Raw genomic sequence first — 43981 nt, 5'->3', positions numbered from 1 at the left:
GACGTCGCCGGCGTCGGGCACGTGCCCGACGCCGGGTCGGAGGATCCGGTACCGGACCTCGAACAGGAGATGCTGGTCCTGTTCCGGCGCATGCGTGGCCTCGTGGGCGTGCGGGCCCGGGCGTTGCACCCGAAACTGGACGCCGCCTGCTACCCGATGATCATGACGCTGCGGCACCGGGACGCGGTGCCGATGGCCGATCTCCTCGTCGAACTCGGTATCGAGAAGTCCACGCTCACGCGGCGGATCGACGCGGCGGCACGACTGGGTCTGGTCGAACGCATTCCGGACCCGCACGATGCGCGGGCACGACTGGTGGCATTGACCGCGGAGGGGCGTGAACGGGTTGCGGCGCTGCAGGCGGCGGAAACCCAGCGGTGGCGCGAACGGCTCGACTCCTGGGAACCGACCGACGTGCGGAATCTCACCGCGCTGCTGATGCGGTTGAGCGCATCGATCGAGGACGACGCGACATGACCGTCACCGGCGGCGGCGCGCCGGACGAGGAATCGGGTGTTCTCTCCCAAGGGAGCGCCGAGGCGATCGTCGAGGCATTGCGGGTACTGGTGCGACGTAGCCGCGCGCTCAACAGCGGATCACGGATCGCCGACACCCTACCGACCTGGCTTGCCGGTCTCCTGGCGCATCTCGAGGTCTCGGACGGCGGCCGGCTCGGGGAACTCGCCGACGGGCTGTGCGTGACGGCCTCCACGCTGAGCCGGCAACTCGCGCACGCGGAGACACTGGGCTATGCGGCTCGCACCCCGGATCCGGACGATCGTCGAGCGGCGAACGTGACCCTCACCGCCGCCGGGGCGGATGCACTCGCCCGGCACCGCGCCGCGCACATCACCCTGCTGAGGCAGGCCATCCCGGACTGGTCGGATGCGGACGCGGCCGACCTGGTCGAGCGGATGATGCGTCTCGCCGATGCGATCGGGCAGGGAACCACGGACGCGGACGACCACCGACCGGCCGCCGGTTAGGCGCGTTTGCGCGCCGACCTCTTCTTCGCAGCCGACTTCTTCGCCGGGGCCGCCGGAGGCCGCGTACGCGAGACGGACGCGCCGGACCCGGTCTCCCGGTCGTCGGCACCCGCGGGGCCACCGGTCGCGGACACAACGCTGCGCTGCAGTGCAGCGACCAGGTCGAGTACCTCGGCGTCGGTGCCCGCCCCGGTCGGTTCGTCGACGTGGAACACCTTCTCGCCTCCGCGGGCCAACGCGTCGTCGATCAGGGCCCGCAGTTCGATCCGGTACTCGTCCCGGTACTCGGCGGGGTCGAAATCGTCCGACATCGATTCCACGAGGGTCTCGGCCATCGCCAGTTCCTTCTCCGAGGGTGTCGGCGCGTCGGCGAGCACCGGGAACTCGGCGGCGCGCACCTCGTCCGGCCACAGCAGTGTCTGCAGCAGCAGCACGCCGTCGAGGCTGCGCAGTGCCGCCAGTCGGGTACGTTGCCGCAGCGTGAAGTACACGAGGGCGGTGCGGTCGATGCGTTCGAGAGTCGCAGCGAGCAGGGCGTAGGCCTTCGGCGAGGCGGAGTCCGGTTCGAGATGGTAGGCCTTCTCGAACAGGATCGGATCGAGTTGTTCGGTGGGGACGAACTGCAGCACGGGAATCTCGTGCTTCTCCGCGGCGGGAAGCTTCTCGAAGTCCTCGTCGGTGAGCACGACCCGTTGTCCGTCCTCCTCGTAGGCACGGTCGATCTCCTGATAGGCGACGACCTCGCCGCATTCGCTGCACACCCGCTGGTATCGGATGCGTCCGCCGTCCTTCGCGTGTACCTGGTGGAACGTGATGTCGTGGCTCTCCGTCGCCGAGTACACCTTCACCGGCACGTTCACGAGCCCGAACGCCAGTGAGCCCTTCCAGATGGACCGCATACCTCCATCCTGCGCGACCGGCGACCGGCCCGTGGCCGACCCGGTGAAAACGGTGAGAGTCGCGCGGCGACTCAGGCGAGCGCGCGGATGAGCGCCCACCGCATCCGCGGCGGCAGCGCACCGAACAGTGCGCGCATCGATGCGGCGGTGCCGCGCAGATCGGTGCGGGCCGACAGATACGCGCGTTGCTGCGGCTCGGGAAGATCGAGGAACGCGGCGAAGAAGGCGGGTACCGCGGCGGGGTCGAGATCCAACAGCACCCGTAGACCGGTGCGGCGCAACGCGGCCACCGCACGGGCGGACGGCGGCCACAGCCACCGAGCGGGGTCGAGACCGGAGCGGACGGCGGCGGCGAGGGGGTCGGCGACGGCGAGGGCGGTGGCCACCGCGTAGCCGGTCGCCGGGTGCATCAGGCCGCCGCGCGCCCCGAACCCGGTCACCGCGCCGTTTCGACGACCGTCGTGCTGCACCGTGAACCGCACCCGTTCGACCGGTGCCGTCGCCGGTACCCGCACACCCCGCGACTCCAGACGAACGGTGAGCCGTCGTTGCAGTTCCGGCAGCGGCAGGGTCGGACGCCCCACCAGACACGTCTCCTCGAGCAGCACCCGGTCACCGCCGAGCGGCATCGCGTACAGGAAGGACGGTGTGTCGTGCGTGCCGGTGCCGTTGTCGCGCCGCCAGTCCATGAACCAGGCAGCGTGTCCGTCGAGTGCTCCGGCCGCGGTGGTCGCGTCGGTGATCACCCCGAACGCCGACTGCTGTGCACGATCGGGAGACAGGGGGAGGCCGCGGGCGTCGACGACGTGTTTCGCGCGGAGGACACCGTGGCCGTCGACGAGCACCTCGCCGCGACCGAGGGAGGTGACACGACCGGTCACCACCGTCACGTCGTCGAGGCTCAGCGCGTCCTGCACCGCACCGGTGTCGAGGATGCGATACGGCCGGTCGAGGAGGTGCATGTGGGTGGTGAAGGCGGCCGGCTTCGCGACCGTTGCCGCGACGGTGTGTCCGGGCAGCCACTCGGGGAGTTCGTCGGCCCACGCGCCGTAGGTGGCCGTCCACCGGCGTCCCGGGACGGGATCCACCGCGACCACCGACAGTCCGGCGTGCGCGCAGCGGGCGGCCAGGGCCCGGCCGGCGGGGCCGAGTCCGGCGACGAGGACATCGGTGGCCGGGACGGTCATGCGCGCCAGCGTAGGCGGTGCGTGCCCGCGGGTAGCGGATCTCACGTCGTGCCGCAGCGAGTCGGTCGGTAAAATAGGTGGTTCGTGTGCCTGCCGCCCGGCATCCTGGCATCACCACATCGATCGATCGAGGAGTTCGCCGCGTGATCACCGCCACCGACCTGGAAGTCCGCGCCGGCGTGCGGACGCTGCTCACCGCGCCCGGGTCGGCGTTGCGGGTGCAGGGCGGCGACCGCATCGGGTTGGTCGGACGCAACGGCGCGGGCAAGACCACCACCTTGCGCATCCTGGCGGGTGAGGGGGAGCCGTACGCGGGAACGGTCCTGCGGTCCGGGGACCTCGGCTACCTGCCGCAGGATCCGAAGGAAGGCAATCTCGACGTGCTGGCGAAGGATCGTGTGTTGTCGGCGCGGGGCCTCGACGAGATCATGCGCGGAATGGAGAAGCAGCAGGCGTTGATGGCCGAGTCCGTCGACGAGAAGATCCGCGATCGTGCGGTCCGCAAGTACGGGTCGCTCGAAGAACGGTTCGCGTCGCTCGGCGGGTACGTCGCCGAGTCGGAGGCGGCACGGATCTGCCACAGTCTCGGGTTGCCGGACCGTGTCCTCGGTCAGGCCCTCCACACACTCTCGGGTGGTCAGCGTCGTCGAGTGGAACTCGCCCGCATCCTGTTCGCGGCGTCCGACGGCTCCGGCGGCAAGTCGAACACCACGTTGCTGCTCGACGAACCGACGAACCATCTCGATGCCGACTCGATCACGTGGCTGCGCGGGTTCCTGCAGAACCACGACGGCGGTCTGATCGTGATCAGCCACGACGTGGACCTGCTCGCGGACGTCGTGAACAAGGTGTGGTTCCTCGACGCGGTGCGCGGCGAGGCGGACATCTACAACATGGGTTGGAAGAAGTACCTCGACGCGCGGGCCACCGACGAGGCACGGCGCCGCCGCGAGCGCGCCAACGCGGAGAAGAAGGCGTCGGCGTTGCAGAAGCAGGCGGCGAAACTCGGTGCGAAGGCGACGAAGGCCACCGCCGCGCAGAACATGGCCAAGCGCGCCGAGAAACTCCTCGCGGATCTCGACGAGGTGCGGGTGGCCGACAAGGTCGCGAAGATCCGGTTCCCGACGCCCGCGGCGTGCGGCAAGACCCCCCTGATGGCGAAGGAACTGACGAAGGTCTACGGATCGCTGGAGATCTTCACCGGCGTGGATCTCGCGATCGACCGGGGCAGCCGTGTGGTGGTGCTCGGACTCAACGGCGCCGGTAAGACGACACTGCTGCGTCTCCTCGCGGGCGTCGAACAACCGGACCTCGGTGAACTCGTGCCCGGACACGGATCGAAGGTCGGCTACTTCGCTCAGGAGCACGACACGATCGACGACACTGCGACGGTGTGGGAGAACATCCGGCACGCCGCACCGGACGCGGGGGAGCAGGACCTGCGCGGTCTGCTGGGCGCGTTCATGTTCACCGGACCCCAGCTCGATCAGCCCGCCGGAACACTGTCCGGCGGTGAGAAGACCCGGCTCGCGCTGGCCGGGCTGGTGTCGTCGGCCGCGAACGTGTTGCTGCTCGACGAACCGACCAACAACCTCGATCCGGTCTCGCGTGAACAGGTGCTCGATGCGCTGCGCAGTTACGAGGGTGCCGTGGTGCTGGTGACCCACGACCCGGGGGCGGCGGAGGCGTTGAACCCGGAGCGGGTCATCCTGCTGCCCGACGGCACCGAGGACCACTGGTCCCAGGAATACCTGGAGCTGATCCAGCTGGCGTGACGGGGATCGGCTCGGCCGATCCGCTCCGGACCATGGTGCCGTCCACTAGCCTGGGTGCCGGGGTCTTGTCTCGGTGACAGGAGGATGCGATGGCGCGTAACTCGGAGCGGGACGAGAGTCAGTTCCCGAAGGGAAGTCGGGTCACGGGCGAGTCGAGGAACCGCCTGCAGGAAGAATTGAAGCGGCGGTACGAGGCGGGTGCGAGCATCCGGACGCTGGCGCAGGAGATGGGTCGATCGTACGGCTTCGTCCACAATGTACTGGTCGAGTCCCAGGTGCGATTGCGTGGGCGTGGCGGACCGAATCGGCGCCGCGCGACGTCGGCGCAGAAGACCGCCGGCTGAACCCGGCGACCGTGCGACACGCACGAGTCAGTCGCGTCGGCGCACCGAGTCCTCGACGAGGTCGAGAACCAGGGCGAGATCCTTCTCGGCGTGCCCCGACGCGAGTCGTGCGATGAGCCCGTCGAGCACCAGATCGAGGTAGCCGACGAGCACCGCGGTGGGCAGGTCGTCGCGGAGTCGCCCGGCCTCCCGCTGCCGTTCGAGGCGGCCGACGGTCGCCTCGGTCAGCTCCGCGGAGTGCTGGGTCCAGGCCTTCGCGAACTCCGGATCGGTCCGCAGCCTGCGGGTGATCTCCAGTCGTGTGCCGAGCCAGTCGAACTGCTCGGGGGACGAGAGCATGTCGCGCATGACCTGCACCAGTCCTTCGGTGGCCGCGACATCGGCCATGCGCTTGGCGTCTTCCTGCGCGAGCGCGAGGAACAGCCCGTCCTTGTCCTTGAAGTGGTGGAAGATCGCGCCCCGGGACAGCCCCGTGGCGTCTTCGAGTCGGCGCACGGTGGCGCCGTCGTAGCCGTACTCGGCGAAGCAACGCCGCGCGCCGTCGAGGATCTGCGCGCGCCGCGCCGCGAGGTGGTCCTCACTGACCTTGGGCACTGGGCCGGTCCTTTCGACAGTGGCACGGGTGGGCCGACGGAAGGTGGGAGGGTGTGCGGCGGGCCCGAGACGAGAGTCGCCCCGGGCCCGCCGTCCCACCTGACAGTGGCCGGACGGCCACGTTCTACCGTCAGCCGCGGATCATGTTGCGCAGCACGTACTGCAGGATGCCGTCGTTGCGGTAGTAATCGGCCTCACCGGGGGTGTCGATCCGGACCACGGCGTCGAAGACGACCTTCTCGCCGTCCTCCTTCGTCGCGGTGACCTTGACGGTCTTCGGGGTGACGCCCTCGTTGAGCTTGGTCAGACCCTCGATGTCGAAGGTCTCGGTGCCGGTCAGGCCCAGCGTCTTGGCGTTCTCGCCGGCCGGGAACTGCAGCGGAACCACGCCCATGCCGATGAGGTTCGAGCGGTGGATGCGCTCGAACGACTCGGTGATGACGGCCTTGACGCCGAGCAGGCGGGTGCCCTTGGCAGCCCAGTCGCGCGACGAACCCGAGCCGTACTCCTTGCCGCCGAGGACGACCAGCGGGATGCCGGCGTTCCGGTAGTTCTCCGATGCATCGTAGATGAACGACTGCGGTCCACCCTCGAGGGTGAAGTCGCGGGTGTAGCCACCGGACACGCCGTCGAGCAGCTGGTTCTGCAGGCGGATGTTCGCGAACGTGCCGCGGACCATCACCTCGTGGTTGCCGCGCCGCGAACCGAGCGAGTTGTAGTCCTTGCGCTCGACACCGTGCGAATCGAGGTACTGCGCAGCCGGGGTACCGGGCTTGATCGGGCCGGCCGGGCTGATGTGGTCCGTGGTGACCGAGTCGCCGAGCAACGCGAGGACGCGGGCGCCCTTGATGTCGGTGACGGCCTGCGGCTCGAGCGGCATACCGTCGAAGTACGGTGCCTTACGCACGTACGTCGAGTCGTCGCTCCACGCGAAGGTGTCGCCCTCGGGGGTCTCGAGGTTCTGCCAACGCTCGTCGCCCTTGAACACGTCCGCGTAGGACTTGCGGAACATGTCGCCGCTGATCGCCGACTTGATGGTGTCGTCGATCTCCTGCGCGGACGGCCAGATGTCCTTGAGGAACACGTCGTTGCCGTCGGTGTCCTGGCCCAGCGGATCGGTTTCGAAGTCGAAGTCCATGGTGCCCGCGAGTGCGTACGCGATGACCAGCGGCGGCGACGCCAGGTAGTTCATCTTGACGTCGGGGGAGATGCGGCCTTCGAAGTTGCGGTTGCCGGAGAGCACCGCGGTGACCGACAGGTCGTTGTCGTTGACAGCCTTCGAGATGTCCTCGGGCAGCGGACCGGTGTTGCCGATGCACGTGGTGCAGCCGAAACCGCCGAGGTAGAAGCCGAGCTTCTCGAGGTACGGCCACAGGCCGGCCTTCTCGTAGTAGTCGTTGACGACCTGCGAGCCCGGAGCCATGTTGGTCTTGACCCACGGCTTGGTGGACAGGCCCTTCTCGACCGCGTTGCGGGCGAGCAGCGCGGCACCGAGCATCACCGACGGGTTCGACGTGTTGGTGCACGAGGTGATGCCCGCGACCACGACGGCACCGTGATCGAGGACGAAGTCACCGCGCTCGGCGGAGCTCACGCGCACCGGGTTGGTGGGACGACCGTCGGCGCCGTTCGCCGCGGACAGCACGTCCACGGCTCCGTCGTCGGCGAAGGTCAGCTCCGCCGGGTCGCTCGCCGGGAACGACTCCTCGACGGCCTCGTCGAGCTTGGTGTGCGCGACCGGCAGCTGCTCCTCGACGTAGTTGTGGATGTCCTTGCGGAAGGCGATCTTCGACTCCGACAGCAGGATACGGTCCTGCGGGCGCTTCGGACCGGCGATCGACGGGACGACCGTGCTCAGGTCCAGTTCGAGGTACTCGGAGAACGCGGGTTCGCGGTCCGCGTCGTGCCACATGCCCTGTTCCTTGGCGTACGCCTCGACGAGGGCGAGTTGCTCGTCGTCGCGTCCGGTCAGGCGCAGGTAGTTGATGGTCTCCTCGTCGATCGGGAAGATCGCGGCGGTGGAACCGAACTCGGGGCTCATGTTGCCGAGCGTGGCGCGGTTCGCGAGCGGAACCTCGGCCACGCCCTTGCCGTAGAACTCGACGAACTTGCCGACCACGCCGTGCTTGCGGAGCATGTCGGTGACGGTGAGCACGACGTCGGTGGCGGTCACGCCGGGCTGGATCTCACCGGTGAGCTTGAAGCCGACGACGCGCGGGATGAGCATGGAGACCGGCTGGCCGAGCATCGCGGCCTCGGCCTCGATGCCGCCGACGCCCCAGCCGAGCACACCCAGACCGTTGACCATCGTGGTGTGCGAGTCGGTGCCGACGCACGTGTCGGGGTAGGCCTGGCCGTTCCGGACCATGACGGTGCGCGCCAGGTACTCGATGTTGACCTGGTGGACGATGCCCATGCCCGGGGGGACGACCTTGAAGTCGTCGAACGCGCCCTGGCCCCAGCGCAGGAACTGGTAGCGCTCGCCGTTGCGCTGGTACTCGAGGTCGACGTTCAGCTCGAGCGCGTCGGCGCGGCCGAAGAAGTCGAGGATCACCGAGTGGTCGATGACCATCTCGGCGGGGGAGAGCGGATTGACCTTGTTCGGGTCGCCGCCGAGGGTGGTGACGGCCTCGCGCATGGTCGCGAGGTCGACGACACAGGGCACACCGGTGAAGTCCTGCATGATCACGCGGGCCGGCGTGAACTGGATCTCGACGCTCGGGTCGGCCGAAGGATCCCAGTTCGCGATCGCGCGGATGTGGTCGGCGGTGATGTTGGCGCCGTCCTCGGTGCGCAACAGGTTCTCCGCCAGAACCTTCAGGGAGTAGGGGAGTTTCTCGGTGCCGGGAACAGCGGACAGGCGGAAGATCTCGTACGAGTTGTCTCCGACCTGCAGCGTGCCCTTGGCGCCGAACGAATCAATACTGGTGCTCACGTCACAGCTCCACTCGTCGTTACGGCTCGCCGCCGACGGGGCTGTGTCGACGGCTCAAGCGAGGCACACGACGTCGACCGGTGGGATTCCGGTGAATACCGTCGCGGCGTCTCGTACCGAGTCTAACAGTACGCTTGTCCTACATAACCCCGGGCGTGAAGATCCGGCCGAGGCGGCATTCCGGAGCACGCGGACCGGAGGCGCATCGCGTAGGGTGCGGTGGTGCCGTGCGCGCGGCGCGATCCCGATTCCCGCACCACCGGAGAGACCCGACAGAATTGACTGCGCCACTGCCACGCATTCCCGGGCCCTCGGCCACCGACCTCCCGGCAGGCGTCAGCGTCGAGACGATACTGGCCGATCTCGCCGACGATCACGTGTCCGCGCCCGAGCAGTACGTCGGCGACATCGCCGCGCAGGTGCAGCGGGCCCGCGACAACGGATTCGATCTGAGTGTCGTGGTGCTCGACGCGAACCCGCGGATCGACACCCAACTCCGAGATCTGGCGACCGAGGTCGTGTCCGAGGACGGGGGCACCGTCCTCGTGCTCAGCCCCTCGTGGGTCGGCTCGTTCAGCGACACCGTGGACCGCGTCGACCTCGAGGCCGCGCAGGACCGCACCTACACCGGCAACCCGGTCGTGTCGACGACCAACTTCGTCGACTCGCTCGTCGAACCCTCTCCGCCGTGGACCCTGATGACCCTCCTGTTGATCGCCGTCGTGGCGGTCGCGGGTGCGGCGACCTGGTGGGCGAAGTTCCGCCGCGGGCCCGAGGGGGGCCCACACGCGGCTGCACCGCACGCCGAGGATCCCTCGACGATCGTCGCCGAGGATCCCGCCGATCGCTGACCCGGTACAGGGACTTTGCGTGTGAATTCACCGAGACCCGTGCAGCCCCCCCACGCCGTGTCGTACGGTGCACATGGCGCTCTTGGGGAAGGAGTGTCACAACCCGAGTCGTGGGAACGCTGAGTCACGACCGGAACGGCACCGTCAGCGATGCACCGCGGGTCACCCGCGGCAGATTTCGGCGTCCGCAGATCCTTTCCCGAGCGGCGAAGGCCGGCCCGATGCCGGGCCGGCGCGACCGAGGGAGAGCGACTGTGCGTACGTTCGGCTTTCGCGGAGGAATTCGGCGGGACCATGCTCCCGCCGCATCGACCCGAACGTTCGCGGGCCCGGCCGCACCGGGTGGTGGGACGTCCGTGCGGCGAGCACGATCACACGCACCCCGATGGTTCGTCGGGATCGGTCTGCTCACCGTCGTCGCCGTCGGCCTCGGATCGACCGCGGCAGCGGCACCCCCGGTCAACCCGAGTGACGCCGAACTCGAGGCCGCGGATTCGGCGGTCGACGCCGGACTCGACCGGGTGGGTCGACTCGTCCTCGAAATCGCCGGCGCCGATCAGCAACTCGCCGAACTGGACGATCAGGTCGCGATCAAGCGCGAAGACGTCAATCGAGCTCTCGTCGATCTGCAGAACGCCCGCACCGCCGCCGACGCCGCCGCGGCGGCGGTCGTCGAATCAGAACGGGCGCTGCGCGACGCGGGACACCGCATCAGCGACGCCCAGCACGACTTCGACGGTTTCGCCCGCGACAGCTACGTCCGCGGCGTCAACGGGGCCTCGCTCGGGATGTTCCTCGCCACCGACGGTCCCGGCGACCTCCTGGACCGCGCGCAGGTGATGCGGTTGCTGTCGTCCGGGCGGCAGGCCGTGCTCGACGCACTCGAACGAGCACGCACGGCCGAGGTCAACAGCAATTCGCGGGCGCGGGCCGCGAAGGTTGCAGCCGACGAGGCGGCCGCCGCGGCCGAGCAGCGCAGGGCCGACGCCGAGGCGGCGATCGCCGTCGCCCGCGCAGCACTCGACGCGCAGGCCGCCGAGAAGCAGCGGATCGAGCAGGAGCGGGAGCGGGCACAGGACGAGCTCGCGGCCGCCCGCACCACCGTCGCCGGACTCGCGGATCAGCGCGCTGAGTTCGTCGCATGGGAGGAACAGCGCCGCGCACAGGAGGCGGCCGAGGCCGCTGCGGCCGACGCGGCGCGTGCCGCTGCCGCCGAGGCCGCGGTGCGTGTCGCCGCCGACGCCGCCGCCCGCGCCCGCGCTGCCGAACTCGCCGACGGCCGGCGTGCGCACACCGAACTCGAGGCCCCCGATCCGCCCGCCACTCCGTCGATCGGGGGGACGGCTCCCGTCGACACCGGGGCCGATCCGACCACCGAGGACGCGGGTGGTGCCGACGACGGGATTCTGGTACCCGACATCGAACTGGACCTCGACTTCGACCGTCGTGGATCGGACGGTCCGGGCACACGCACCGGCCCGCATTCGACGCCGCGCACCACACCGCGGCCCACACTCACAGGTGCCGCCGCGATCGAGACCGTGATCGACCGCGGCCTGTCCCAGATCGGTGTGCCCTACGCGTGGGGAGGCGGCGACGAGAACGGTCCCACACTGGGTATCCGCGACGGCGGCGTCGCCGACACCTACCGCGATTTCGAGAAGGTCGGCTTCGATTGTTCCGGCCTGATGATCTACGCCTTCGCCGGTATCGGGATCTCCCTGCCGCACTACACCGGATACCAGTACACGGCGGGCACCCAGATTCCGTCGGCCGAGATGAAGCGCGGCGACATGATCTTCTACGGTCCGAACGCCAGCCGGCACGTCGCCCTGTATCTCGGCGACGGCACGATGCTCGAGGCGCCGCAGTCGGGTTCGCACGTGAAGATCTCGCCGGTACGCTGGGACGGAATGACGCCGTACGTGGTGCGCATGGTGTCGTGACGGCCGTTCCGAGGTCGCCTCGGCGCTGCGGGCACGACACGGGGATTCGGCACCTGCAATAGTAGGTCCGGTAGGAGTAGTCCAGCGGAGCAACAGGCGAAAGCGGTGGATTCTTGGTGACCTCACGTGAGGGTGGGACGTCGGGCACGACCGGACCTCGGGCGCAGGGAGGCGCCCGGGCCGGAGAAGGGACCGGCAGCGTCCAGGCGGATCAGCGGCCCGGTGGCGCATCCGTCCCGGCACAACAACCGGGTACTGCGGGAGCGAGGACTGCGGGGGGACCGGCATCGGGCAACGGCAACGGGCCCGTGAACACGTCGAAGAGCGCTGCGCCGGCCGCGGATGCCCCGCGCGATCTCGGGCAGGATGTGCGGCTGCTAGAAAAGGCCGTGTACGAGGTCAAAAGGGTCATCGTCGGCCAGGATCTGCTCGTCGAACGGATGCTCGTCGGTGTCCTCGCCAAAGGGCACGTCCTGCTCGAGGGCGTGCCCGGTGTCGCCAAGACCCTCGCGGTCGAGACGTTCGCCAAGGTCGTCGGAGGCAGCTTCTCGCGTGTGCAGTTCACGCCGGATCTCGTGCCCACAGACCTGGTGGGTACCCGCATCTACCGGCAGGGCCGGGAGGAATTCGACACCGAGCTCGGTCCTGTCGTCGCGAACTTCGTGCTCGCAGACGAGATCAACCGCGCCCCCGCGAAGGTGCAGTCGGCGCTGCTCGAGGTGATGGCGGAACGGCACGTGACGATCGGTGGGAAGACCTTCCCGATGCCGGAACCGTTCCTGGTGATGGCCACGCAGAATCCGATCGAGAACGAAGGGGTCTATCCACTGCCGGAAGCCCAGCGGGACCGCTTCCTGTTCAAGGTGCTCGTCGACTACCCCAGCGTCGAGGAGGAACGCGAGATCGTCTACCGCATGGGCGTGGCCGCCCCCGAACCGAAGCAGGTCCTCGGCAACGACGACCTGATCCGGTTGCAGCGTGTCGCCTCCCGCGTGTTCGTGCACCACGCACTCGTCGACTACGTCGTGCGCGTGATCTTCGCGACCCGTGCCCCGGCAGAACTCGGGCTCGACGACGTGCGGGGCTGGATAGCGTACGGGGCGTCCCCGCGCGCAACCCTCGGGATCATTTCCGCGGCCCGCGCCCTCGCACTCGTGCGTGGCCGCGACTATGTGGTGCCCCAGGACGTCCTCGACGTCATCCCCGACGTGCTGCGGCACCGGCTCGTGCTGTCGTACGACGCGCTCGCCGACGACGTCTCACCCGACCACATCATCACCCGGATCCTGCAGACCGTCGGTCTGCCGCAGGTCGCTCCGCAGGTCACGACGCCGCCGCCCGCAGCTCCGCGGGTTCCCGCGGCGGCCGGTGCACCGGCCGCCGGGCCCGAGGCAGGTGCGGCACCGCGGTGAGCGAACGCGACTCCGCGTCGCCGCCGTCGTTCCGGTCCGGCCGACTGACCGATCCCGCGCTCACCGCGGCGCTGCGCACCCTCGAACTGACGGTGCGGCGCCGACTCGACGGTGTTCTGCACGGTGATCATCTCGGCCTGATCCCCGGACCCGGATCGGAACCCGGCGACGCCCGCGAATACCAACCCGGCGACGACGTCCGGCAGATGGACTGGTCGGTCACCGCCCGCACCACGCACCCGCACGTGCGGCAGACCGTCGCCGACCGGGAACTCGAGACCTGGCTGGCAGTCGACCTGTCCGCCAGCCTCGACTTCGGCACGGGGACGTGCGAGAAGCGGGACCTGGCGGTGGCGGCGGTCGCCGCAATCGCGCATCTGACCAGTGGAGGCGGCAACCGGATCGGCGCGGTCGTGTCCACCGGTCGCGACACCGTCCGGATCCCCGCGCGCGGGGGGCGTCTCTACGCGCAGTCGCTGCTGCGCACCGTCGCAACGGCTCCGCACGCGCCCGACGGCACCCGCGGTGACCTCGCCGGACTCGTGGATTCGCTGCGCCGGCCGGAGCGGCGCCGCGGGCTGATCGTCGTCATCAGCGACTTCCTCGGACCACTCGACTGGGAGCGGCCGCTGCGGGCACTGTCCGGACGGCACGACCTGCTCGCCGTCGAGGTCCTCGACCGACGTGATCTCGAACTGCCCGACCTCGGGGACGTGGTCCTGCACGATCCGGAGACCGGCCGTACGCGGGAGTTCACCACCACCCCTCGGTTGCGTGCCGACTATGCCCATGCCGCCGCGCAGCAGCGCGCCGCGGTGCAGCAGGCACTGCGCCACTGTGGTGCACCGCTGCTGACGCTGCGCACCGACCGTGACTGGATCGCCGACATCGTTCGATTCGTCGTGGCGCGTCGACACAGTTTCGGTGCACCGCGCGCCGGTCGCGCGGCAGGACGGGGGACACGATGAGCCTCTCCGGGTTCGCATCACCGTGGTGGTTGCTGTTCCTGATCGTCGTCGCTGCGCTCGGCGTCGCCTACGTCGTCGTGCAACGCCGCCGTCTCGCCCACACTCTGCGGTTCACGAACTTCGAACTGCTCGACAAGGTGGCCCCCGACCGCCCCGGGCGGAGCCGACACGTGCCGGTTGCGCTGCTTCTGGTCGGACTGGCGCTGCTCACCGTGGCGCTGGCCGGACCGACCGCCGAGCAGCGGGTGCCCCGCAATCGCGCGACCGTGGTCCTGGCCATCGACGTGTCGCTGTCGATGGAGTCCACCGACATCGAACCGTCACGACTGGCGGCCGCGCAGGAGGCGGCGAAGGACTTCGCGGACGGGCTGACGCCCGGCATCAACCTGGGGCTCGTCGCGTTCTCCGGTACCGCGTCGGTGCTGGTGTCACCGACCACCAACCGGGCAGCCACCAAGACCGCCATCGACCAGCTGCAACTGAGCGAACGCACCGCGACCGGCGAGGCGATCTTCACCTCCATGCAGGCCATAGACACGCTCGCCGCGGTCCTCGGCGGCGGTGACCAGGCGCCTCCGGCGAGGATCGTGCTGCTCTCCGACGGCAAACAGACCGTCCCGGAATCCCCCGACGATCCGCGTGGTGGGTTCACCGCCGCGCGGCAGGCCGCCGACAAGGGCATCCCCGTCTCGACGATCTCGTTCGGTACCCAGTACGGCACCGTCACCATCGAGGACGAACGGATCGCGGTGCCCGTCGACGATCCGTCCCTCGAGGAGATCGCGAACCTCTCCGGTGGCTCGTTCTTCACCGCCTCGAGCCTCGAGGAACTGCACGGTGCCTACGACACCCTCGAAGAACAGATCGGGTTCGAAACAACCCGGGGCGACGCCAGCCGGCCCTGGCTGCTGCTCGGTGTCCTCGCCGTCACCGGTGGGCTCGTCGCCGCGATGGTGCTGCGTCAGCGCCTGCCCTGACGGGTGACTGTGGCCGCCACCGACACCCTGTCCGTTCCCGTACCCACACCAGATAGGTTTGTCCGCATGACTGAAGCCCCCAGTTCCACCGCGCCGTCACGGAGTGCTGCCCCGCGCTCGGTGCTCGTCACCGGCGGCAACCGCGGTATCGGCCTGGCCGTTGCGCGGCGTCTACAGGCCGACGGCCACAAGGTCGCCGTCACCCACCGCGGGTCCGGCGTCCCCGACGACCTGTTCGGCGTCCGCTGCGATGTCACCGATTCCGATTCCGTCGACCGCGCCTTCGCCGAGGTCGAAGAACACCAGGGCGCAGTCGAGGTGCTCGTCGCGAACGCGGGGATCACCGACGACACGCTGCTGATGCGCATGACCGAGGACCAGTTCAGCAGCGTCCTCGACGCCAACCTCACCGGCGCGTTCCGCTGCGCGAAGCGGGCCAACCGGGCGATGCTCCGCGGCCGCTGGGGTCGCATGATCTTCCTCGGTTCCGTCGTCGGGCTCGCCGGCCAGGCCGGGCAGATCAACTACGCCGCATCGAAGGCCGGTGTGGTCGGACTCGCCCGTTCGGTCACCCGTGAACTCGGTTCCCGTTCGATCACCGCGAACGTCGTCGCGCCCGGATTCATCGAAACCGACATGACCGCCGAACTGTCCGACGATCTGCGCGACACCGCGAAGAAGTTCATTCCGCTGCAGCGTCTCGGGAAGCCGGAGGACGTCGCCGCGGTCGTCAGCTTCCTGGCGTCCGACGACTCCGCCTACGTGTCGGGTGCGGTGATCCCCGTGGACGGCGGCATGGGCATGGGCCACTGACCGTCCGCGAATCCGGACCGAATCCGATACTCACCGAAGGACTTCCACACTCATGGGCGGACTGCTCGACGGCAAGACCATCCTCGTCACCGGCATCATCACCGACGCCTCCATCGCCTTCCACACCGCGAAGGTCGCGCAGGAACAGGGCGCCAAGGTGATCATCACCGGTTTCGACCGGCTCCGACTGATCGACCGGATCGCGCAGCGGCTCCCGCAGCCGGTGCCCCCCGCGATCGAACTGAACGTGCAGGATCCCGAGCATCTGGCGACCCTCGCCGACCGGGTTCGTGAACACGCACCCGACGGCATCGACGGCGTGGTGCACTCGATCGCGTTCTCCCCGCGGTCCGGGCTCGGCAGCCCCTTCCTCGACGCCCCGTGGTCGGACATCTCCGCCGCCATCGAGATCTCCGCCTACTCGTATGCGTCGCTGGCGAAGGCGCTGTTGCCCGTTCTGACCGACGGTTCGGCGATCGTCGGCATGGATTTCGATCCGTCGCGTGCCATGCCGTTCTACAACTGGATGGGCGTGTCCAAGGCGACCCTCGAGGCCGTCAACCGGTACGTGGCGAAGGAGGTCGGGCCGCACGGTGTGCGTTCGAATCTCGTGTCCGCGGGGCCGATCAAGACCCTTGCGGCCAAAGCCATCGCCGGTGATGCTACCGGTCCGGGTGCCGAGATGAACCGCCTCAACGAGGGGTGGGCGGCCGCGTCACCGATCGGCTGGGACGTCGACGATCCGACGCCGGTCGCAAAGACCGTCTGCACGATGTTGTCCGACTGGATGCCGGGAACCACGGGGTCGATCGTCTACGTCGACGGTGGTTTCCATTCGCAGGTCCCGTTCGGCATCTGACCAGGAGCGCACCCGTGACGGAACACACCCCCGAACCCTTCGACGCGCTGATGGTGCTGTCGTTCGGTGGCCCCGAGGGCCCCGACGACGTCCGGCCGTTCCTCGAGAACGTCACCCGAGGGCGCGGTGTGCCTCCGGAACGCCTCGACGAGGTGGCCCAGCACTATCTGCACTTCGGGGGTGTGTCCCCGATCAATGCCCTCAACCGGGCGATCATCGAAGCTGTGCGCACCGAATTCGATGCGCACGGAATCGATCTGCCGATCTACTTCGGCAACCGCAACTGGCATCCGTTCGTCGAGGACACCGTCGCGGAGATGGCAGGTGACGGTGTGCGCAACGCGCTCGTGTTCGCCACATCCGCGTGGGGCGGCTACTCCGGATGCCGCCAGTACCACGAGGATCTCGCCCGGGCCCGCGACACCGTCGGCGCGGAGGCTCCCGCGCTGACGAAACTGCGCCAGTTCTACGATCATCCGCTTGCCGTCGCGGCGGCCGCCGACGCGATCACCGCGGCCCGCGCGGACCTTCCCGACGACGTGCGGGACGGGGCTCGGGTCGTGTTCACCGCACACTCGATCCCGATCCGTGCCGACGCCGCCGACGGACCCACCGATCTCGGAGGGAACCTCTACAGCCGTCAGGTCGGCGAGGCCTGTGCGCTCGTGGCTGCCGCCGCCGGGGTCGACGACTACGACCGGGTGTGGCAGTCCCGATCGGGGCCGCCGCAGGTCCCGTGGCTCGAACCGGACATCGTCGACCACCTCGACGATTTGCACGCGCGCGGTGTCGAGGCGGTCATCGTGGTGCCCATCGGCTTCGTCTCCGATCACCTCGAGGTGGTGTGGGACCTCGACACCGAAGCCCGCGACCACGCCGCCGCACTCGGCATGGGATACGTGCGGGCCGCGACCATCGGTACCGATCCCCGGTTCGCGCAACTCGTGCGCGTACTGGTGCAGGAGATGACCGACGGTGCGTCCGCACAGCGACTCGGCGCGCTGCCGATGCTCGGTGTCACCGACGACGGTCGCGCCGCCGCGTGCTGCACTCTTCCGGTGTCGCGGTGAGACGGGTGCTCACCCGTCGATGACCGTCGGCCAGCCCGGGCCGGCCGGTTCGACGACCGGAGGTATCCGGACCGGAGGGTTCCGGTATGCGCGGAGATCGAACGGCGGATCGTTCAGGCACCGCGTGCGCGGCGACTCCGGATCGGTGCGCATGTCGTTGAACCGCTGCACATCCCACCCGTCGAACACATTCCACGTCGGATACGGCAGCCGGTGCTGCGGGTCGATTGCGGGACTGTTCGGTGTGGCCGGGTCGGTGCGCGTGACATACATCGAGTCGTAGTAGGCCGTTCGGCGGATACGCCACTCGCCGGTGTCGGAATTCTCCTCCGGCCGGCCGGAGTAGTCGAAGCACACTCCGACCCGCGTAGACGGTCGGCCCTCGAAATCCGTGTCGGGTTCCACGTCGAACACGTGCAGATTCACTGTGCCGCGCTGTGGAGCGGGATCCGAATCGGGGTCGATGAAGTCGTCGAATCCCGTGTAGACAGCGTCCTTGTCCTTGGTGCGGAGCCACGCGTCCAGGCTTTCGACGTACGCGCGGACCACCTGCATCTCCGGCGATTCGAGATCGATGTCGCCCTCGGCGAACCACCGATACGACGCCACCGCGGCGTCGCCGCCGAGCGTCGCATACGGATCGGGTTCGGGCGTGGTGCCGCACCCGGTCGCGACCGCGACGATCAGCGCGGCGACGACGGTCGCGCGCGCTCCGGTGTTGTGTCGGACGTGGATCACGGTGGTACCTCCGTTGCGATGGCGTCGGCCGCGTGGGGAGTGAGGTGTCATCGCGGCTGCTGGTCTGCGGGTGTGTCGACTGCGACGGGCCAGCCGGGATGGAAGGGTTCGACCGGGGGAGGGATCGGGGTAGAGAGGCGATCGGGGTTGAAGTGCTTCATTTCGAGGGCGCACCGGGTTCCGGGTATGTCTTCTTCCAGATGGCGGTAGTCGGTCGCCCAGTGTGCATTCCATCCAGTGAAGACGTCCCAGGTGGGGTACGGCAGGCGGCGGGTGTGATCGAGTTCGGGTCGGACGGGTTGTGTGCGGTCGTCCCGGGTGACGACGACTCCGACATTGAAACCGGTTTCGACCGGTACCCATGTCCCGGGCGTCTTCTCGATCGCGCGCGCCGACAGGTCGTAGCAGACGGTGACGCGGGTGGCGGGGTCTCCGTTGTCGTCGGTGATGGGTTCGACGCCGTAGATGTGCAGGTATGTGGTGCCGATACGAGGTGGGATGTGGACGCTGATGCCCTGGTATGTCTTGCCGGGGTAGCCGGGGTAGACGGAGAGGTGGTCCTCGGTGCGTCCCCAGGCGTCCTGGCTTTCGGTGAAGGCGCGGGCGACCTGGACTTCGGGTGAGTCGAGGTCGATTCCCGGCTCGGCGGTCCAGCGATAGGTGACCTGTCGTGCGTATTCGGCGTGTACCGAATGGGGGTCGGTCACCGGCGACGTCTGCGTCGGCGGGTCGGCCGAGCTGCACGAGGTCAGGAGAAGACATGTGAGAAGCAGTGCAGCGCGGCGCAGGTGGGGTGCACTGTCGTATCGAGGGTGAGGTGTCATCGCGGCTGCTGGTCTGCGGGTGTGTCGACTGCGACGGGCCAGCCGGGATGGAAGGGTTCGACCGGGGGAGGGATCGGGGTAGAGAGGCGATCGGGGTTGAAGTGCTTCATTTCGAGGGCGCACCGGGTTCTGGTTACGGTCGCTTCCGAACGATGGCGGCCGGTCGCCCAGTGTGCATTCCATCCAGTGAAGACGTCCCAGGTGGGGTACGGCAGGCGGCGGGTGTGATCGAGTTCGGGTCGGACGGGTTGTGTGCGGTCGTCCCGGGTGACGATCACGGCGACATTGAAGCCGGTTTCGGCCGGTACCCATGTCCCGGGCGTCTTCTCGATCGCGCGCGTCGATTTGTCGTAGCAGACGGTGACGCGGGTGGCGGGGTCTCCGTTGTCGTCGGTGATGGGTTCGACGCCGTAGATGTGCAGGTATGTGGTGCCGATACGAGGTGGGATGTGGACGCTGATGCCCTGGTATGTCTTACCGGGGTAGCCGGGGTAGACGGAGAGGTGGTCCTCGGTGCGTCCCCAGGCGTCCTGGCTTTCGGTGAAGGCGCGGGCGACCTGGACTTCGGGTGATTCGAGGTCGATTCCCGGCTCGGCGGTCCAGCGATAGGTGACCTGTCGTGCGTATTCGGCGTGTACCGAATGGGGGTCGGTCACCGGCGGCGTCTGCGTCGGCGGGTCGGCCGAGCTGCACGAGGTCAGGAGAAGACATGTGAGAAGCAGTGCAGCGCGGCGCAGGCGGGGCGCACTGTCGTATCGAGGGTGAGGTGTCATCGCGGCTGGTGGTCTGCGGGTGTGTCGACTGCGACGGGCCAGCCGGGATGGAAGGGTTCGACCGGGGGAGGGATCGGGGTAGAGCGGCGATCGGGGTTGAAGTGCTTCATTTCGAGGGCGCACCGGGTTCTGGTTGCGGTCGCTTCCGAACGATGGCGGCCGGTCGCCCAGTGTGCATTCCATCCAGTGAAGACGTCCCAGGTGGGGTACGGCAGGCGGCGGGTGTGATCGAGTTCGGGTCGGACGGGTTGTGTGCGGTCGTCCCGGGTGACGATCACGGCGACATTGAAGCCGGTTTCGGCCGGTACCCATGTCCCGGGCGTTTCCTCGATCGCGCGCGTCGATTTGTCGTAGCAGACGGTGACGCGGGTGGCGGGGTCTCCGTTGTCGTCGGTGATGGGTTCGACGCCGTAGATGTGCAGGTATGTGGTGCCGATACGAGGTGGGATGTGGACGCTGATGCCCTGGTATGTCTTACCGGGGTAGCCGGGGTAGACGGAGAGGTGGTCCTCGGTGCGTCCCCAGGCGTCCTGGCTTTCGGTGAAGGCGCGGGTGACCTGGACTTCGGGTGAGTCGAGGTCGATTCCCGGCTCGGCGGTCCAGCGATAGGTGACCTGTCGTGCGTATTCGGCGTGTACCGAATGGGGGTCGGTCACCGGCGGCGTCTGTGTCGGCGGGTCGGCCGAACTGCACGCGGGAAGAAGTGCGATCGTTGAAACTGCTGTGATCCACATCACCATGAAGGGCCGCCGACGGAGCGGATTCGGAATACACACCTTCACTCGGAGGCCCTTCCGACCTGAGGTGCGATATCGCCGTACCCAAGGCGGAACCTGGTGTTGTAGGTGACGTGGTCGACTCCGTACCAGCGCAGGGCGGGCTCGTAGGCATCCAGTGCCTGCGCCGGATCGCGGTCCTCCGGTAGTCCGCGAGGCTCACCGTCGGCACTGATCGCGCCGACTGCCAGAAGATCTCCGGAGATCAGAGGATCGTCCGGAATCCCCCTCGTCGCAACCGCGTGCGAGAGCAGTCCGTGCTCGTTACCAGCGGTCAGGTTCGTCTCCGTGATCGTGAACGGAGCCGAGGCACTGTCTTCGTCCGGCATCGCGACCATGTCCCGTAACGACGTGTTCGACAGGTCGAGGGCCAACCCGATCGTCGCACTCGTCGCGGGGTGCAGCGCAACGAGATTGCGCACGATGGAGAAGTTGGTGTTGTAGGCGTCGGCGCGACGGTCCCGCATGTAGCTTTCGATCGCCGCGCGATCGGAGGACTGTTCGGCCGCAGCAGCGTAGATTCCCACGTCTCCCAGGGCTTGCAGTCGACCCGCGTAGTGCGCGGAAGCGGTGTTGCCCTCGTCGATGAACTGGCCCTGCAGAATACGCGAATACGTCGCCGACGCGGTACCGAAAGTTGCGGCGGACTCCGCGTCCGTGGACACGAGCGTGAATATCCGTTGCGCGCGGTGGTAGTCGTTCGTCGGTTCCAGGGCTTCGGCGGGCCAGTTGCTGCTGCCTTCGGTGCTGATCAGGTCCGGGATGTATCCGTGCAATCCGAGCGCTATTCCGCGTGTGAGGTGCGGGTTCACCTCACCGATGTTCGCTGTGTTCTCACCCTGAACGTCCATGAGCCGCCGGTAGTTGTCTTCATCGCCCAGGTACTGGGCCAGCCCCAACGCGGCCCGGTCGGCACGGACGGACAGATCCGACCGACCGGCCTCCTGCGCGACCACCAGATCGTCGGTCATCCACTCGGTCATGTGGGCCACCGCCGCACCGCCATCCGCCCAGTCGTGGGTGAACAATGGCGTGAGGACGTCGTCGCGCTGGATATCGGGCCGCAGGTCTCCGTCGACGTCGCCCGTGAGGATCCGCGTGTTCGCGTCGTGGTTGCGGGTGGCCAGTTCGACGAGGGGCATTGCGTTGTGATTCGGTCGTGCCGTCTGATCGGGTTCCGGGGATTCGAACTTGTCGACAAGATCCACCCGAGCAGCGGCGTTCTGCAGCAGGGTGGTCGACAGTTCGACACCGGGAACCCCGTCTGCCGATCCGACGAAATCCCAGAACTCGCGGTCGCGTGCTGCGGCGTCGAATGCTGCCGCGGGCGTAAATGATGCCCGGAATTCGTCGTACCCGCGCAGACCGGAAGCGGGGTCGTCGGTGACGACACGGATCTCGTCCGGAGTCAACGTTGCAAGATATGCCTCGTAGGAGTGGGCGTGCCGATGGGCCTCGGTGTCGTACTGCCGCAGATGGTCGTACGATGCGCTCAGTTCCCGAATGTCCGGGGGCAGCCTGTCCCAGCCTCCCCGTGCGTCGTCGACATCGCGGATGTTTTCGTGAGACAGGACGAGCAGACCGTTCGCGAGTGCCTCGCGTGCTTCCAGTGCCGAGGGACTACCGTTTTCGACGAGCATGCGTTGCATATCGAGCACCCCGTCGACACCCGCTTCCAGATACAGGCGTTCGAGGTACTCGAAAGCGCCCCGTGGAAGCGTCGACACCACGTCGCCGTCGACGATGTCGGCCCACGCACTCGGATCGATTCCCGCCGCAGCGAGGTTTGCGCGCAGCCGGCCGATCTCCTCCGGGGACAGATACCCGTCGTCGAACATGGACAGGCTGTTCTGCGCTTCGTCGGGGGCGAAAGCCGGCGCTGGGGGCATCACAGTGCCCAGTGCGGCGATCCGCAGTTCGAGTCGCCGAGTCAACTCGGCGTCGGCCTCGCCGATCGCGCGCAGGGCGTCCTGGATCATGCTCCATCGTCCGGCGGCATCGAGACCGTCCGCTCCCACACTCCCATTACCGTGAACCCCGTTGTCGTCGACGACGAATCCGGCTTCCTCGGCCTCGAAGATCTTGTCGTGCGCAACACCCAGTGCCGACGCCAATGACACTCGGGTGGACTCGATGGTTTCGGCGAGATCCTCGATCGCCTCGATGACCGAGGACTGGCGGTTCTTCTCGAACTCGAAGTGCTCGTACGCGGCATCGGCGGCTTTGCTGGACCACCCTTGCCACAGATCCGTGGCCGCGCGAGCCATCGCATCGGACACCGCCCCGGCCGTGCTGGCGACGGTCCGCGTCGCATCGACATTGCTCGAGAGATCCAGCGGAGCCCACTCGCGTACCGCGCTGATCGTCGGAATCACAGCGGCGTCGCCTTGTTCAGTTCGTCGACCAGGTAGTCCACCGTGTTGGTGTAGTCCTTGCACACTCGGTCCAGCGTGTCGTGAATCGACCACGCGCGGTCGGCCAGCCGGAGCAACGCCCGCGCGGTGGCTTCTTCGGCGAGCGCGAGAGCGGACACGACCGAAGCGCCACCGGGGAAGTGTGTCGCGGCATCGGAATCGATATCCGAGGTATCGATGATGCTCATCTCTTCGGCGAGCCGGTCGAACCGAGCCGACACCGCCTGCAATTGTGGAATATCGACTTCGATCGAATCCGGCATACCGCCCTCCCCACCGCTCGCCTCGGGCCGTGCCCGACAGCGTCCCCCTTGGACGACGCATACCGTAGACGACGCGGATCGGCCGGGCAACTCGCCCGGAGGAGAGTGGACGACGCCGATCGGTCGTCAGTGCCCGTGCAGCGCCGCCGCGACCGCTCCGCTGCGTGCGACACGCAGCGCCGAACTCAATGCACGCAGCGCCTCTTCGCGCCCGGACGTACCCGACGCCGAGCCGGCGCGTTCCGCCCCGCCGCCCGCTGCGACGGTGAGGATCGCCTCCACCTGATCGGCGGAGTCGAGGACACGGGCTGCGCGCACGGGAAGCGACGACGGGTAGCGGTGTCGCGCGAGTTCCGCTGCCGCAGAGGCTATCCGAGATCGAGGATCGCCGATGTCGGTGCCCGATCCGACCGTGGGAATCCCGGCGAGAGTGGCGGCCGCGTCCCGCACCGCCTCGCGGATCGCGAACTCCGCTTCACCCAGGCTGGGTACGGCACCCGGATCGGGAATCGGATCCACCGTGAACACGGTCCACCTCAACACATCCGGGCCCTCGACCACCGGAACGAGCCCCGCACCGGGCGCCCCGGGCACCCCGACCAGAATGCCTTGCCGCGCATCCATGGCTGCAGCAGCGAACGCGGTTCCCGCGGGAAGCCCACGGGCGTCACCCGGCGCCGCGAGCACGAGCCGCAGACCCGCCGCGCGGACGGTGTCGACGGTCCGCACGGTCGTGAGCAGCGTGGCAGCACCGTCCACCACACCGCGCTCGGGAAGACCCGCAGACCGCGCAACGTCGTCGTCGGCGGCGCAGAGCACGTGCGTCGGTGCCCAGGTGTGCAGAGCATCGATGACGTCGTCGGGAGAGGCGTGCCCACCCAGCCACGCACCCGCCCACAGGATCAACGTCAGGCTGGGGGAGGTCACGGACGCAGCATACGGCGTGGCGACCCCGCCGAGCCGATCACGCTCGCCTACCGTGGTCGGATGTGAGCGCACGAGACATGTACGGCGGTGACATCTTCGCGGGCCACGCCCGCACCCGGCGGCCCGCGATCCCCGAGATGGCCGCGGACCGGGGGCTCGTTGTGGAGGACGCGGCGTCCGGCTGGTGCGGGGCGGTGGTCGGGTTCGACCGGACGTACGACGGCGACTTCGTGCGACTCGAGGACGCGGCCGGTCGCACCCGTCTGTTCGCGATGCGCCCCGCCGCCTTCCTGGTGGACGGGAACCCGGTGACGCTGGTGCGGCCGCGGGTGCCATCGTCCCGGCGGGCGCCGACCCGATCGGCGTCCGGGTCGACCCGCGTCGAGGGGCTCGAGGCCCGCGTCGCACGCGGCAGCCGCATCTGGGTCGAGGGCGTGCACGACGCGGCCCTCGTCGAACGGGTGTGGGGTCACGACCTGCGCGTCGAAGGTGTGGTCGTCGAACAGCTCGAGGGCCTGGACAACCTCGGTCCTCGGCTCGCGGACTTCGCCCCCGGGCCGGGGCGCCGAGTCGGGGTGCTCGCCGACCATCTCGTCGCCGGATCGAAGGAGGAGCGCCTGACGACGAACCTCGGCCCGCACGTCATGGTCACCGGGCATCCGTTCATCGACGTGTGGGAAGCCGTCAAACCGAGCGCGGTCGGCATCGACGCGTGGCCGGTCGTACCGCGTGGGCAGGACTGGAAGACCGGTGTGTGCCGCCAACTCGGTTGGGGTACACCACAGGACGGCTGGCGGCGGGTGTATTCGGCGGTGTCCGACTTCCGGGATCTCGACTCGGCGCTTCTCGGTGCTGTCGAACGACTCGTGGACTTCGTGACCGAACCGGACGGGGCATGACCCCGCACCGTGCGTACGGTGGCACCCCGGTGTCTGCGCGTGATGTCCGGATTGTGACAGGATGAACACGTGACGGATTTGATCTGGCTCGTCGCCGCTGTCGCGTTGGCCGCAGCGGAAGCGCTGACCGGCGACTTCGTCCTGCTGATGCTCGGTGGTGCAGCATTGACGACGGCGGGGGTCTCGGCGATCACCGACTGGCCGGTGTGGGCGGATGCCGTGGTGTTCGCACTCGCGTCGGTGGTGTTGTTGCTCGGGGTGCGGCCCCCACTGCGTCGCCGGTTCTCACGACCACCGGCTCTGACGACGGGCATCGACGCGCTCCCCGGCAAGCACGCGCTGGTGCTCGAATCCGTGGGAGTGCACTCGGGGCGCGTGAAGATCGACGGTGAGGTGTGGTCGGCGCGGCCGCTCGACGAGACCGAGTCCTACGAAACCGGAACGACCGTGACCGTGATGGAGATCGACGGCGCGACCGCCGTCGTGTGGAGGGGACCGTAACCGTGGAAGCACTGATCGTACTGATCGTCCTCGTGGCGTTGGTGGTGATCGTGGTGGTCAAGTCGGTGGCGCTGGTGCCGCAGGCGGAGGCCGCCGTGATCGAACGCCTCGGGCGGTACTACCGGACGGCGTCGGGCCAACTGACGTTCCTCGTCCCGTTCGTAGACCGGATCCGGGCGAAGGTGGACCTGCGGGAACGCGTCGTGTCGTTCCCGCCGCAGCCCGTCATCACGCAGGACAACCTGACGTTGAGCATCGACACGGTGGTGTACTTCCAGGTCACCAATCCGCAGGCCGCGGTGTACGAGATCAGCAACTACATCGCCGCCGTCGAGCAGCTCACCGTCACCACGCTGCGCAACGTGGTCGGCGGTATGACCCTCGAGGACACCCTGACCTCCCGAGATTCCATCAACGGGCAACTGCGCGGAGTGCTCGACGAGGCCACCGGCCGCTGGGGGCTGCGTGTGGCGCGTGTCGAGCTCAAGAGCATCGACCCGCCGCCGTCGATCCAGGAATCGATGGAGAAGCAGATGAAGGCCGACCGCGAGAAGCGGGCCATGATCCTCACCGCCGAGGGGCACCGTGAAGCCGCGATCAAGACGGCCGAGGGCGACAAGCAGTCGCGGATCCTGTCGGCGGAGGGTTCCAAGCAGGCGGCGATCCTCGAGGCCGAAGCGGATCGACAGTCCCGGATCCTGCGGGGACAGGGCGACCGTGCCGCGAAGTATCTGGAGGCGCAGGGGCAGGCGAAGGCGATCGAGAAGGTCTTCGCCGCCATCAAGGCGGGGAAGCCGACCCCCGAACTGCTCGCCTACCAGTATCTGCAGACCCTGCCGGAGATGGCGCAGGGCGACGCGAACAAGGTGTGGCTGGTGCCCAGCGATTTCGGTGACGCACTCAAGGGTTTCGCCCGCACCCTCGGCGCGCAGGGCGATGACGGGGTGTTCCGGTTCGAACCGAGTCCGGTGGAGGAGGATCCACAGCGCCCCGAGGACGATTCCGAGGAGGTCGAGGACTGGTTCTCCACCAAGACCGATCCGGCGATCGCGCAGGCCGTCGCACGCGCCGAGGCGGAGGCCCGTACCCCCGTCGACCCGATGGTGCCCGGTGCCGGTGCACACCGGGCCGGGGCCGCCGAGCCGCGCGCGGCGGAGTTGCCGCCGCCCGCGCCGCAGGCCGGGTACGGACCCCCGACGATGCCTCCGCAGTACCAGCAGGTGCCGCCGCAGTACCGTCAGTCGGACCCTCAGCAGCAGTACCCGCCCCAGCAGTAGAGGCGCGGGAGCCACCCGGTCACGGCGCGGTGCTCCGGCACCGCAGCCACGGCAGCAGCATCGCCCCGACGATCAGGCCCGCACCGACCCCCGCGAGCGGTGAGATCGACTCCCCGAAGGCCGCCGCGCCGACGAGCATCGCGACCACCACCTCCAGGTAGGACACGGCGGACAGCTCCGCGGCTCGGAGGTACGAGCCCGCGACCACGAGCAGTCCGAGCGCGAGCAGCCCACACACCACGAAGAATCCGGCCGACCACATCCAGTTCGCGGGGGTCATCGAGGACAGGTCGGGCCGGGTCACCGACACCATTGCCGCCGTCGCGACGGCACCGAACGTGAACGTCCAGAAGCTGCGCACATCCGCGGGCACGTCGGTGCGGTACCGGTAGCACAGCAGCGCCGCACCGTAGAACACGCCGGACGCGACACCGAGCGCGGTACCCGGTACCTGCCCGTCGGAGGGTGCGACGCGGTCGGCGTCGACGAGTCCGGCGGCGAGGAGCATGCCGGCGAAGGCCAGTCCGATCGACAGGGCGTCGCGTCGCGTGACGGTTTCGCCGAGGACGGTGCGGGCGAGGACGGTGGCGATCACGGGGCCGAGATAGTGCAGCACCACCGCGCGCGACAGGTCGGTGAGGACCGTCGCGGACAGGTAGGTGGCGAGTGACAACCCGAGGAACACGCCCCCGAGGATCACCGACGGGGACAGGCGCACACGTCGAAGCCCGCCGAGCCGCCCGGACAGGAGCAGCAGTGCGAGCATGCCGACGGCGCCGACGAGCATCCGTCCGAACGTGAGCGCCTCGCCGAGTACGGCACCGGGCGGGGTGGCGTGCCGTCCGAAGAGGCCGGCGAGCCCCATCGCGGTGGCCGAGACGACGATAGCGGTGATGCCGAGGCGTCGACGTGACACGCGGGGTGGGCGATGCGGAGTCGGGGTGCTGACGGTGTGCACGCGCGTGGGCGCGCCGACGGACAGAGCCACGGAACTTCCTCCGGACAGGGCGCACACGGTGCGCGGGCGGGTGTGTTGTTCCCCGCTCTGTCATGGACCTGAGAGCTTTCGCGGATCCGGTGGATCCGCTTACACCGTCGGTGAGCCCGAGAGGGCTGCTTTCCAGAGGAGCCTCGTCGCGGCGGTCCGGTGGCCTGAGAGATTCCCGGGGAGGTTGCTCCTTCGGCGCCCGCGCATGGCGGGACTCTCCCGCCGCGATTCGGTGGCATGTTCGGTTGTCGATCGACGAGTATGCCAGGTGAGCCGCCGCGCCGCGCCTCCGACCCGTGCGCGTTTGTGGTGGTCCTGGCTACCAGCAGTGCGCACGGGTGGGGTCGACGAGGGCCGTTCAGGTGAGGAGGGCCCGCCCGACACCGCAGGCGGCGACCGCCCACAGGACGCTGGTCGCGGTGCCGATGATGAACTGCTCGGAGGCCTGAGGTTCGCGGAGTTCGGGATATCGGGCGAGGCCCTTCACCGCCATGATGATCGCGATGCCCTCGGGCCAGCCCGCGAGGATCGATGCGGTGACCGCGGCGCGTTCGAGGACGCCGATGACGCGGCCGCCCCGCAGCGGACCCGGTGGGGGAGAGGGCGCGGGTCCGGCATCGGGTTGGCGCCGTGCGATGCGGAAGGCGACGAGCACGGTGGGGCCGCCGCCGGTGATCGCGGCGAGCGCGGTGAGCACCAGCGCGACCACCACGGCGACACCCTGCGCGGGTGGGGCCGCGGCGGCGGCGAGGGCGGCGACTGCCAGCGCGACGAGGCTCACGAGCGCCGAGGTTCGCACCCGCGGTCGTGGTAGCAGCATCAGCGCGGGAGCCGCGGCGGCGACGGCGAGGCACAGCAGCGCGACGACGGTCAACGGTCGGCCCTTCCGAGGAGGCGGTGGGCGAGCGGACGCCCGGTGAGCTCGGCCTGCCACCACGCGGTGTGCAGTCGCTGCGACACGGCCTGTTTGCTGATGCCGAGGGTCTCGGCGATCTCGGTCCGGGTGTGCCCGGCGAGGGCCAGGGCGACGGCCTCGTGCCCCTGTTCGGTGCGGCGCAGCACGATTGCGGCGAGGAGGGTCAGCACGGCGTCGGCGTCGGTGGCGCCCTGCTGGTCGGTGCCGTCGACGGCGATGCGGCCGGGCGCGTTCTTGGCGCGTTCGACTGCGAGACGGGCCTGTTCGAAGGCAGGCCCGCGACCGGCGCGGGTCTGCTCGGGTAGCGGTGTCTCCACGGCACCGATTCCCACCCCGACGCTCCATCGTCCGCGTCGCAGCAGTTCGAGCGTGAGGTCGACGACGACGACGGGATCGTCGGTGACGGCCTGGACCTCGTCGCCGGCGGTGCGCTCGAACGGGCGGAGCAGGCGGGGTTCGCGTAGTTCGGTGAGCAGTTCGGTGACGCGGTCGACGTCACGTCGGCTGCCGCGCTGGTCGACCGTCAACACGAACATGAGTCAAGGGTGATGCCTTGAAAGAGAAAAATCAAGCGTTGAACCTTGACGGGGTGGCGGGTTCCGCATCGACCACCGCGTCGAGTGCCGACCCCGCCGGCTCGGGAAGCCGTGCTTCGAGCAGGAGGCCACCGACACCGAACGCGATGCACACCGCGGTCACCGCGACCAACGCGGGGCTGGACTGCCCTGTGAGTGCATCACCGAGCAGTACCACCGCGACCGTCCCCGGCAGGATTCCCACGACCGTCGCGAACGTGTACGGCACCATCCGCACCGACGACACCGCGCAACAACAGTTGACGACGAAGAACGGTGCCGCCGCGATCAACCGCAGCGACCCCACCGCGAGCCACCCGCGCCGCGCCAGTCGCAGGTCGATCGTCTTCGCGACGGGATGCGTCAGATGCGTGGCCACCACCTCGCGCCCCACCGCGCGCACCAGCAGGAACGCCAGTACCGCACTGATCGTCGTCGCGGCCGCCGTCACCGCGACGCCGAGTGCACCGCCGAACAGCACTCCGGCGCTGAGTGTGAACACCGTCCGGGGCACGGGGGCGATCGTCACCAGCGCGTGCACGACGAAGAACGTCAGGACGAGCACCGGCCCGTCCACCGACTCCGACCACTGTCGGACCTGCGAGATCGACGGATGCGGCACGAGCAGCGCGATCGCCGCCAACCCGGCCAGGAGAACGAGGATACCGACGACTCTGCGGTCCTTGAGAATCCTCGTCACGACCGCTCAGCCTACCGTCCCGACGTGCTCGACACCGCGGACGGAGGGGGTAGTGCAACGAACCACAGTGCCGTTGCGCATACTCATTATCGATCGTTAGCCAACCTGTGGTGATCCCCACAACAGATTCACCGTGTGTGCGGCTGGCATCACAGCCGTGTCGGCTTAATGTGTGTGCGTCGGAAACGTCTGCCCGGTCGACCCCGGCCACCGAACGCCTGCACACCCGCAGTAGGAGGAATCGCACGTGTCATTAGCTGCAGAAGCCGAGGACGCCGCGCGCGCGTACGCGCAGTGGCAGAAGGCGGTCGCGGGGGTGCTGGCCAAGTCCCGCCGCGTCGATCCGGCCGAACTGGGCCCCGAGCCGCAGCGTCTGCTCGAAACCACCACGTACGACGACGTCACCGTGTCCCCGCTCTACGGTGAACTCGACGAACACCCCGAGGCGCCGCTGCCCGGTGCGTTCCCGTTCGTGCGCGGTGGCTCCGCCACCCGCGACGTCACCGTCGGCTGGCTCGTCTCCGCGCGATTCGACGGAACCGACGCGAAAGCCCTCAACGAACGCATCATCGACGCCCTCGGCAACGGCGTGAGCGCCCTGTGGCTGCGCACCGGGGCCGACGCACTGCCCGTCGACGCGCTCGGTACGGCCCTCGACGGTGTCTACCTCGACCTCGCGCCGATCACTCTCGACGCCGGCGTCGACACCGCCGCCGCGGCGACCGCGTTCTACACGCTGCTCGACACCCGCACCGACGTCGCCGACCGCGCCGCCGTGCGTCTCGCGCTCGGCGCAGCACCGTTGACCAGTGCCTTCTCCGGCCGCGACGACGTCACCGTCGCCGGGGCCGTGGACCTGGCGCTCGCCGCCGCCGACCGCGGCGAGAACGTCCGCGCACTCACCGTCGACGGCACCGCGTTCCACAACGCCGGAGCATCCGATGCCGAGGAACTCGGTGCGTCGATCGCTGCGGCCCTCGCCCATGTGCGTGACCTCGTCGCCGTCGGACTGCCCGTCGAACGGGCCCTCGGCCAGCTCGAGTTCCGGTTCTCCGCCACCGACGACCAGTTCCAGACCATCGCCAAGTTCCGGGCCGCCCGGCAGTTGTGGGCGCGCGTCGCGCAGGTCGTCGGGGCGCCGGACGCCGGGAACGCCCCGCAGCACGCGGTCACGTCCGCGGCGATGATGGCCCAGCGCGACCCGTGGGTGAACATGCTGCGCACCACCCTCGCCACCTTCGGCGCGGGCATCGGTGGCGCCGATTCGGTCACGGTGTTGCCGTTCGACGCGGCGCTGCCCGCCGGCAGCCTCGACGTGTCCGAGTCGTTCTCGGCCCGCATCGCGCGCAACACCCAGCTGCTGCTGCTCGAGGAGTCGAATCTCGGTCGTGTCCTCGATCCGGGCGCCGGATCCTGGTACGTGGAGGAACTCACCGCGCAGGTCGCCGCGAAGTCGTGGGAGTTCTTCCAACAGATCGAGGCCGCGGGCGGCTACCTCGCGGCACTCGACGCAGGACTCCTCGGTGAGCGGATCGCCGCGACGCGCGAGCGCCGCGCGTCGGACATCGCGCATCGACGCACCGCCGTCACCGGAGTCAACGAGTTCCCGAACCTCGCGGAGAACCCGCTGCCCGCCGGTGCCGCCACCGCCGGCGACATCGCGGTGCGATACGCCGCGCCGTTCGAGGCGCTGCGCGACCGCTCCGATGCGCATCTCGCTGCGCACGGCGCCCGCCCGACGGTGCTGCTCGCGCCGCTCGGCCCGGTCGCCGAACACAATGTGCGCACCACGTTCGCGACCAACCTGCTGGCCGCCGGTGGCATCGCCGCCGTCGACCCGGGGCCGCTCGACGTCGACGACGACACGATCGCCGCCGCCGTCCGCGAATCCGGGGCCACGATCGCGGTGCTCTGCGGAACCGACGCCCGCTACGGCGAGCACGCGGCCGACGCCACCGCAGCCCTGCGCCGCGGCGGCATCACCACCGTGCTGCTCGCCGGACCGGAGAAGGCCGTCGGCGATGTGGGGGCGGAGGGCCGCCCCGACGGCTTCCTCACCGCCCGCATCGACGCGGTCGCGGCCCTGACCGACCTGCTGAACACCCTGGGAGCGTAAGTGAGCAACCAACACGAGATCGGCAGCTTCGCCGATGTCCCGCTGACGGACCCGGAGGCGCCGACACCCGACGCTCCCACCGCGGAGCAGGCCGCCACACTCGTCGAGTCCGTCGCGACCGCCAACAACTACACCGTCGACGACGTCGTGTGGAACACCCCCGAGGGCATCGACGTCAAACCGGTCTACACCAAGGCCGACCGCGACGCAGTCGTCGCCGAGGGCTACCCGCTCGGCAGCTACCCGGGTGTCGCCCCGTTCGTGCGTGGCCCCTACCCGACGATGTACGTCAACCAGCCGTGGACCATCCGCCAGTACGCCGGGTTCTCCACCGCCGCGGAATCGAATGCCTTCTACCGACGCAACCTTGCGGCCGGACAGAAGGGCCTGTCCGTCGCGTTCGACCTCGCGACGCACCGCGGCTACGACTCCGACCACCCGCGCGTGCAGGGGGACGTGGGCATGGCCGGTGTCGCGATCGACTCGATCCTCGACATGCGGCAGCTCTTCGACGGCATCGACCTGTCGCAGGTGTCGGTGTCGATGACCATGAACGGCGCGGTGCTGCCGATCCTCGCGCTGTACGTCGTGGCCGCGGAGGAGCAGGGCGTCAAGCCCGAGCAACTGGCCGGAACGATTCAGAACGACATTCTGAAGGAGTTCATGGTCCGCAACACCTACATCTACCCGCCGAAACCGTCGATGCGGATCATCTCCGACATCTTCGCGTACACCAGCGCGAAGATGCCGAAGTTCAACTCCATCTCGATCTCCGGCTATCACATCCAGGAGGCCGGAGCCACCGCCGACCTGGAGCTGGCCTACACGCTCGCCGACGGAGTCGAGTACATCCGCGCCGGACTGGACGCGGGCATGGACATCGACAAGTTCGCGCCGCGTCTGTCGTTCTTCTGGGCGATCGGCATGAACTTCTTCATGGAAGTCGCCAAGATGCGGGCCGGGCGTCTGCTGTGGAGCGAACTCGTCGCGAAGTTCGATCCGAAGAACGCGAAGTCGCTGTCGCTGCGGACGCACTCACAGACCTCCGGCTGGTCGCTGACCGCGCAGGACGTGTTCAACAACGTGCCGCGCACCTGTGTGGAGGCCATGGCCGCGACCCAGGGGCACACCCAGTCGCTGCACACCAATGCGCTCGACGAGGCCATCGCGCTGCCGACGGACTTCTCCGCGCGTATCGCCCGAAACACGCAGTTGCTGCTCCAGCAGGAATCCGGCACGACCCGTCCGATCGACCCGTGGGGCGGATCGCACTACGTCGAGTGGCTCACTCACCAACTCGCCGAGCGGGCCCGGGCGCACATCGCCGAGGTCGAGGCGGCGGGCGGTATGGCGCAGGCCATCTCGGAAGGCATCCCGAAGTTGCGCATCGAGGAGGCCGCGGCCCGCACCCAGGCCCGCATCGACTCGGGCCGGCAGCCGCTGGTCGGCGTCAACAAGTACGTGCCGGCCGAGCCGGACAGCATCGAGGTCCTCAAGGTCGACAACACCAAGGTGCGTGCGGAGCAGATCGCGAAGCTGCAGCAGTTGCGCGCCGAGCGTGACGAGGCGGCGTGTCAGGCGGCGCTCGCCGAGCTCACCCGGGCCGCCGCCTCGAACGAACGCGGCATGGAGAACAACCTGCTCGCGCTCGCGATCGACGCGGCCCGAGCGAAGGCGACCGGCGGTGAGATCTCGGACGCGCTCGAGAAGGTCTACGGTCGGCACCAGGCCGAGATCCGCACGATCAGCGGTGTCTACCGGGACGAGGCCGGAAAGGCGGGCAACATCAGCACGGCAACCGAACTCGTCGCCAGGTTCGCCGAGGAAGAGGGGCGTCGTCCCCGCATCCTCGTCGCGAAGATGGGACAGGACGGGCACGACCGCGGCCAGAAGGTGATCTCGACGGCCTTCGCCGACCTCGGCTTCGACGTCGATGTGGGACCGCTGTTCCAGACCCCGGAGGAGGTCGCCCAGCAGGCGGCCGACAACGACGTGCACGTCGTCGGTGTGTCGTCGTTGGCCGCGGGACACCTGACCCTGGTGCCCGCGTTGAAGGCCGCCCTCGCCGAGGTCGGCCGCGAAGACATCATGATCGTGGTCGGCGGCGTCATCCCGCCGGGTGACTTCGACGAACTGTACGAGGCCGGCGCCACTGCCATCTACCCGCCCGGCACCGTCATCGCCGATGCCGCGTCGGGTCTGCTGCGCAAGCTCGCCGACCAGCTCGGACACGACCTCGGGAGCTGATACGCCGATGGGAGACACTTCGGTTCGGGCGGCGACGGCCCGTCGCCGCCCGGTCGATCTCGACGCCCTCGCGGACGCCGTACTCGGGAGCGACCGGGCCGGTCTGGCCCGCGCGATCACCCTGATCGAATCCACCCGCGACGATCATCGGGATCAGGCCCAGCAGCTGCTGCTTCGTCTGCTCCCGCACGCGGGAGGCGCCATGCGCATCGGCATCACCGGTGTGCCCGGAGTCGGCAAGTCGACGTTCATCGACGCGCTCGGCATGTTCCTCGTCGAGAAGGGGCATCGCGTCGCGGTGCTCGCCGTGGACCCGTCGTCCACCCGCTCCGGCGGGTCGATCCTCGGCGACAAGACGCGCATGGCCCGGTTGTCGGTGCGGCCCGAGGCCTACATCCGGCCGTCCCCGACGGCCGGGACGCTCGGGGGTGTCGCCAAGGCGACCCGCGAGACGATGGTGTTGCTCGAGGCCGCCGGGTTCGACGTGATCCTCGTCGAGACCGTCGGTGTCGGCCAGTCCGAGGTCACGGTTGCGAACATGGTGGACTGCTTCTGCTTCCTGACGCTGGCCCGCACCGGCGACCAGTTGCAGGGCATCAAGAAGGGTGTGCTCGAACTCGCCGATCTGGTTGCCGTCAACAAGGCCGACGGCGACCACGAACGCGACGCCCGGGTGGCCGCCCGCGAACTCGCCGGCGCGATGCGCATGGTGCACCCACACGACGCGCTGTGGAAACCGCCGGTCATCACCATGAGCGGTCTCGAGGGCAGGGGCCTGGACGAGTTCTGGGGCACCGTCCTCGAGCACCGTGCCGTGCTCGGTGAGGCCGGGCAGTTCGAGGAGAACAGGCGACGGCAACAGGTCGACTGGATGTGGACGATGGTGCACGACCAGTTGCTGCGCCGTCTCGAGACGAATCCCGCTGTCCGACGGATCCGGGAGGACACCGAAGCTGCGGTGCGGGACGGCTCGTCGACCGCCGCGCTGGCCGCTCAGCGGATCCTGTCGGCGTTCGACGGCAGCGACGGGTAGAACCGACCGGGCGCTCCCCGTCGCCGCCACCGGGCACTCAGAGGTCGAGCAGGTCCGTGACCACCCGGACCGCGGCTGCTCCGTCGAGGGCCGTGCCGTCCGCCCAGTGGCCGCCGGTGACGGACACCTGGACGTCGGGCAGTTCGACGGTGGTGACGACGGGCCCCGGTTCCCCGGCGGCGTAGGACAGCGCGTAGGCGACGCCTCCGGCCGCGTCGATCGCGTCGTCGTCGAGCACCTCCATGCCCCCGGCCTCGAGCACGGTGGCGTCGGAGACGACCCCGGTTCCGGCGGCGAGGGTCACTCCCACGGAACGTTCGCCGCCGGGGGACATCCACATGCACGACACGGCGTAGGGGCTGACACCGTTGCCGGAATCCTGCTCCAGGCCGTCGAGGTGATCGCCGAGGGCGGGTGCGACGGCACCGCAGTCCGGGAACCGGGCGAGGAGTTCGTCGTCGAGGAGGGCATCGGCGGGGATGTTCTCGTCGCCGTAGATGTCGGCGAGCGCATCGTCGAATTCTGTGGTGACGTCGGTGGTGGCGGAGCCCTGGGTGGGCGCCGGATCGGTATCGGACGAGCATGCGCCGAGCAGGGTGGCGCAGGCGAGAACGGCGGGCAGGGCGAGGACGCGGTGTCGGATCACGCGAGGCATCGTATCCGTGAACCACCGATCTGTTGATCTTGGTGTCTCGGTCGACGGGTGCGACCCTCAGAGACGCCGGTACCCGTCCAGCGGTGCCAGGGAGGGCACCACCGCGTCGGACGCGCCGTCCCCGGCCCGATGGTGCGGATACAACACGTGCTCGGGATCGACCACCGTCACCCGCAACCCGTCGAGACGCAGCCGGCGCACCGCCTCCCGAAGCATCCGCTCGGCGACGTCGTCGACCGAATGCACCCGCCGCAGATCGAGGATCACCGAGTCGATTCGGCCGCGGGGACGGTCACCGGCCGGGGCGGTGTACGGTCCGTCGCTGTCGGACAGGGCCCGCAGGACGTGTTCGGCTCCGCTGAACTGCAACGTGCCCTGCAGGCTGCACACCCGCACCGTGTTGCCCCGTGGTCCCCGCAACACTCGGTCGCGCCGGATCGCGGAACGCGCGGGCTCCGGTGCGTCCATGATGTGCATACCCATGTCGGCGGACAGTCGCGTACACATCCGCACACCGCGGACACTCGATCCGTGCGCGTCCAGGCGCGGCGAGAACGTCGCGATACCGAACTGACCGGGAAGGGTGCCGAGTACACCACCGGACACACCGCTCTTCGCGGGGAACCCGACCGTCGACATCCAGTCACCGGCCGCGTCGTACATCCCACACGACATCATCACGCTGAGTACCTGCCGCACCACCTGCCGTGACGCGACCCGGCGCCCGGTCGACGGCTGGACACCGCCGTTGGCGAGGGTCGCGGCCATCAGCGCGAGATCCCGGGCGGTGACGGTGATCGAGCACTGGCGGGTGTACCCGCGCACCACATCCGCGGGATCGCCGTCGAACACCGCGTAACTGCGCAGCATGTTCGCGATCGCGGAGTTCCGGTAGGCGGTGCCCCACTCCGACTCGTACACCGCCTCGTCCACGCCGAGCTCACGACCGGCGAACGCGGACAGACCGCTGCGGATGCGTTCGAATCGCTCGTCGGGAGTCGCCGTCGCGGGGCCCACCAGAGCGTGCGTGGTCAGCGCGCCCGCGTTGATCATCGGATTGAGCGGACGTCCCGACTCGCGGTCGAGGGACAACTCGTTGAACGCCTCACCACTCGGTTCCACCCCGACGCGGTCCAGTACCGCATCCAACCCGAGTTCGGTCAGTGCCAAGGCGTACACGAACGGTTTCGAGATCGACTGGATCGAGAACGGTGAATCCGCGTCACCGGCGGAGTACACGATCCCGTCCACCGTGGACACGCACACCGCGATCCGGTCCGGATCGGCGTGCGCGAGCTCCGGAATGTAACCGGCGGTCGCACCGGGATTGTCGGAGCCGCACGCCTCGACGACCTCGAGGAGATAATCGGGGATCGGGGACCTCATGCCGGACCGGGAAGATCTTCCTGGAGCGACGGCGCCGCGGGCGCGTTGAGCTTCTCGAGCGAGCCGGCGGACTCGGCGCGGGTGAGCCGCGAACGCTTCCACGACACGGTCAGGAGCGCGATCCAACCGGCGATCAGCGCCGTGTAGACGACGGCGACGAGCGCCCCGTGCAGCTCCGCCGCGACGACGAGTTTGTGGGCGTTGGTGAGCACGATGATGCCGCCCACCGCGGTGCCCAGCAGCGTGGCGGGCACCCGCGACACCAGCCACGCGGCGAACGGTGCGGCGATCGCGCCGCCGATCGCCAGACCGGCGACGATCAGGAGATTGCCGAGCGACTCACGGCCGAGACCGAGGAGGAAACCGAGGCTGGCCGCGACCGCGACGAGGAACTCGGAGGCGCTCACCGACCCGATCACCGTGCGCGGCGCCGTCTTTCCGCGCGACAGCAGCGTGCTCGTCGTGATCGGCCCCCAGCCGCCGCCCCCACTCGCATCGATGAATCCACCGAAGAAACCGAGCGGTGACAGGAACTTCGCGGTGTGCGGGGACGTGCGTGCGTGCGCCACCGCCGGCGGCCGCACCGAGAACCGGAACGCCACGTAGAGACCGATCGCCAGCAGGATCGACGCGGTCACCGGCGCGGCGGCCTCCGTGGACAGCCCCGACAGGACGGTGGCGCCGAGAAACGCGCCGATCGCGCCCGGCACACCGAGTCGCAACACGACCTTCCAGTCGATGTTGCGGAATCTCCAGTGCGACACACCGGACACCAGGGTCGTCCCCACCTCGGCGAGGTGCACGGCGGCGCTGGCGTGCGCCGCACCCACCCCACTGAAGACGAGCAGGGTCGTGGCTGTGACACCGAACGCCATACCGAGGGCGCCGTCGACCAGCTGGGCGCCGACACCGACGAGCGTGAACACGAGCAGATTGAGCATGCGACGAGCTCCGTACGACTGGAAGTGACCGAGAACGACACGCCGAACGGAACGAACCGCTCAGCAGTACACCCGGGTACAACACGCACAGTCGAAGCATGCACCACGACGGGTCGGCCAGAACGCCATCAGCGCAAGCCGAGCAGCCGGAGCCGCCTCGTAGCTTGTCGCGTGCACGTTTCCGCCCGTCCTCACGTCGCAGATGCCGCCGCGGATGCGACGACCGATCGAGCATAGCCCGTCGGCGCCGCCGGACGCACCTCGGAGCCGAGGTGTGTCGGACACCGCGGCCACGGCGCGGACGGCGGGGAGGCCCACGGTGCCGGGCCGGTTCAGGGCAGCCGTCGCACCTCGATGTCGAAACCGGCCTCGCGCAGCCGCCGGGTGAGCACGTCCCCGAACGCGACCGCCGGGGTGAGTACACCCCCGCCGGCGTGCAGGGCGCCGCCACCCGTGGCGAGGGACAGCGCCGACTCGGCGAGCATCACCGCCGTCGCCTTGTAGCCGGGATCGCCCTGGGCCGCGAAGCGAGCCGTGTAGCGGGCACCCGATTCCGTGGTCGTGAACACGTCCACCGCGAAGTGGCCGTGCTCGCGGGTCTTCTCCGAGGGCCCCTCGCCGGGTGCGGGCAGCACCTTGTCGAGGACGAACCGCGTCGGCGCGAACCCGAGCCCGGCGACCAGCGCGCCGAGGCCACCGGCGACGATCGCCGCGAACACCGGCGACGCGAACGACGACCCCACGCTCATCACCTCCCGGTACCGGAACCGCCGACCGTACGACCAGCCGGTCAGCGCATTGCTGCGTCGGACCACCCGAGTGTTGTACGAGGCCATCACGAACGGTGCCTTCCATCCCGTGAGTTCCGGAGCGATCGACCGGCCGTCCACCATGACCACGTCGCTCTGCGCACCGAGATCGGGCTCGCCGTCCCGGTCGGGGGAAAGTGAGTACGGGGAGGCGGCGAGTCGCCGCGCGGCACGGTCGCGGCGCACGACGTCGATCTGTGTGCGCAGCGAGTCGACGGTGCCGCCGCTGACACCGCCGCGCAGCGCCGACAGGACGAAGGTGGTCTCGGTGAGCGGGCCCGCGCCGTCCTCGTCGGCGGCGCGGTGCAGGGCATGCACCCCGAGATCCGACGGCACGGAATCGAAACCGCACGAGTGCACGATGCGTGCGCCGGTGCTGCGGGCCAGATCGTCGAACCGGTCGATGCTCTCGCGATGGAACAGCACCTCCCCGGTGAGATCGACGTAGTCGGTGCCGGCCTCCGCGCAGGCCTGCACCAGCGGCAACCCGAACTTCGCGTACGGCCCGACGGTCGAGATCACGACGCGTGCGCGGGCCGCCAGCGCAGCCAGCGAATCCGGATCGCCGGCATCGGCGACGAGCAAAGGCCAGGTCGTGGCCACCGGGCCGAGTTCGGCCCGCACGGCCTCCAACCGCGACCGCGAACGTCCGGCGAGGCCGACGGTCACGGTCGGGGGGAGGTGTTCGGCGAGGTACTTCGCGGTGAGGCGGCCGACGAAGCCGGTTGCACCGTAGACGACGACGTCGATCTCGTGGGGAGCGGTCATGCGCGCAACCCTACTGCCGGGTAAGTCCCGGTGCGAGCCTTCGCGCGGCGCGGCGCCGCCACCACAGGCCCGTCCACGACGCGAGCACGCAGACCGCGACTGCGATGCGCACCAGGCCGACCGCCGACTCCGGGTACACGACACCGGTGAGGTAGTGTGCGATGAACCCGTCCGGTGGCAGCGACGCCGCGCCCGCCGACCGTCGTGCCCAGTTCTCCAGCGAGGTCAACGGACACTCGAACCCGATCGCCACCGACCCCGCGCCCCACACGACCGCAGCAACGTGCAGGACCACGGTGCGCGGCCACCGCCAGGTCAAGAACCCGCCGAACGTGACGTAGAGCACGAACAGCAGGTGGACGGACGCGACGACGTCCGCCAGTAGCCGGTACGCCATGGCACCAGCGTAGGCGTATCGCGGCGGGCGCGGCTCAGCTCTCCTTGACGACCAGCACCGGTACGGGCGACTCGACGATCAAGCGTTGCAGTCCGCGCTCGAGCAGGAACTTGCCGGTCGCGGTGCGGCCGCGGCTCCCGGCGACCAGCCTCGAGGCGCCGCTGCGTTCGAGCAGCGCGACGAGCGACCCGACGGGATCACCGTCGTGGACGTCGGCGAGCACCTCCCAGTCGCCCTCGCCCAGGATGTCGCGGACCGCGGCGGTGACCACGCCGGCATCGGCGGGGTCGTCGAGCGGATGCAGCACGATCAGGGACGTGCGGAGGTCGGCTGCTTCGCGGGCCGCAGCCCGCAGGGCGACACGACCCTCCTCGGAGTCGGCGTGGACGACAGCGACAGACATGACTCTCCTCGGCGTGACACAGCGGAACGGGCGCGAGACCCGGTCCTCGACGCGGACCCGGACGGCCCCCGTGTCTCCAGTATCACTGCCCGGTCGCGCTGTCCGCGCATCGTCTACCTGTGGAACCGATCTCGACCAGCGCCGACGTGTTCGGAAAATCTCATCGGACCCCGCCCTGTCACCACGGAGCGGGCCGGTAGTCCTTGAGGAAACAGCCGTGCAGATCGATCCCCGCCTCGCCCTGCACGATCGGGTCGTACACCCGCGCGGCCCCGTCGACGAGGTCGAGCGGCGCGTGGAAACCCTCCTCGGCGAGCCGCATCTTGGTGTGGTGCGGGCGTTCGTCGGTGATCCAGCCGGTGTCCACGGCGGTCATGAGGATCCCGTCGTCGAGCATCTCCTCCGCGCTCGTGCGGGTGAGCATGTTCAACGCGGCCTTCGCCATGTTGGTGTGTGGGTGCCCGGCGCCCTTGTAGCGGCGCCCCGCGAACTGCCCTTCCATCGCCGAGACGTTCACGACGTACTTGCGGCGGGCCGGTGATGCAGCCAACGCCGGGCGCAAACGGTCGACGAGAATGAACGGCGCCACCGAGTTGCACAACTGCACCTCGAGCAGTTCGAGCGGCTCGACCTGACCGACCGTCTGCACCCAGCTGTTGGTGTGCACGAGGTCGGGCAGTAGGCCGCCGGCGTCCACGGCGACCCCGGCCTCGATCCGTTCCGGCGTCGCCGACCCGGCGACCATCGCCAGCGCCGACACGGCGTCCGGGGACAGCGCCGAGGAGGTCAGGGACCCTGCGAGCGCTGCGGGATGCGCGTCCGACGGCTTGCCGAACGTGAGGACATCGGGGCGGGGGCCGGAGGGCAGCGGTGCGGTCTCCGCCTCCGCGAGTGCCGAGTAGGCACCGGGGGAGCGACGCACCGTCTGGGCGGCGTTGTTGATGAGGACGTCGAGTGGGCCCTGCGCGGCGACGTCGTCGGCGAGTGCGACGACCTGCGCGGGATCACGCAGATCGATTCCGACGATGCGGAGGCGATGCAGCCAGTCGGCGCTGTCCTCCATCGCGGAGAACCGGCGGATCGCGTCGTTGGGGAAACGTGTGGTGATCGTGGTGTGCGCGCCGTCGCGCAGCAGCATCAACGCGATGTACATGCCGATCTTCGCGCGACCACCGGTCAGCAGTGCGCGTCGGCCCGTCAGATCGGTGCGCGCGTCCCGCTTCGCGTGGTTCTCGGCGGCGCAGTCCGGGCACAGCTGGTGGTAGAACGCGTCCACACGCGTGTACTTGATCTTGCAGACGTAGCAGTGCCGCGGACGCAGCAGCGTGCCCGCGCTGGTACCGCGCGTCGACGTGGTGAGGGGTATCCCGGCGGTCTCGTCGTCGATCCGCTGCGGGGAGCCGGTAGCGGTCGCGGCGAGGACCTCCCGGTCGGCGGCGACCTTCCGGCTGCGGGCCTCGTTGCGGCGCAACCGCTTGAACTTCTTGAACATGTGCCCCACCGCCCGCTGCACCGCGATCGCGTCCGGGTGGTCGGCGTCGAGACCGGCGGCGAGATCGAGGACCCGCAGACAGGTCTCGAGGTCGGCGGGGTCGATCGAACTCGGCGGTGCGGCGGGATCAGCCGGGGTGTCGCAGTGGGTGCTCATGAGCCTTTTCCGATGTGGTGCGGTAGCACCCGATGGTATCGGGCGCTACCGGAGCGTCCGTCCGCGGATGCGCGCGCTGCCGGCCCCGTGGTCGTCGACACCGGCTTCGCGCGATGGATGGCCGAACTCGTTCTCGCCGCGGCGGGTCTCGCGCAGGACATCCTCTCGGGTGCCTTCACCGATGAGAATGTCGTCGTGTTCGTCGAGCGTCTTCTCGACCTCCCCGCCGGTGTGCGGTAGCAATGGGACGGTATGGGCGCGCGCGCCGTCACCGCTGCGAGGAGAACCGAATGAACCGAACGGACCGGACCTGCCGCACGACACGATTCGCGGATCTACCCACCCCGAAGAAGATCGTGATCGTCGTGCTGGCGAGCATCCAACTCGCCCTCGCCGTGACGGCCTGGGCGGACCTCGCGCGACGACCCGCCGACAAGGTGGACGGCAGCAAACTGAAATGGGCGTCGATCATCGCGATCAACTTCGTCGGCCCGATCGCCTACTTCCGGAAGGGGCGGCGCGACTGACCGTGACCCACGCTCACCAGGATCGCGCCGCCGCCTGCCGCTGCTGACGTCGACCGCCCTTGCCGTCGTGACGGCGCCGCGACGGAATGCGTCGCGCTCGACGACGCAATGCCAGTTCGTGCTGCAGGCGTTCGGCCGGCAACCTACCCGGCCCGTGGATGTGCGTGCCGTCGGCACGCTCGATCGTCGATCCCACAGTTCCTCTCCCTCCCGAACCGGACGTCACAGTAGAACGCGCCACCGACACAGCGGGCAAAGGAATCTCGGGCAAAGGAGTTTCGTGATCGCACGTCGGCGTGAGGGGAGCGGGGCGCATCCGCCCGGTCATGCGCGACAGGAGTGCGTGAGCCGAACGAAGACGAGGCCACGAACTCCGGGGAGTTCGCAACCTCGTTCGTCGCTTCGGCGGTTCGGGGAACCGCTGGTGTGTCCGAGGGGGGACTTGAACCCCCACGTCCGTTAATAGGACACTAGCACCTCAAGCTAGCGCGTCTGCCATTCCGCCACTCGGACCGACGCCCGTGCGGGGCGTGCGGTTGCGCTCCCGCTCTCGCGGGCGCTGACGAAACAGTAGCGTATGGATACCGCGATCCCCAATTCGCCTGGATGACGGCCGTCGGTCCGCCGCGTCGCCCCGCTCACCCGTCCTGGTTCGCGTCCGGTCGCGTCCGGCGACCCGAGCGAATGTACCCCTCGCTCGAATCAATCGATCGAGCGATACGTTCGCTCGAACGGAGGGGAGGGCGAGCAGTTGATGCCCAGGCCCGCGGCGATCGCGAACGGATAGTTCGCGACCACACCGAACACGATGCTCATCAGGCCGGCCACCAGCGCGGTGACGGCGGCGACCTGGTTGACCGGCAG

General features: G+C 69.1%; 43 protein-coding genes, 1 tRNA gene and 1 riboswitch. Of the genes, 20 read left to right on the top strand and 24 right to left on the bottom strand.

Translation table 11 applies throughout. The annotated features are described in order from the left end of the window. Window positions 1-21: 21 nt before the first annotated feature. Window positions 22-477 (top strand): MarR family winged helix-turn-helix transcriptional regulator, encoded by a 456-nt coding sequence (locus LDQ05_RS10750; protein ID WP_308013189.1) that lies wholly within the window; start codon window positions 22-24, stop codon window positions 475-477. After that, complete coding sequence (locus tag LDQ05_RS10745) at window positions 474-986, top strand: MarR family winged helix-turn-helix transcriptional regulator (protein ID WP_226436950.1); 513 nt, start codon at window positions 474-476, stop codon at window positions 984-986. The genes LDQ05_RS10750 and LDQ05_RS10745 overlap by 4 nt, the downstream gene beginning before the upstream one ends. Here the strand turns inward: LDQ05_RS10745 and ku are convergent. Together ku and LDQ05_RS10735 are read right to left on the bottom strand one after the other, a co-directional pair. Beyond that, window positions 983-1885: a non-homologous end joining protein Ku gene (gene ku, locus LDQ05_RS10740; RefSeq protein ID WP_226436949.1), complete on the bottom strand. Its 903-nt coding sequence runs from the start codon at window positions 1883-1885 to the stop codon at window positions 983-985. The two genes, LDQ05_RS10745 and ku, sit on opposite strands and share 4 nt — an antisense overlap. 71 nt (window positions 1886-1956) lie before the next feature. Next, window positions 1957-3072 carry a lycopene cyclase family protein gene (locus LDQ05_RS10735; RefSeq protein ID WP_226436948.1) on the bottom strand — a complete coding sequence of 372 codons (1116 nt, stop codon included), beginning with the start codon at window positions 3070-3072 and terminating at the stop codon, window positions 1957-1959. Window positions 3073-3215: 143 nt separating this feature from the next. On the opposite strand from LDQ05_RS10735, the gene LDQ05_RS10730 reads away from it, so the two are divergent. Further along, window positions 3216-4847 (top strand): ABC-F family ATP-binding cassette domain-containing protein, encoded by a 1632-nt coding sequence (locus LDQ05_RS10730; protein WP_226436947.1) that lies wholly within the window; start codon window positions 3216-3218, stop codon window positions 4845-4847. 89 nt (window positions 4848-4936) lie between these two features. Beyond that, window positions 4937-5191, top strand: a complete 255-nt coding sequence (locus tag LDQ05_RS10725; RefSeq protein ID WP_226436946.1) for a helix-turn-helix domain-containing protein — start codon at window positions 4937-4939, stop codon at window positions 5189-5191. Window positions 5192-5218: 27 nt separating this feature from the next. Here LDQ05_RS10725 and LDQ05_RS10720 read toward each other — a convergent pair whose 3' ends face one another. After that, window positions 5219-5785, bottom strand: coding sequence for a TetR/AcrR family transcriptional regulator (locus LDQ05_RS10720; protein ID WP_226436945.1), 567 nt, complete (start codon window positions 5783-5785; stop codon window positions 5219-5221). Between the two features lie 130 nt (window positions 5786-5915). Continuing rightward, entirely contained in the window at window positions 5916-8720 is a 2805-nt protein-coding gene (acnA, locus tag LDQ05_RS10715; RefSeq protein ID WP_226436944.1) for an aconitate hydratase AcnA, read from the bottom strand. Between the two features lie 278 nt (window positions 8721-8998). On the opposite strand from acnA, the gene LDQ05_RS10710 reads away from it, so the two are divergent. The 8 genes from LDQ05_RS10710 (at window position 8999) to LDQ05_RS10675 (ending at window position 17616) form a co-directional block, all read left to right on the top strand. Beyond that, window positions 8999-9571 (top strand): Rv1476 family membrane protein, encoded by a 573-nt coding sequence (locus tag LDQ05_RS10710; protein WP_226436943.1) that lies wholly within the window; start codon window positions 8999-9001, stop codon window positions 9569-9571. A 221-nt stretch (window positions 9572-9792) separates the two neighbouring features. After that, window positions 9793-11517 (top strand): NlpC/P60 family protein, encoded by a 1725-nt coding sequence (locus LDQ05_RS10705; protein ID WP_372461076.1) that lies wholly within the window; start codon window positions 9793-9795, stop codon window positions 11515-11517. Between the two features lie 308 nt (window positions 11518-11825). Then, complete coding sequence (locus tag LDQ05_RS10700) at window positions 11826-12929, top strand: AAA family ATPase (protein WP_226436942.1); 1104 nt, start codon at window positions 11826-11828, stop codon at window positions 12927-12929. Next, window positions 12926-13897, top strand: a complete 972-nt coding sequence (locus LDQ05_RS10695; protein ID WP_226436941.1) for a DUF58 domain-containing protein — start codon at window positions 12926-12928, stop codon at window positions 13895-13897. Before LDQ05_RS10700 ends, LDQ05_RS10695 begins: the two co-directional genes overlap by 4 nt. Continuing rightward, window positions 13894-14874 carry a VWA domain-containing protein gene (locus tag LDQ05_RS10690; protein ID WP_226436940.1) on the top strand — a complete coding sequence of 327 codons (981 nt, stop codon included), beginning with the start codon at window positions 13894-13896 and terminating at the stop codon, window positions 14872-14874. The genes LDQ05_RS10695 and LDQ05_RS10690 overlap by 4 nt, the downstream gene beginning before the upstream one ends. A 66-nt stretch (window positions 14875-14940) precedes the next feature. Next, window positions 14941-15687 (top strand): 3-oxoacyl-ACP reductase FabG1, encoded by a 747-nt coding sequence (fabG1, locus tag LDQ05_RS10685; RefSeq protein WP_226436939.1) that lies wholly within the window; start codon window positions 14941-14943, stop codon window positions 15685-15687. A gap of 52 nt (window positions 15688-15739) precedes the next feature. Beyond that, window positions 15740-16546, top strand: a complete 807-nt coding sequence (gene inhA / locus LDQ05_RS10680) for an NADH-dependent enoyl-ACP reductase InhA (RefSeq protein WP_226436938.1) — start codon at window positions 15740-15742, stop codon at window positions 16544-16546. Window positions 16547-16596: 50 nt separating this feature from the next. Further along, window positions 16597-17616: a ferrochelatase gene (locus LDQ05_RS10675; RefSeq protein WP_226436951.1), complete on the top strand. Its 1020-nt coding sequence runs from the start codon at window positions 16597-16599 to the stop codon at window positions 17614-17616. A gap of 9 nt (window positions 17617-17625) precedes the next feature. On the opposite strand, the gene LDQ05_RS10670 is transcribed toward LDQ05_RS10675, so the two are convergent. From LDQ05_RS10670 to LDQ05_RS10640, 7 genes are all read right to left on the bottom strand, one after another. Next, entirely contained in the window at window positions 17626-18354 is a 729-nt protein-coding gene (locus LDQ05_RS10670; RefSeq protein ID WP_226436937.1) for a hypothetical protein, read from the bottom strand. A 47-nt stretch (window positions 18355-18401) separates the two neighbouring features. Next, window positions 18402-19061 (bottom strand): hypothetical protein, encoded by a 660-nt coding sequence (locus LDQ05_RS10665; RefSeq protein WP_226436936.1) that lies wholly within the window; start codon window positions 19059-19061, stop codon window positions 18402-18404. A gap of 113 nt (window positions 19062-19174) precedes the next feature. Beyond that, entirely contained in the window at window positions 19175-19834 is a 660-nt protein-coding gene (locus LDQ05_RS10660) for a hypothetical protein (RefSeq protein ID WP_226436935.1), read from the bottom strand. Between the two features lie 113 nt (window positions 19835-19947). Then, window positions 19948-20607 carry a hypothetical protein gene (locus tag LDQ05_RS10655; protein WP_226436934.1) on the bottom strand — a complete coding sequence of 220 codons (660 nt, stop codon included), beginning with the start codon at window positions 20605-20607 and terminating at the stop codon, window positions 19948-19950. A gap of 122 nt (window positions 20608-20729) precedes the next feature. Then, the gene (locus tag LDQ05_RS10650) at window positions 20730-23102 is read right to left on the bottom strand and encodes a TPR repeat domain-containing protein (RefSeq protein ID WP_226436933.1); all 2373 of its coding nucleotides are present in this window, start codon (window positions 23100-23102) and stop codon (window positions 20730-20732) included. Next, window positions 23099-23404: a hypothetical protein gene (locus LDQ05_RS10645; protein ID WP_226436932.1), complete on the bottom strand. Its 306-nt coding sequence runs from the start codon at window positions 23402-23404 to the stop codon at window positions 23099-23101. Before LDQ05_RS10645 ends, LDQ05_RS10650 begins: the two co-directional genes overlap by 4 nt. 126 nt (window positions 23405-23530) lie before the next feature. Next, complete coding sequence (locus tag LDQ05_RS10640; protein ID WP_226436931.1) at window positions 23531-24331, bottom strand: Rv1486c family protein; 801 nt, start codon at window positions 24329-24331, stop codon at window positions 23531-23533. 62 nt (window positions 24332-24393) lie between these two features. Here LDQ05_RS10640 and LDQ05_RS10635 point away from each other — a divergent pair, with 62 nt between their 5' ends. The 3 genes from LDQ05_RS10635 (at window position 24394) to LDQ05_RS10625 (ending at window position 27008) form a co-directional block, all read left to right on the top strand. Further along, on the top strand, window positions 24394-25230 hold the full coding sequence (locus LDQ05_RS10635) for a DUF3097 domain-containing protein (protein ID WP_226436930.1): 837 nt from the start codon (window positions 24394-24396) through the stop codon (window positions 25228-25230). Window positions 25231-25299: 69 nt separating this feature from the next. After that, the gene (locus LDQ05_RS10630) at window positions 25300-25731 is read left to right on the top strand and encodes an NfeD family protein (protein WP_226436929.1); all 432 of its coding nucleotides are present in this window, start codon (window positions 25300-25302) and stop codon (window positions 25729-25731) included. Between the two features lie 2 nt (window positions 25732-25733). Beyond that, on the top strand, window positions 25734-27008 hold the full coding sequence (locus LDQ05_RS10625; RefSeq protein ID WP_226436928.1) for an SPFH domain-containing protein: 1275 nt from the start codon (window positions 25734-25736) through the stop codon (window positions 27006-27008). Window positions 27009-27027: 19 nt separating this feature from the next. Here the strand turns inward: LDQ05_RS10625 and LDQ05_RS10620 are convergent, their stop codons facing one another. The 4 genes from LDQ05_RS10620 to LDQ05_RS10605 all read right to left on the bottom strand — a co-directional run bounded on the left by LDQ05_RS10620 (window position 27028) and on the right by LDQ05_RS10605 (window position 30187). Further along, complete coding sequence (locus tag LDQ05_RS10620; RefSeq protein ID WP_226436927.1) at window positions 27028-27996, bottom strand: DMT family transporter; 969 nt, start codon at window positions 27994-27996, stop codon at window positions 27028-27030. 142 nt (window positions 27997-28138) lie between these two features. Beyond that, window positions 28139-28228, bottom strand: a riboswitch (glycine riboswitch). 126 nt (window positions 28229-28354) lie between these two features. Further along, window positions 28355-28870, bottom strand: coding sequence for a hypothetical protein (locus LDQ05_RS10615; protein WP_226436926.1), 516 nt, complete (start codon window positions 28868-28870; stop codon window positions 28355-28357). Beyond that, complete coding sequence (locus tag LDQ05_RS10610; RefSeq protein ID WP_226436925.1) at window positions 28867-29448, bottom strand: SatD family protein; 582 nt, start codon at window positions 29446-29448, stop codon at window positions 28867-28869. The genes LDQ05_RS10615 and LDQ05_RS10610 overlap by 4 nt, the downstream gene beginning before the upstream one ends. 31 nt (window positions 29449-29479) lie before the next feature. Further along, window positions 29480-30187 (bottom strand): TVP38/TMEM64 family protein, encoded by a 708-nt coding sequence (locus LDQ05_RS10605; RefSeq protein WP_226436924.1) that lies wholly within the window; start codon window positions 30185-30187, stop codon window positions 29480-29482. 247 nt (window positions 30188-30434) lie between these two features. Here LDQ05_RS10605 and LDQ05_RS10600 point away from each other — a divergent pair, with 247 nt between their 5' ends. The 3 genes from LDQ05_RS10600 to meaB are packed head-to-tail and all read left to right on the top strand — an operon-like array spanning window position 30435 to window position 35583. Then, window positions 30435-32303 (top strand): methylmalonyl-CoA mutase family protein, encoded by a 1869-nt coding sequence (locus LDQ05_RS10600; protein WP_226436923.1) that lies wholly within the window; start codon window positions 30435-30437, stop codon window positions 32301-32303. Continuing rightward, complete coding sequence (scpA, locus tag LDQ05_RS10595; protein ID WP_226436922.1) at window positions 32304-34550, top strand: methylmalonyl-CoA mutase; 2247 nt, start codon at window positions 32304-32306, stop codon at window positions 34548-34550. A 7-nt stretch (window positions 34551-34557) separates the two neighbouring features. Then, complete coding sequence (gene meaB, locus LDQ05_RS10590) at window positions 34558-35583, top strand: methylmalonyl Co-A mutase-associated GTPase MeaB (protein ID WP_226436921.1); 1026 nt, start codon at window positions 34558-34560, stop codon at window positions 35581-35583. A 37-nt stretch (window positions 35584-35620) separates the two neighbouring features. Here meaB and LDQ05_RS10585 read toward each other — a convergent pair whose 3' ends face one another. From LDQ05_RS10585 to LDQ05_RS10555, 7 genes are all read right to left on the bottom strand, one after another. Next, a complete protein-coding gene (locus LDQ05_RS10585) occupies window positions 35621-36229 on the bottom strand; it encodes a hypothetical protein (protein WP_226436920.1) in 609 nt (202 codons plus the stop codon). 66 nt (window positions 36230-36295) lie between these two features. Continuing rightward, window positions 36296-37624, bottom strand: a complete 1329-nt coding sequence (locus tag LDQ05_RS10580) for a glutaminase (RefSeq protein WP_226436919.1) — start codon at window positions 37622-37624, stop codon at window positions 36296-36298. Beyond that, a complete protein-coding gene (locus LDQ05_RS10575) occupies window positions 37621-38565 on the bottom strand; it encodes a sulfite exporter TauE/SafE family protein (RefSeq protein WP_226436918.1) in 945 nt (314 codons plus the stop codon). Before LDQ05_RS10575 ends, LDQ05_RS10580 begins: the two co-directional genes overlap by 4 nt. Window positions 38566-38897: 332 nt before the next feature. Further along, the gene (locus LDQ05_RS10570) at window positions 38898-40142 is read right to left on the bottom strand and encodes a saccharopine dehydrogenase family protein (RefSeq protein WP_226436917.1); all 1245 of its coding nucleotides are present in this window, start codon (window positions 40140-40142) and stop codon (window positions 38898-38900) included. 10 nt (window positions 40143-40152) lie between these two features. After that, complete coding sequence (locus tag LDQ05_RS10565; protein WP_226436916.1) at window positions 40153-40539, bottom strand: DUF2784 domain-containing protein; 387 nt, start codon at window positions 40537-40539, stop codon at window positions 40153-40155. A gap of 34 nt (window positions 40540-40573) precedes the next feature. Then, the gene (locus LDQ05_RS10560; RefSeq protein ID WP_226436915.1) at window positions 40574-40942 is read right to left on the bottom strand and encodes a universal stress protein; all 369 of its coding nucleotides are present in this window, start codon (window positions 40940-40942) and stop codon (window positions 40574-40576) included. Between the two features lie 178 nt (window positions 40943-41120). Next, window positions 41121-42590 (bottom strand): SDR family NAD(P)-dependent oxidoreductase, encoded by a 1470-nt coding sequence (locus LDQ05_RS10555; RefSeq protein ID WP_226436914.1) that lies wholly within the window; start codon window positions 42588-42590, stop codon window positions 41121-41123. A 12-nt stretch (window positions 42591-42602) separates the two neighbouring features. Between LDQ05_RS10555 and LDQ05_RS10550 the strand changes: the two genes are divergently transcribed. Both LDQ05_RS10550 and LDQ05_RS10545 read left to right on the top strand, forming a co-directional pair. Next, a complete protein-coding gene (locus tag LDQ05_RS10550) occupies window positions 42603-42830 on the top strand; it encodes a hypothetical protein (RefSeq protein WP_226436913.1) in 228 nt (75 codons plus the stop codon). A gap of 50 nt (window positions 42831-42880) precedes the next feature. Next, window positions 42881-43117: a PLDc N-terminal domain-containing protein gene (locus tag LDQ05_RS10545; RefSeq protein ID WP_226436912.1), complete on the top strand. Its 237-nt coding sequence runs from the start codon at window positions 42881-42883 to the stop codon at window positions 43115-43117. Between the two features lie 13 nt (window positions 43118-43130). Here the strand turns inward: LDQ05_RS10545 and LDQ05_RS10540 are convergent, their stop codons facing one another. Both LDQ05_RS10540 and LDQ05_RS10535 read right to left on the bottom strand, forming a co-directional pair. Next, a complete protein-coding gene (locus tag LDQ05_RS10540) occupies window positions 43131-43313 on the bottom strand; it encodes a hypothetical protein (RefSeq protein ID WP_226436911.1) in 183 nt (60 codons plus the stop codon). Between the two features lie 231 nt (window positions 43314-43544). Continuing rightward, a tRNA-Leu gene (locus LDQ05_RS10535) sits at window positions 43545-43630 on the bottom strand. Window positions 43631-43981: the final 351 nt, after the last annotated feature.

Origin of the sequence: Rhodococcus yananensis, assembly GCF_020515525.1 — a bacterium.
GTDB classification, from domain to species: domain Bacteria; phylum Actinomycetota; class Actinomycetes; order Mycobacteriales; family Mycobacteriaceae; genus Rhodococcus; species Rhodococcus yananensis.
This window is presented reverse-complemented; position numbering and strand designations above follow the sequence as displayed.

Coding starts and splice junctions, on each gene's coding strand:
- LDQ05_RS10675 (WP_226436951.1), top strand. CDS start 16,597: ATGGTGCTGTCGTTCGGTGGCCCCGAGGGCCCCGACGACGTCCGGCCG.
- LDQ05_RS10575 (WP_226436918.1), bottom strand. CDS start 38,565: ATGCTCAATCTGCTCGTGTTCACGCTCGTCGGTGTCGGCGCCCAGCTG.
- LDQ05_RS10645 (WP_226436932.1), bottom strand. CDS start 23,404: ATGCCGGATTCGATCGAAGTCGATATTCCACAATTGCAGGCGGTGTCG.
- LDQ05_RS10690 (WP_226436940.1), top strand. CDS start 13,894: ATGAGCCTCTCCGGGTTCGCATCACCGTGGTGGTTGCTGTTCCTGATC.
- LDQ05_RS10555 (WP_226436914.1), bottom strand. CDS start 42,590: ATGAGCACCCACTGCGACACCCCGGCTGATCCCGCCGCACCGCCGAGT.
- ku (WP_226436949.1), bottom strand. CDS start 1,885: ATGCGGTCCATCTGGAAGGGCTCACTGGCGTTCGGGCTCGTGAACGTG.
- LDQ05_RS10545 (WP_226436912.1), top strand. CDS start 42,881: ATGAACCGAACGGACCGGACCTGCCGCACGACACGATTCGCGGATCTA.
- LDQ05_RS10550 (WP_226436913.1), top strand. CDS start 42,603: ATGTGGTGCGGTAGCACCCGATGGTATCGGGCGCTACCGGAGCGTCCG.
- fabG1 (WP_226436939.1), top strand. CDS start 14,941: ATGACTGAAGCCCCCAGTTCCACCGCGCCGTCACGGAGTGCTGCCCCG.
- LDQ05_RS10580 (WP_226436919.1), bottom strand. CDS start 37,624: ATGAGGTCCCCGATCCCCGATTATCTCCTCGAGGTCGTCGAGGCGTGC.
- LDQ05_RS10725 (WP_226436946.1), top strand. CDS start 4,937: ATGGCGCGTAACTCGGAGCGGGACGAGAGTCAGTTCCCGAAGGGAAGT.
- LDQ05_RS10570 (WP_226436917.1), bottom strand. CDS start 40,142: ATGACCGCTCCCCACGAGATCGACGTCGTCGTCTACGGTGCAACCGGC.
- inhA (WP_226436938.1), top strand. CDS start 15,740: ATGGGCGGACTGCTCGACGGCAAGACCATCCTCGTCACCGGCATCATC.
- LDQ05_RS10565 (WP_226436916.1), bottom strand. CDS start 40,539: ATGGCGTACCGGCTACTGGCGGACGTCGTCGCGTCCGTCCACCTGCTG.
- LDQ05_RS10610 (WP_226436925.1), bottom strand. CDS start 29,448: ATGTTCGTGTTGACGGTCGACCAGCGCGGCAGCCGACGTGACGTCGAC.
- LDQ05_RS10745 (WP_226436950.1), top strand. CDS start 474: ATGACCGTCACCGGCGGCGGCGCGCCGGACGAGGAATCGGGTGTTCTC.
- LDQ05_RS10735 (WP_226436948.1), bottom strand. CDS start 3,072: ATGACCGTCCCGGCCACCGATGTCCTCGTCGCCGGACTCGGCCCCGCC.
- LDQ05_RS10560 (WP_226436915.1), bottom strand. CDS start 40,942: ATGTCTGTCGCTGTCGTCCACGCCGACTCCGAGGAGGGTCGTGTCGCC.
- meaB (WP_226436921.1), top strand. CDS start 34,558: ATGGGAGACACTTCGGTTCGGGCGGCGACGGCCCGTCGCCGCCCGGTC.
- LDQ05_RS10705 (WP_372461076.1), top strand. CDS start 9,793: ATGCCGGGCCGGCGCGACCGAGGGAGAGCGACTGTGCGTACGTTCGGC.